Origin of the sequence: Actinomadura sp. 7K534, assembly GCF_004348575.1 — a bacterium.
GTDB classification, from domain to species: domain Bacteria; phylum Actinomycetota; class Actinomycetes; order Streptosporangiales; family Streptosporangiaceae; genus Spirillospora; species Spirillospora livida.
Genome location: NZ_SMKB01000037.1, coordinates 1 through 43,721, shown reverse-complemented (window position 1 = coordinate 43,721; position 43,721 = coordinate 1). Strand labels below are relative to the sequence as shown.

Annotated in this window: 35 protein-coding genes; 21 read left to right on the top strand and 14 right to left on the bottom strand. The window is 72.2% G+C overall.

Features of this window, described 5'->3' with window-relative positions:
- The first annotated feature begins 154 nt into the window (after positions 1 to 154).
- The gene (locus E1266_RS10815; RefSeq protein ID WP_207945550.1) at positions 155 to 595 is read left to right on the top strand and encodes a hypothetical protein; all 441 of its coding nucleotides are present in this window, start codon (positions 155 to 157) and stop codon (positions 593 to 595) included.
- A gap of 491 nt (positions 596 to 1,086) precedes the next feature.
- Complete coding sequence (locus tag E1266_RS10810) at positions 1,087 to 1,266, top strand: hypothetical protein (protein ID WP_184885552.1); 180 nt, start codon at positions 1,087 to 1,089, stop codon at positions 1,264 to 1,266.
- Positions 1,267 to 1,512: 246 nt separating this feature from the next.
- Here E1266_RS10810 and E1266_RS10805 read toward each other — a convergent pair whose 3' ends face one another.
- Positions 1,513 to 2,199 carry a LysR family transcriptional regulator substrate-binding protein gene (locus tag E1266_RS10805; protein ID WP_243718353.1) on the bottom strand — a complete coding sequence of 229 codons (687 nt, stop codon included), beginning with the start codon at positions 2,197 to 2,199 and terminating at the stop codon, positions 1,513 to 1,515.
- Positions 2,200 to 2,254: 55 nt separating this feature from the next.
- Here E1266_RS10805 and E1266_RS10800 point away from each other — a divergent pair, with 55 nt between their 5' ends.
- From E1266_RS10800 to E1266_RS10785, 5 genes are all read left to right on the top strand, one after another.
- Positions 2,255 to 2,638: a DUF5997 family protein gene (locus E1266_RS10800; protein ID WP_132046182.1), complete on the top strand. Its 384-nt coding sequence runs from the start codon at positions 2,255 to 2,257 to the stop codon at positions 2,636 to 2,638.
- A gap of 258 nt (positions 2,639 to 2,896) precedes the next feature.
- Entirely contained in the window at positions 2,897 to 3,067 is a 171-nt protein-coding gene (locus E1266_RS37870) for a hypothetical protein (protein WP_165966024.1), read from the top strand.
- Between the two features lie 116 nt (positions 3,068 to 3,183).
- A complete protein-coding gene (locus E1266_RS10795) occupies positions 3,184 to 3,480 on the top strand; it encodes a hypothetical protein (protein WP_132046181.1) in 297 nt (98 codons plus the stop codon).
- Positions 3,481 to 3,687: 207 nt separating this feature from the next.
- Positions 3,688 to 4,380 (top strand): helix-turn-helix domain-containing protein, encoded by a 693-nt coding sequence (locus tag E1266_RS10790; RefSeq protein WP_132046180.1) that lies wholly within the window; start codon positions 3,688 to 3,690, stop codon positions 4,378 to 4,380.
- Positions 4,381 to 4,440: 60 nt separating this feature from the next.
- Positions 4,441 to 4,983: a dihydrofolate reductase family protein gene (locus tag E1266_RS10785; protein ID WP_132046179.1), complete on the top strand. Its 543-nt coding sequence runs from the start codon at positions 4,441 to 4,443 to the stop codon at positions 4,981 to 4,983.
- 253 nt (positions 4,984 to 5,236) lie between these two features.
- Here the strand turns inward: E1266_RS10785 and E1266_RS10780 are convergent, their stop codons facing one another.
- Positions 5,237 to 5,890: an SIS domain-containing protein gene (locus E1266_RS10780; RefSeq protein ID WP_132046178.1), complete on the bottom strand. Its 654-nt coding sequence runs from the start codon at positions 5,888 to 5,890 to the stop codon at positions 5,237 to 5,239.
- Positions 5,891 to 6,066: 176 nt separating this feature from the next.
- Here E1266_RS10780 and E1266_RS38755 point away from each other — a divergent pair, with 176 nt between their 5' ends.
- Entirely contained in the window at positions 6,067 to 6,318 is a 252-nt protein-coding gene (locus tag E1266_RS38755) for a hypothetical protein (RefSeq protein WP_207945549.1), read from the top strand.
- Positions 6,315 to 6,692 (top strand): hypothetical protein, encoded by a 378-nt coding sequence (locus E1266_RS10770; RefSeq protein ID WP_132046177.1) that lies wholly within the window; start codon positions 6,315 to 6,317, stop codon positions 6,690 to 6,692. The genes E1266_RS38755 and E1266_RS10770 overlap by 4 nt, the downstream gene beginning before the upstream one ends.
- A gap of 105 nt (positions 6,693 to 6,797) precedes the next feature.
- Here the strand turns inward: E1266_RS10770 and E1266_RS10765 are convergent, their stop codons facing one another.
- Both E1266_RS10765 and E1266_RS10760 read right to left on the bottom strand, forming a co-directional pair.
- A complete protein-coding gene (locus tag E1266_RS10765; protein WP_132046176.1) occupies positions 6,798 to 7,256 on the bottom strand; it encodes a hypothetical protein in 459 nt (152 codons plus the stop codon).
- A gap of 164 nt (positions 7,257 to 7,420) precedes the next feature.
- Positions 7,421 to 7,729 carry a hypothetical protein gene (locus E1266_RS10760; protein WP_207945547.1) on the bottom strand — a complete coding sequence of 103 codons (309 nt, stop codon included), beginning with the start codon at positions 7,727 to 7,729 and terminating at the stop codon, positions 7,421 to 7,423.
- Positions 7,730 to 8,777: 1,048 nt separating this feature from the next.
- Between E1266_RS10760 and E1266_RS10755 the strand changes: the two genes are divergently transcribed.
- Positions 8,778 to 9,149, top strand: coding sequence for a hypothetical protein (locus E1266_RS10755; protein ID WP_132046174.1), 372 nt, complete (start codon positions 8,778 to 8,780; stop codon positions 9,147 to 9,149).
- A 92-nt stretch (positions 9,150 to 9,241) separates the two neighbouring features.
- Here E1266_RS10755 and lexA read toward each other — a convergent pair whose 3' ends face one another.
- The 5 genes from lexA to E1266_RS10735 form a co-directional block, all read right to left on the bottom strand.
- Positions 9,242 to 9,904 (bottom strand): transcriptional repressor LexA, encoded by a 663-nt coding sequence (lexA, locus tag E1266_RS10750; RefSeq protein ID WP_132046173.1) that lies wholly within the window; start codon positions 9,902 to 9,904, stop codon positions 9,242 to 9,244.
- A gap of 36 nt (positions 9,905 to 9,940) precedes the next feature.
- Positions 9,941 to 10,084 carry a hypothetical protein gene (locus E1266_RS10745; RefSeq protein WP_207945545.1) on the bottom strand — a complete coding sequence of 48 codons (144 nt, stop codon included), beginning with the start codon at positions 10,082 to 10,084 and terminating at the stop codon, positions 9,941 to 9,943.
- A gap of 26 nt (positions 10,085 to 10,110) precedes the next feature.
- A complete protein-coding gene (locus tag E1266_RS37865; protein WP_165966023.1) occupies positions 10,111 to 10,254 on the bottom strand; it encodes a hypothetical protein in 144 nt (47 codons plus the stop codon).
- A gap of 65 nt (positions 10,255 to 10,319) precedes the next feature.
- Positions 10,320 to 11,147: an SDR family oxidoreductase gene (locus E1266_RS10740; RefSeq protein WP_132046172.1), complete on the bottom strand. Its 828-nt coding sequence runs from the start codon at positions 11,145 to 11,147 to the stop codon at positions 10,320 to 10,322.
- Positions 11,144 to 11,881: an SDR family oxidoreductase gene (locus E1266_RS10735; RefSeq protein ID WP_132046171.1), complete on the bottom strand. Its 738-nt coding sequence runs from the start codon at positions 11,879 to 11,881 to the stop codon at positions 11,144 to 11,146. Before E1266_RS10735 ends, E1266_RS10740 begins: the two co-directional genes overlap by 4 nt.
- Positions 11,882 to 11,987: 106 nt before the next feature.
- Between E1266_RS10735 and E1266_RS10730 the strand changes: the two genes are divergently transcribed.
- From E1266_RS10730 to fadD1, 4 genes are read left to right on the top strand one after another with little or no spacing between them, the layout of a single operon-like run.
- Positions 11,988 to 13,337: an NAD(P)-binding domain-containing protein gene (locus E1266_RS10730; RefSeq protein ID WP_132046170.1), complete on the top strand. Its 1,350-nt coding sequence runs from the start codon at positions 11,988 to 11,990 to the stop codon at positions 13,335 to 13,337.
- Positions 13,334 to 13,963: a TetR/AcrR family transcriptional regulator gene (locus tag E1266_RS10725; RefSeq protein ID WP_132046169.1), complete on the top strand. Its 630-nt coding sequence runs from the start codon at positions 13,334 to 13,336 to the stop codon at positions 13,961 to 13,963. Before E1266_RS10730 ends, E1266_RS10725 begins: the two co-directional genes overlap by 4 nt.
- Positions 13,960 to 14,898 carry an alpha/beta fold hydrolase gene (locus E1266_RS10720; RefSeq protein WP_132046168.1) on the top strand — a complete coding sequence of 313 codons (939 nt, stop codon included), beginning with the start codon at positions 13,960 to 13,962 and terminating at the stop codon, positions 14,896 to 14,898. The genes E1266_RS10725 and E1266_RS10720 overlap by 4 nt, the downstream gene beginning before the upstream one ends.
- A complete protein-coding gene (gene fadD1, locus E1266_RS10715) occupies positions 14,891 to 16,471 on the top strand; it encodes a fatty-acid--CoA ligase FadD1 (RefSeq protein WP_132046167.1) in 1,581 nt (526 codons plus the stop codon). The genes E1266_RS10720 and fadD1 overlap by 8 nt, the downstream gene beginning before the upstream one ends.
- Here fadD1 and E1266_RS37860 read toward each other — a convergent pair.
- Both E1266_RS37860 and E1266_RS10710 read right to left on the bottom strand, forming a co-directional pair.
- Positions 16,468 to 16,605, bottom strand: coding sequence for a hypothetical protein (locus E1266_RS37860; protein WP_165966022.1), 138 nt, complete (start codon positions 16,603 to 16,605; stop codon positions 16,468 to 16,470). The two genes, fadD1 and E1266_RS37860, sit on opposite strands and share 4 nt — an antisense overlap.
- A 175-nt stretch (positions 16,606 to 16,780) precedes the next feature.
- Positions 16,781 to 17,257 carry a CBS domain-containing protein gene (locus tag E1266_RS10710; RefSeq protein ID WP_165966021.1) on the bottom strand — a complete coding sequence of 159 codons (477 nt, stop codon included), beginning with the start codon at positions 17,255 to 17,257 and terminating at the stop codon, positions 16,781 to 16,783.
- A 647-nt stretch (positions 17,258 to 17,904) separates the two neighbouring features.
- Here E1266_RS10710 and E1266_RS10705 point away from each other — a divergent pair.
- Both E1266_RS10705 and E1266_RS10700 read left to right on the top strand, forming a co-directional pair.
- Positions 17,905 to 18,675 carry an AfsR/SARP family transcriptional regulator gene (locus E1266_RS10705; protein WP_132046165.1) on the top strand — a complete coding sequence of 257 codons (771 nt, stop codon included), beginning with the start codon at positions 17,905 to 17,907 and terminating at the stop codon, positions 18,673 to 18,675.
- Positions 18,676 to 19,188: 513 nt separating this feature from the next.
- Positions 19,189 to 22,008: a LuxR family transcriptional regulator gene (locus tag E1266_RS10700; protein ID WP_132046164.1), complete on the top strand. Its 2,820-nt coding sequence runs from the start codon at positions 19,189 to 19,191 to the stop codon at positions 22,006 to 22,008.
- A 34-nt stretch (positions 22,009 to 22,042) separates the two neighbouring features.
- On the opposite strand, the gene E1266_RS10695 is transcribed toward E1266_RS10700, so the two are convergent.
- The 3 genes from E1266_RS10695 to E1266_RS10685 all read right to left on the bottom strand — a co-directional run bounded on the left by E1266_RS10695 (position 22,043) and on the right by E1266_RS10685 (position 23,936).
- Positions 22,043 to 22,282, bottom strand: a complete 240-nt coding sequence (locus E1266_RS10695; protein ID WP_132046163.1) for a DUF5988 family protein — start codon at positions 22,280 to 22,282, stop codon at positions 22,043 to 22,045.
- A gap of 128 nt (positions 22,283 to 22,410) precedes the next feature.
- Positions 22,411 to 23,082 carry a 4'-phosphopantetheinyl transferase superfamily protein gene (locus E1266_RS10690; RefSeq protein ID WP_207945543.1) on the bottom strand — a complete coding sequence of 224 codons (672 nt, stop codon included), beginning with the start codon at positions 23,080 to 23,082 and terminating at the stop codon, positions 22,411 to 22,413.
- The gene (locus E1266_RS10685) at positions 23,079 to 23,936 is read right to left on the bottom strand and encodes a metallophosphoesterase (RefSeq protein WP_132046161.1); all 858 of its coding nucleotides are present in this window, start codon (positions 23,934 to 23,936) and stop codon (positions 23,079 to 23,081) included. The genes E1266_RS10690 and E1266_RS10685 overlap by 4 nt, the downstream gene beginning before the upstream one ends.
- Positions 23,937 to 24,226: 290 nt before the next feature.
- Between E1266_RS10685 and E1266_RS10680 the strand changes: the two genes are divergently transcribed.
- The 5 genes from E1266_RS10680 to E1266_RS10660 all read left to right on the top strand — a co-directional run.
- Positions 24,227 to 38,983, top strand: a complete 14,757-nt coding sequence (locus tag E1266_RS10680; protein ID WP_207945542.1) for a type I polyketide synthase — start codon at positions 24,227 to 24,229, stop codon at positions 38,981 to 38,983.
- Positions 38,984 to 39,001: 18 nt separating this feature from the next.
- Entirely contained in the window at positions 39,002 to 39,802 is an 801-nt protein-coding gene (locus E1266_RS10675; RefSeq protein ID WP_243718352.1) for an alpha/beta fold hydrolase, read from the top strand.
- An 83-nt stretch (positions 39,803 to 39,885) separates the two neighbouring features.
- Entirely contained in the window at positions 39,886 to 41,868 is a 1,983-nt protein-coding gene (locus E1266_RS10670) for an HAD-IIIC family phosphatase (protein ID WP_207945540.1), read from the top strand.
- Complete coding sequence (locus tag E1266_RS10665; protein ID WP_132046159.1) at positions 41,865 to 42,092, top strand: phosphopantetheine-binding protein; 228 nt, start codon at positions 41,865 to 41,867, stop codon at positions 42,090 to 42,092. Before E1266_RS10670 ends, E1266_RS10665 begins: the two co-directional genes overlap by 4 nt.
- An 18-nt stretch (positions 42,093 to 42,110) precedes the next feature.
- Positions 42,111 to 43,721, top strand: a 1,611-nt coding sequence (locus tag E1266_RS10660; RefSeq protein WP_207945539.1) for a beta-ketoacyl synthase N-terminal-like domain-containing protein, incomplete at its 3' end; no start/stop codon positions are given.

The window sequence follows — 43,721 nt, the reverse complement described above, 5'->3', positions numbered from 1 at the left end:
GCCCCTGGCTGTCAGCCCAGACCACCCTGACCCTGACCCTCCAGGCACTAATACTCTCCCCCTGGTGAAGCCGGGAGCGATGGCGAGTCCCGCAAACATCATGAATGGCCGACGCCGCAACCACCCGATCTTGTGGCTGGCGTAGTGCACCAGGGTGATCCCGGCGTCCGCGACCAGCACGGCCATCAGGACCTGCAGCGCGAACGGCCAGCTGGTCGGCCAGATGCCGTCGCCCGGGATCAGGACCGCCAGCCCGGCCCACATGCTGCGCGAGGACAACGAGGTCACCAACGGCTTCCGCCGCACACTGCCGGCCACCCGGCGCGAGGGCGTGGCCGGCAGCTGGGCGGCGGTGCGCGACTACGATCTGCGCCGCACGGCCGCACTCATCCGCAACCCGACGCTGGTCATCGCGGGCGAGTACGACACCGTCACGTCCGCCCGCCACGGGGAAGAGCTCGCCGCCGCCGTCCCCGGCGCGCAGTTCACCGTCCTGCCCACAGTGCACCTGGCGAACGTCGAACGCCCGACGGAGTTCCTCGACGCAGTGATCACCTTCCTCACCGAACGAGCGCCGCGCCGCAGCGACGTGTAAGGCATCTACCTCGCTCCGGCTGTCGGTGGCATCGGCGGCCGGAGGATGATCCAAACGAACCGTCTTGATCGGCCGTCCGAGTACCAGCGCTCGCGCCGCCCGCCGGGTGCACCCGACACCAGCGAACCCTGGGCGCTGGACGACGATGCAGCGGGAGCACCGGCCCGGGCGCAGTGGTTCGCCGATGTCGTGGGAGTTGATCTCGTCGGGCCGTCTCGTCGTGCAGGTAGAACCGGATAGCCGGGCGAACGGGTTCCGAACCCCTCGGCGACTGCACACTCTGCCAGTAGGATTTCGAGCGGGTTGTTCACGGTCGGGTCGAGACGCCGGTGGCGGGCGGAGCGCCGTCGAGAACACAGCGGCCGCGCGAGACGTTCGTGATACGACACACCCAGCCCGACTTGCTTAACTATGGACGATCTTGTCGTTACTGTCGTACCCCCGGGTCGGCGAAGCGGTCACTGGAGGTAGCGATGAGGTCCGGACGGTGGATGCTCGTCGCCTGGCTGATCATCGGAGCGCTCGCCGCGGGACAGCGCCACTACTACGCCCAATTTGATGGCAGTTGCGCCAGTATCGCCACGATCGGAATCACCTTGGCCACCGGTCCGCTCAACTACATCGGTCTCAACCCCACCGCCAACTGCAAGGTTCCCCAGCCGAGCGCATGACATGTCGGGCTCTACGACCGCGTCATCGTGAGGTCTTCTGACGGCATCTTGAGCTTCCCCCGTGGCGCGGCCATCCTGATGTTCACGGTTCTGCGGTCGTGCGCGAGCCTCGATTTTTCGCTGGTGAGGCACCTGAGCGTGCCTTCACCAGCTGGGTCGGCCTCCTGCGCTCCCATACCGAGGCGCTGCTGGCGTGACCCGCCGCGAAGAGGGATGGCGGGATGGTGTCGGTGGGCGCGACTCCCGTCACCTCCGACGGCGGCGCTTCTGGCGGTGGTGCTTGGAGGCGTGGCGCTGTTGCGGCGGCTTCTTAGGGGTGGGCTGCTGCCGAGGATTGCGGCCACGGGAGCTGTTGGGGGTGCGGCCGCGGACGATGCCGATCAGTTCCTCCATGAGGTCGGTCGTCTCCGCCTCGAGCCAGGCCAGGCCGATCTGGGACTGAGGAGCGTCGGTCACGGTCCGGTAGGTGAGGTCTTTGCGGTGGTGGAGGCGGGCCAGAGACTGCGGGAGCAGCAGGACGCCGGCTCCCGACGCCACCAACTCGATCGCGCCGCGAGTGCTCTCAGGACGGGTGAAGGCAGGTTGCCCGGGGCGGTCGTCCCAGGTCAAGACCTCGTCGAGTGGCTCGAACACGTCCTCGTCGGCGAGATCGGCGAGCTCTACCTCCTCCACTGCGGCCACCACGTGATCCTTCGGCACCACGACCACGGTCGTCTCCAGGTACAGCGGGATCACATGGAGGGCCTCGCGGTCGACGGGCAGGCGCACGAACGCCGCGTCCACCTCACCGTTCCGCAGCAGGGGGACGACCTCGGCCGCCGGCACCTGCAGCAGGCGAAGCGGCACCTCCCGGACCCGCTCGGCCCACACCCCGGCCCACTTCCCGGGCGTCACCCCCGGCACGTAGGCCAGCCGGAACTCACCATCGGTCACTCCGCCACCCTAGCCACGGCCGGACAGTTCCCTCCCGCTGGCTACCCTTGAGGCCATGGGCACGTCCAAACCGAAGACCCCGCAGACCATGAAGTCCGCGACTGCGGCCAAGAAGCTGGGGATCCTGCTGCCGGCAGCACCCGCCGAGTTCCAGGAAGCCCCTGTCTCCCGGGACGAATTGAACGCGCTCCAAGCCGACCCGCCCTCATGGCTGGCGGACCTGCGCCGTGAGGGCCCCCACCCCCGCCAGGTCGTCGCCGCCAGGCTCCGCGTCTCCATCTCAGGTCTGGCCCGCGCCGGCATCACGGGCCCCCTCACCACAGCCGAGATCGAGAACCTGAAGGCCGAAAGGCCCGACTGGCTGGAACGCGAGCAAGCCGTCCGAACCGAAGTCCGCAGGGAGGACCTCCGCCTCAAGCAGCAGCGCGCCAAGTCCTGACGCACGGGATCCCCCCGGCCGCGCCCGCCGCCGCCCGCTGTAGGCCGCATTGCTCAAGGCGTCCTGCGTGGACGTGATCCTGAGCAAGCGCAGCGCCCGAGGCCGCCTATACCTCATTCAGGCGGTCGCCCTCGGGCGGACGGCGTGCCGGCGCCGGCGCCGGTCCGTGATCATCTCATCGAGTATTCGTAGGTCCGTTCATAGCCGACGCCACCGATGCGCCACCCCGCCGTCCGCACAGCGCCGATACGTCTCCTCGTGATCGAGGCGCGGGAACGGCCGGCCGGGTCCGCGCAGGGCGGCCTGCGGGGCGGCGGGGAGTTCGCCGGCCGCCCGCACCGGCGGCTGCGCGCGCTGACCACCCGGCTCGGCCTGCGCACCCGGCGTGTCCCGGGATGCCCACCTATCCCGGCTATCACGCAGGGCTAGCCGGGCGGCCGCGGCCGGTCGGTTAATCATTCGTCACCGGGGAGCGGGGCGGTCATCCTGGAAGCGGTGCGGCGCGCACCATCGCACACCCGCCGCGAGTCCGGGGGTGAGGAGAGATGAGCAGCCAGCGGCTCCTGAGGCTGGGCGCGCGGACGGCCGAGGTCGAGGCGCTGTACGTCCGCGTCCTGGAGGCGCCCGACCGGCGTTCGGAGGAGCGCCGCCTGGCCGAGCTCGCCGAGGCGGCGGCCCGGCTCGCCGCGACCGCCCGTGCCGCCGCCGGGCCGAGGCGAGCGCCGCACCGCCGCACGGCGAACCCCCGGCCCGCCGGCCGCTCCCGCCTGGAGCGCCGCATGATCCGCGTCCGGCGCACCACCGACTGGATCATCGAGCGGGCCGCCGGCGACCCGCGCTGACCGGCCCCTCGCCGCCGTCCGGCCCGTCGGCCGACTCCGTTTCCCCGCCCCGCGCACCGATCGTCCCCGTGCCCGCGCGGACGATCGGTACGGGTGTATTGCACCCGGGATGTTAGATCGACGGGACGCGCAGATCGACCGTCCCGGCGAAGCCGTCCGCGGGCCCGCGCCCCCGTCCCGGCCGGCGCGGTCTAGACTCGCGCCGTTATGGGCCTGACCTACAACGTCGTCCCGGGCGAGCTTCCGCTGGCGCAGCGGGTGTGGGCGGCGAGCTGCCACGCCCCCACCGGCTTCACCTCGGCGGTCAAGAGCTCGCCGATGCTCTCGTTCGCCCGGTACGACGGCCGGACCGCGATGTACGTCCGCGGCCCGGAGACCAGGGCCACCCGCATGACCTGCCCGGAGGGCTGGGAGTTCTTCGGGGTCGAGCTGCGCCCGGGCGCCCACCTGCCCCTGTTCCCGCCGTCCGGCCTGGCGGACCGGGCCGACGCCCGCCCGCCGGCCCTGCCCGGCGGCCGCGTCCTGCTGGACGGCCGGGAGTGGGAGATGCCGTCCGAGCACAACGTCGACGTCTTCCTCGACCGGCTCGCGCGCGCCGGCCTGCTGGTGTTCGACCCGTTCGTGGAGGAGATCCGGCACGGCGGCCGCCCGCGCGGCATGTCGGAGCGGACGGCGCAGCTCCGCTTCCGCCGGGCCGTCGGCATCTCGCGCCGCAAGCTCGTCGCCATCGAGCGGGCGAAGCGCGCCGCCCGGCTCCTCGCGGCCGGCGGCTCGCCCGCGGACGTCGCCGCCGCCGGGGGCTACTACGACCAGCCGCAGCTCTCCCGCGCGATGCGGTGGGCGACCGGCCACACCCCGGGCGAGCTGAGGTCCGGCGACATCCCGTTCCTCGCGTTCTGACGCCCGCGGCGTTCGGCTCGGTACAAGACGGGCCGATCTCGGCCGTGGTTGCCTCCGGGGATGCGAAAACTGATCGAATACGACCACCTCTCGATCGACGGGAGGTTCTCCGGGGACGACTGGTGGGCCGCGCAGATGCAGGTCCCGCCGAACGACGACCACATGGCCTACCAGCTCCGCCTGCTGGAGAACGCGGCCGGCCTCGTGCTCGGACGGCTGACCTACGAGACCTTCTCCACCACCTGGCCCGACATGACCGGCCCCCTCGCCGACAAGGTCAACGCGCTGCCGAAGTACGTCGCGTCCACCACGCTGACCGAGACCACGTGGAACGCCGAAGTGCTCCCCGGTGACGCCGTCGAGGCCGTCGCGCGCCTCAAGGAGGCCGGCGACGGGACCCTGCTGAAGTACGGCAACGGCCCGTTCAGCCGCGCGCTCGTCGAGGCGGGCCTGATGGACGAGATCCACCTGGGCATATCCCCGTTCGTGGCGGGCTCCGGCGACTCCCTCCTATCGGGCATAGGCGCGACCTTCATGAACCTGACCGGGGTCACCGACCTCGGCAACGGCTCGCTGGTCCTGGCCTACACCCCGGCCAAGTAGACCGGGACGTCAGCCGAGGGGGATGCGCAGGGCGGTGGTGACGTCGAATGCGAGGATCTCGCCCAGCGATCGATGGCTGACAAGACGCGCCCGGCCGGGAGCCCCTGCGCTTCCCCCACTTCCAGCACGAATAAGGACGTTCGCGCCGTTGCGCTCCACGACTGCTTCACCACCAGCGAGTTCGGAGCGGCGCGCCCGCCGCCGCCCAGGTCCCGGTCCAATAGCGCGTCGCCGACCACCGGCAGCCGGCCGTTCACCGGTCCCGTCCCGCGGGGGGAAGGGCATCGGCTGAGGTCGTGGCGTGTCGTGTCAGGGCCGAAGCGTCCCGGTGGGACCCGGCGTCCGCGCCGAGAGCGGCGTCCACGGCGGCGCAGAGAAGGTGCACGACGACCTGGTGCACCTCTTGGACGCAGGCTGTCGAGGGGGCGTCCACGGCGATCGCCTCGTCGGCCACGCCGGCCAGCGGGTTCGGATCCGGGCCCGTCAGCGCCCAGACGCGAAGGCCGCTCCGCCGGCCCTGATCGGCGGCTTGCAGAAGGTTGCGGCTGGCGCCGCTGGTGGACAGCAGTACGAGGACGTCCCCGGTCCTGCCGTGGGCGCGAACCTGCCGCGCGAAGACCTCGTCATAACCGTAGTCGTTGCCGACGGCGGTGACGGTCGACATGTCGGCGTGCAGGGTGGCGGCCGAGAGCGGAACGCGTTCGTCGCGGTACCGTCCGACCAGCTCCGCTGTCAGGTGCTGGGCGTGTGCGGCGCTTCCGCCGTTGCCCGCCGCCAGCAGCCGGGCGCCCCCGGTCAGTACCCCGGCCAACTCGGTGCCCCACCGCTCGACCTTGTCGACCTGGGGACCGAACCGTTCGAGTGCGGTGACCAGTGCCGCCACGTGTGCGTGTCCTACGGGTGTCATGTCGGCTCCCGTGAGATGGGGGCCGATCCGCGCCCCTCCTGACCGTTCGACCGGAGACGTGCCCGACGAGTTCCCGAACCAAGCTGTTACCGCGGCCAACAATGGGATGACTTGAAGCGGAGAAAAGACTCATCTCGGGCGACTCCTTCACCCCTTGGTTAACAAGAAACCATGAAGTGATCGCGCTGGCGAAAGCGCGTTCAATCGTGAAAAGCGCCGTCGACGACCCGAAGGTACGCTGTCCCGACATTTCGCTCAGCCGCGCCGTGCTGGACTGGGGACCGAAGGTCCCGGCCGGCGAGGGCCTGGCACGGACGATCGCCTGGTTCGCCGGTCGGCCGGCAGGAGATCCGCGAACGACGAAGGCCCCCTCGTCCGAGGCCGCCGCGGTGCACGAGGACACCGCCTCCGTCGGTGCCGACTCTTGACCGGCGCGACAACGGGCGTTGCCTTTTGTTTGCCCCGGAACGTCCTGGCCGCGATCGGCAAGATCGAACAACCGACGCCTAACCGGAGGCACGCCCTTGCACCCAGCCACATCGGTGCCGCGCTCCTCCGTCACCCAAACATCCGGACCACTCGCGGCCACGTCGCGGTCATCGACGAAGACGTTGTGACGGGCTACACCGCCTTCCTCGCCACCCGGCGCGCCATCCGGCCGCACGACGAATACCACGACGCGACCACCGAGGAATGGCAGGAGTTCGAGGAGCACTTCGGCAAACGCAAAGTCGAGCTCCGGTCCTGCGAACGGCCCTACGGCACCCCTGCCAGTACGAACACGCTTGCTCAGCCGAACTGATCTTGTTAGGGCCCGAGGGCCTGATGAGAGGTCAGTAACGGGGAGTAGCGGTGATCGATCAGCTCACCTTGAAGGTCTGGGGTGTCCGGGGCCGGGGTCTGGGATTCAGACGGAGTCGACCAGATGGCGGGAGGGGCCGTAGCCGATCTTCCAGCTCGCGCAGTAGCCGATGAGGCCGTCGGTCGTGCATCGGACTGCGACGCTGACCCAGCGGATGTCCGAGGTCGGGCCGTCGTCGTAGAAGGAGAAGCCGACTGCGGCCTCGAACTGGTCCGAGCCGCAGGCGCACTCGACGAAGTACTGGGCTTCGTCCTCTTCTTCGGGGGTCGGCCAGTGCTCCTCACTGTCCAGCATGTGGGTGGTCTGATCGCAGGTGACGCAGGTGCGGCGGACGCATGTGGACGATTCGTCGGTCACAAGGACGAAGACTTGGCCTGTGCAGTGACTGCAGCGTGCCGCGATCACTTGGTGTGCCGGGTACTCGTCCGGATCTGCGTCGAAATAGGCGACCAGATCGTCGAGGTCGTCTCCTGCCCATCGGTCGTTGACCGTCCTGAGTGCCACGAGAGCAAGGTAGCGGGCGTTGCCGGATCGGGTGCGTCCGGGCGGCGCGTCATCGGCCGCTGCCTCAAAGTCTACGGTGCCAAAGGACTCGGCTCGGAGCCGGTTCACGATCCGTCGACCGAGCTGGACAGGACCGTTCGAAGCTCCTCGCACAACGCTTCCACCTAGTTCTCGTCCGGCACCGCCCCTTCACGAAACATCGCCATCTGCAGGGCAGGCCCGAACGCGTCGAACTGAGTCATGACCGCCTTCACCACGGGCTGGACCACGAAATGCACATGGCCCGGCACGGCATCCGCATGCGACCAGAGGCATACATAGACCTGCTCCGGCTGGACAACCTCCGTCACCGCCGCAGCCACCCGACGCAGCAACGGGCCCAAAGCCTCGCTCTCAACACCGTTCAACTCGGCGACATGGACAACATGTCGCACTGGCTTGACCACCAACGTCCCCAAGCCGAGCAGGCCCACCGAGTGTTCAACAACCCAACCCGAAGCCTCCGCAAGACGCCCCCCAGGAAGAGGACGAACGCCAACAAGGAGATCACACGCAAGGCACCCAGCAACCGGTTCCACGACAGCCATCATTCAGGACGCCAGTCCGACCGGTACCTAGATTCGCACCAACGTGCCTTCCACCACCTCACTACCTGGCAAGTCATGCGTCGCGAAGAACCAGCCTTGTTCACAAGACCGCCGCGCCCTCGGCAAAGACCCCGTCTACCTCACTCGCTACAACGCCCCACTTGCCGACATCACCCCCCGTAGATCGACATCCTCCTCTTCGAAGACGGAGACGACACCTGAGAGGCCGGCTGGTGCTTCACCTGAAGCCGCTCGACATCCGCCTCTCGACCAGGGGCAGGAACCAACCCACGGAGGCAAGAAGATGCAGCCCTCAAGTACGTCGGACTCGCCGAACTGCCCGACATCGTCACCGCAGCCCGAGCCCGGGGCCTCTCCCGCACCTACGCTTACCAATTCGCCAAGAACGATCAATTCCCCTGCAAGGTCATCCGCATCGGCAACTGCTACAGAGTCCCCACCGCCGTCCTTCTCACCCTCCTCGACGCAGAACGAAATCCTAGCGGGTAACGGCTGCTGACCCATTCACCGCCTGCACTGTCCACGAGATGTGGAGCTCTACGGCTCGATGAGGTGTCAGTCGTCGTAGGCGAGCGTCGATGGAGGGATTGCTGCACAGCACCACTGCTGGCGTGCGACTCCGGGGAGACGGTGACCCTTAGCGGGGCCCGAATGTGGCGAAGGCGATGATGAAGCAGAACACCGCCAGATCGCTGGTCAGGCCGAACATCTTCGCGTCGATCAGCGGTACGGTGGTGCGCTCCAGCCCGACCAGACCGCCGACGCAGACGTTGACGATGACAGCAGGGTGAAGTTATCCGACCTCGATAATAGATCCACGATACATATTCGAATGTGATAACTTCTTGCCGCCGCGGGGCCAGGTCCGGTCATGGTCTGTTCTGAGGTCGGGACTGTCACGAATTATGCAAGCATGCGTTCACGCATTCGTCGCTCGATGATCTGTTTCGCTGCTCTGACCACGACCGCCATGGCAGCGGCCTTCACCGCCACCCCCGCCCTGGCGGATCCGGTCTGCATCCCAGAAGCGCCGGTATGCGCTGGCATCGCAGGCCAGCCCGGAGACTACCGCTTCACCTTCACGTTCAGACCGCCCCCGGATGCGACCGGGGTGAGCTTCGCCGTCAACGGCACCTTTGCGGCCGGCACCGTGACCACCCAGTCCGGCCCGGGGTATCTTCATGGCGACTATTGGCCGTTCACGCCGTTGCTCACCGGCGACGAAGTGTGCATGTCCTACAGCCAGTTCTTCCAGCCAGGTCAAGTTTGCGATACCGTGCCATAACTGCCTGAACCAGGCGTCGCGCACCGATCATTGTCCGCTTATGCCTTCGTCGTGGTCTTGTCGTCTAATGCGGCGCTGGTGGCTCCGCCGGTTCAGAGGCGACGGACTACGGAGATGACTATTCCGAGCACGACGGCCTTGTCGCCGTCGATGACGCCGTAGGCGGGGTTGCGCGGTTGGAGTTGGACGTGGCCGTTGCGGCGCTGGAACACCTTCACGGTGGCCTCGCCGTCGATCATGGCGGCGACGATCTGGCCGGAGTGGGCCTCCTGCTGCTGGCGGACCACGACGAGGTCACCGTCGCAGATCGCGGCGTCGATCATCGAGTCACCGCGCACGCGCAGGGCGAAGACGGTGCCGCGCCCGGTGAGTTCGCGGGGCAGCGTCAGCGTGTCGTCGACGTGCTCCTCGGCCGGGATGGGGATGCCGGCGGCGATGTGCCCGACCACGGGCACGGTCACCGGACCGTCGGAGGACTCCCGTGGCGACTGTTGCCGCAGGAACACGCGCGCGTCGATCGGCCGCGACAGTGCGGTGCCGCGCCGCAGGAACCCCTTGTCCTCCAGGCTCGCCAGGTGGCGCGACACCGATGACGATGACCGCAGGCCGACGGCGTCGCCGATCTCGCGCGTGCTCGGCGCATACCCGTACTTGACCACCCAGTCCCGGATCATGGCCAGGATCTGCTGCTGGCGCGGGGGCAGAGCGGAGGCGTCGAGGTCCCCGAACGCATCAAGATCACTGTAGGCGGTCACCTTCGGAATTGTAGGGGGCCGCTGTAAGGAGCACGCTCAGTACTCACGCCCCAGGAGGGTGGCTCCGCGGATGTTCTCGCGTTCGGTCTCGGCCATCGCGGCGAAGAAGGCGAACGTATCGCCCCGGCCCGGCGGGGCTTGGATGCCGGCCAGTGGTCCGGCGAGTTCGAGTTCGGGCATGCTGCTTGACCTGCACGGACGAGCAGTTACGCGGATGTGCCGATGCCGATCTGCTCCTCCGTCGCGGCTGCGACCGCGCCTGCCATCATCCCAGCGTCCTTGACGTTGAACCGCTCGGACCGGAACATCGCGCCGATGCCGGGCCATTCGGCGTGCTGTGCCTTCGCCACAACGTCGAGCGGACTCGCGGTATGGCCCGCCAGCCCGTAGCACCCGATCTCGGGCAGCGTCGCCGTTATGCCGATCCCTTCCGCGCCTGGGCGCGCTGTCTGTCGATGAACCGCGTGGTCGTTCTGTTGACGAACGTCGGCGAGAGCCGGCCGACGCGCCACGCGAGCCGCGCACGGCGCGGCTCCACGACCATTGCCTCGTTCGCCTCGACGGCCGCCAAGACCCGCCGGGCGAGCACGCCCGCATCGAGCGGGCGCTTGATCCCCTGCCCGTCGAGGTAGAAGTCCCGACCGCGGTAGGGGCCGATCTCGCCCTTGTCGAGGATCGGGGTGTCCACGGCCGCAGGGCAGACGACGGTGACGCCGACGCCGTGCGCGGCGGCCTCGGTCCGCAGCGCCAGGGACAGCCCGACGACGGCATGCTTCGTGGCGACGTACGACGTCATCAGGCCCGCGGCCATGAGACCGCCCATCGAGGCCGTGTTGACGATGTGCCCGCCGCGCTGGCGGACCATCTGCGGATACGCCGCGTGCACACCATGCACAACGCCACGGATGTTGACGTCGATGATCGAGTTCCACTGGTCCAGCGTCAGGGCCTCCGTGTCGCCGAAATAGGTGATGCCCGCGTTGTTGAACATCAGGTCGATCCGTCCGTGCGCCTCCACGACCTCGTCGACGACCTGCTGCACCTGGGCCGCTTGCGTCACGTCGACGGCCGCCGCACGTGCCGATCCCGGTCCGGCGAGGCCGGCGACGGTCTTCTCCGCGGCGCCCAGGTCGAGGTCCGTGCACACCACGTCGGCGCCAGCACCGACGAGTGCCGCGGTGAGCGAGGCTCCGATGCCCGAGCCGCCGCCTGTGACGATCGCGGATCTGCTCGCGAGGCTCATGCGAACGCCTTCTCCACGAGTCCGGCGAGATCCGGGTAGCGCATCAGGTGGGCACCGCCGTTGATGTCAAGGGTCTCGCCGGTGATCCACGCCGCATCGTCCGACAGCAGGTAGCGCACGGATGCGGCGATCTCCTCCGGGCTTCCCGGTCGGCCGAGCGGCGTGTTGGCGACGTACTCGTCCTTGACCCCGGAGATGTCCATCGCCGGCGCCGTCAGCGGCGTGACGACCAGGCCGGGCGCCACTGCGTTGACGCGCACACGGCGCGGCGCGAGCTCGAGCGCGGCGACCTCCGTGAGCGCCACGACACCGGCCTTCGCGGCGCAGTAGGCGGCCAGGCCGGTGCCGGGCTGGCGGGCGTTGAGGGAGGTCAGCGACACCAGCGCGCCTCCGTCGGCGACCCGGAGTCCGGCGTGCTTGAGCACGAGGAACGCGCCGGTGAGGCAGACGTCGACGATCCGGCGCCACTCCGCGGCGTCGTGGTCGACGACCCGCGAGAGCGTGCTCGTGCCGGCACAGTTGACCACGCCGTGGAAGCGCCCGTGCTCGGCGACGACGCCCTCGAAGAGCGCCTCCACTCCTCCCTCGTCGGTCACGTCCACCTCGATGTCGGCGGCCGTGCCGGGGAGGTCGGCGACCACCACGGTGTCGCCCTGCGACCGCAGCAGCGCGGCCGTCGCCGCTCCGAGGCCGGACCCGCCCCCGACCACCACGACCGTGCGCTGCTCACTCATCCGCCACCATCCTGACGCTCGTCGGTATCTGTTGACACGTGTCAATTGCAGTCCTAACGTGACGGGCGTCACACCAAGTTGTCAAGCAGATGCCGAGGAGTAGCCGATGAGTGGTCCGACGGTCGCCGTGCTCGGTGCCGGCATCAGTGGGCTGACGATGAGCAAGATGCTGGAGGACTACGGGCTGGGGTACGCCACGTTCGAGTCCTCGGACCGCGTAGGCGGCAACTGGGCCTTCGGCAACCCCAACGGGCACAGCAGCGCCTACCGCTCGCTGCACATCGACACCTCGAAGCACCAGCTGTCCCTCAAGGACTTCCCGATGCCCGAGGACTATCCCGACTTCCCGCACCACACCCAGATCAAGGACTACCTCGACAGCTACGCCGACGCGTTCGACATCCGGCGCCGGATCGAGTTCGAGAACGGCGTCGTGCACGCCGAGCGGCACCCCGACGGCGGCTGGCTGCTGGAGACCGAGCGCACCGGCGTACGCCGCTTCGACGTGCTCCTGGTGGCCAACGGCCACCACTGGGACCCGCGCTTCGCCGACAAGCCGGGAGAGTTCACCGGCCTGACGATGCACTCGCACGCCTACATCGACCCGCGGACGCCGCACGACCTCACAGGTAAGCGGATTCTGATCATCGGGCTTGGCAACAGCGCCGCCGACATCGCGGTCGAGCTCTCCAGCAAGACACTCGACAACGAGGTCGTCATCTCGACGCGGTCCAGTGCGTGGATCGTGCCGAAGTACTTCGCCGGAACGCCGGCCGACAAGTACTACAAGACCTCCCCGCACATCCCGTTCGCGTGGCAGCGCAAGTTGTTGCAGGTGATGCAGCCGCTGACCGCCGGCCGCCCGACCGACTACGGCCTGCCCGAGCCCAACCACAAGTTCTTCGAGGCGCACCCGACGCAGTCGGTCGAGCTGCCGCTGCGGCTCGGCTCCGGCGACCTGCGGGCCAAGGGCGACATCGAGCGCTGGGACGGCCCTACCGTGCACTTCGCCGACGGCACCGCCGAGGACTTCGACGTCGTCATCCACGCCACCGGCTACAACATCACCTTCCCGTTCTTCGACCCCGACTTCATCAGCGCGCCCGAGAACCACATCCGCCTCTACAAGCGGATCTTCAAGCCGGGCATGGACGACCTCGCGTTCATCGGGTTCGCCCAGGCGACGCCGACACTGTTCCCGTTCGTCGAGTGCCAGACCCGGCTGGTCGCGGCCTGGCTCGTCGGCCGCTACGCGCCGCCGCCGGTCGCCGAGATGGAGCGGGTGATCGACGAGGACCAGCAGAAGTACACCGCCCACATGGTGCAGCGGCCGCGGCACACCCAGCAGCTCGACTACTTCCTCTACGAGCACGACCTGCGCACCCGCGAGATCCCCGCGGGCATGAAGCGAGCCGGGCGGCGGCAGGCGCGGCGGCCCGCCCAGGCGCGCGGATGAGCGAGGAGCGCGCCTGGGCGCGGCTGGTCGACCGCCGCAGCGCCAACCGCGGCGACCAGCGCCGCTCGGCCCTGCTCCAGGCCCTCGACGACCTGCTGCGCGAGCAGACCCTCGACCAGGTCAACGTCGCGGAGATCTCCCGGCGGGCCGGCGTCACCCGCTCGGCGTTCTACTTCTACTTCGAGAGCAAGGCCAACGCGGTGCTCGCCCTGATGACCGGCCTGTACGACGCCGCGTCGGACGCGACCGACCTGCTGGTCAAGGCGGAGGGTGATCCCGGCGAGCGGATCCGGCAGGTCCTCGACTCGCTCTTCGACTCCGTCGACGCCTCGCCGCACACCTACCGCGCCCTGCTCGAGGCGAGGGCCGCGAACCCGCAGGTCCAGGAGGGCTGGGACGCGGGCCGCGCCGAGTTCGCGGGCATGGTCGCGGAGATGATCGAGCGGGAGCGGGCTGCCGGGCACGCGACCGGCGGTCCGGACGCGGCGGGCCTGGCCGCCGTACTCCTCGACCTCAACGACCACGCCCTCGAGCGCCATGCGCTCGGCGGGGAGCCGCCACGCGAGCAACACGTCGACGCGCTCACGCACATCTGGATGACCAGCATCTACGGAGGCAACGCATGACCGCTTTCGACTTCACCTCGGCCGGGGTGCGCTGCGCCGCCACGCATCACACCGGCGCGGACGGCGCGCCCGTCGTGGTGCTCGGCCACGGCCTCGCCGGCACCCAGGACTCCGGCCTCCAGCCGTTCGCCGAGGCGTTCGCCGCGGCGGGCTTCCACGCCGTCACCTTCGACTACCGCGGCTTCGGCGCGAGCGACGCCGGCGACGGTGGCCTGCGCCAGTGCGTGTCCGTCGCCGACCAGGTCGCCGACTGGCACGCCGCCGTCGAGGCAGCGAAGCGCCTTCCGGGCGTCGACGCCGAACGGGTCGTGCTCTGGGGCATCTCACTCGCGGGCGGCCACGTCGTCTCCGTCGCCGCCGCGCGTGACGACGTCGCGGCGGTGGTCTCCGCGGTGCCGCTCGTGGACGGGCTCGCCGCCGCGCGGCTCGCCGCGAAGCACCACCGCCCGGCCCGGCTGCTCGCCTCCACCGGCCGCGGCATCGCTTCGGCCGTACGACGCAAGGCCGGCCGCGCGCCGACGATGATCCCGGTCGTGGCTCGTCCCGGGGAGCTCGGCGCGCTGACCCTGCCCGGCGCCTACGAGGACTACCTCGCGCTCGCGGGCCCGACCTGGCGCAACGAGATCGCCGCCGACGTCGTGATGGAGCTCGGCGGCCGGACGCCCGCCAAGGACGCGAAGTCGCTGCGGGTCCCGTGGCTGGTGCAGATCTGCGACTTCGACAGGAGCGCGCCGCCGTACGCCGCGGCGAAGGCGGCCTTCGCCGGTCGCGCCGAGGTGCGGCACTACCCCGGCGACCACTTCGACCTCTTCGCCGGCAAGCCCTTCCACGAGGCCGCCACCCGCCACGTCGTGGCGTTCCTGAGCCGCCACCTGGCTGTTCCCTCCGCCGCCATCCCGCCCACCGCGACCGCATCGGAACCGTCCCGTGCCTGACACCGTCCAGGCCCTCCTCCTCCAGCATGCCGAGCGGGACACGCCGGGCCTGAAGTACGGCGACCAGGTGCGGAGCTGGCGCGACTACCTCGGCGAGAGCGCCGCTCGCGCGCACGTGCTGCACACGATGGCCGACCCGGGCCGGCCGGTCCACGTCGGCGTGCTGATGCAGAACAGCCCCGAGATGGCGATGGCGATCGCGGCGGGTGCGCTCGGCGGGCACGTGACCGTCGGCATCAACACCATCCGGCGCGGCGAGGGTCTCGCGGCCGACGTACGCCGCGCCGACTGCCAGATCCTGCTGACCGATCACCGGCACCTGGCCCTGCTCGGCGGGCTCGACCTCGGTGGCGCGACGGTGTTCGACACCGACGACGCCGACTGGCTCACGCGGGTGGCCGACGCACCGCGTGGAACCGCCGGGTTCCCGACGGTCGACCCGCTGGACACCTTCATGCTGATCTTCACCTCCGGCACCGGCGGGGAGCCGAAGGCCGTGCGGGTCGCCAACTTCATGGCGGTGATGTCGGGAGCGACGCTCGCCGACAAGTTCGACCTGACAACCGAGGACATCGTCTATTCCTCAATGCCCATGTTCCACAGCAACGCCATTCTCGCCGGATACGCCGTGCACGCCCACGCCGGTGCCGCGCTGGCGCCGGCCCAGTTCAGCGCAAGCCGGTTCCTCAGCGACCTGCGCCACTATGGTGCGACCTACCTGAACTACGTCGGCAAGCCGCTCGCCTACCTGCTCGCGACGCCGGAACAGCCGGACGACCGGGACAACCCACTACGTGTCGCGTTCGGCAACGAGGCGAGCGACCGCGACATCGAGGAGTTCTCCCGCCGGTTCGACTGCACCGTGTGGGACGGCTTCGGCTCCACCGAGACCGCGGTCATCATCACCCGCACCGACGACACGCCGCCCGGCTCCATCGGGCAGCCGTTCCACGGCGTCGCCGTCTACGACCGGGACACCCGAACCGAGTGCCCGCGCGCCGTCTTCGACGACCTGGGCCGTGTGGCCAACCTGGACGAGGCGGTCGGCGAGCTGGTCAACACCACCGGGGCCGGGTTCTTCGCCGGCTACTACAACGACGAAGAGGCGACCTCCGAGCGGCTCGACGGGGGCATGTACTGGTCCGGCGATCTCGCCTATCGGGACGAAGCAGGCTTCATGTACCTGGCGGGTCGCACCGACGACTGGCTGCGCGTCGACGGCGAGAACCTCGCGGCGGCGCCGATCGAGCGGGTGCTGCTGCGCAACGACGCGGTCAGCCAGGCCGCGGTGTACGGCGTACCGGACGCCGACGCCCCGGGCGACCATCTCATGTGCGCGCTGGTGCTGCGCGACGGCGCGACCCTCACGCCCGTCGATCTCCAGGAGTTCCTGAATGCCCAGCCGGACCTGTCGCCGAAGGCATGGCCGAGATTCGTCCGGATCGCCACCGACCTGCCGAGTACGGCGACGAACAAGGTTCTCAAGCGCGAGCTCCGGGCTCAGGGCACCAAGACCACGGACACGCTATTCGCGCGGACCGGGCGGGAGCTCGTCTACCGCCCTGAGCCCTAGTGGAGCGTGTCTGACCAGGGCCAATTGGTGATGGCGGGTGTGGTGGTGTCGGTGAGGCCGCTGGTGGTGAGGCGGCCGTCGATGACGTCCGGGTGGTGCTGGTTGACCCCAGGCACCGCAGGCCAGTCGATCAAGGTCGATCCGTGTCGATCGGGAAGCCTCTGACCTGCAAGAACGCCCTAAGGGGACGTGGGTGGTCCGGAGCGGTCTGATGGGGCTGGCTCCCTGATTGGCTCCCGTGGTCGAAGGGGCGTGCCGGGGTGCGTGGGCGGTCGGTGACTACTCAGGAGAATCGGCAGGGCATCGGCTTTACGCATCTGTCGGTGATGTTCGTGGTCGAGTGGTTGTCAGCAGGCGGTCGAGCAGGGCGTGCCAGCTCACTGCGCCTAGGACGCGGCCGTCGTCGGCGACGACGGCGGCGAGGGGGCATCCCGTGCTGGCCATCGAAGCCGCCGCCTCCAGGACGGTGGCGTCCGGGCTTACCGCTGCGGGGCCGCGGTGTCCGCGTGGTAGGCAGTCCCGCACTTTTCGTCCGGCGCACTCGGCCAGGAAGTCGTCGGCATGGCCCTCGTCGATCACGCGTGCCAGCAGCGCGTCCTCGCCCACGTATGACGGAATGACCGAACACAGCACCTCGGCCACCGATAGGACGGACATCAGGTGCCCCCTACCGTCTACGACTACGAGACCGGGGACCCTCTGCCGCCACATCGTCCGGACCGCGTCAAGGACCGGATCGTCCGGTCCGACGACCGGGACCTCGTCAACAAGCTCGCGTACCCGCACCGGAACTCCTGCCCTCGCGTTGTCCGAGGTCGGCTGACCTCTGACGCCGACCAGGCTTCCCGGCACTCCACCCGCCACTGTAGAGCCGGAGGGGACAAACCGCCATCTCGTCCACGGCGGTGGCTCGCCCCGCGAACCCGGGTCATCGAGATGGTTCGGCATCGGCGCCGCGGAGGGGATCGAGTGGCTCGCCGGGCGAGTCCGGCGCGTGCGCTGGGAGGCCAGGGGGCTCGCCGGGGTGCCGGGCCATCGGGAAAGGGCGGTAGTGATCAGGACGGTGCTATTGCGGCTTGATGGCGCTCGACATATCCCCTGGGCGGACGGGCGCCACTGTCAAGATCGACTCGGTGGTCGGGATGTGGGCCGCGGTATGACCGAGGGCGGGGACATCATTGTAGAGGATCCGCCTTCCATGATGAACCCGCATGATGCCCTGAATGTCTTGATAGGGGTATTTGTTGGCACTGGGGAGCCAGGGCGCCGCTTTCGCATGATCGCTCGGTAGGGGCGTGGTACGGGTACCCGCGCGACGACAGATCACCTCATCATCGACGGGTGGCTTTGGTGGACATGCAGGCGTCGGAGGATCGCCCGCCGGGCATCGGGGCCGCTCGGCTTCCGCGTCAGTCCGCATGAGGGGAGGGATCTTGAGGTACGAAGTCCTGGGGCCGCTCCGCGTGATCGACGAGGGCGGTTCCACCTCCATTAGCGCACGGAAGGTCGAGACCGTGCTGACCGCCATGGTGATCCGGGCGGATCAGGTGGTGGCGCTCGACCAGCTGATCACCGAGATTTGGGACGACGCGCCCCCGCGGCGCGCCATGGCCGGACTTCACGTCTACATATCCCAGGTCCGCAAGTTTCTCGCCCGGCCCGGTCAGGAGGAGAACCCGGTGCTGACCCGGCCGCCCGGCTATCTGCTCCGGAAGGGCACCGACGACATCGATTTCCACATCTTCAGGCGGCTGGCGGACCGGGGGCGGGCCTGTATCAGGGAACGCCGGTACGAGGAGGCCGCGGACGCCCTGGAGCAGGCGCTGGAACTGTGGCGCGGGCAGACGCTCGGCGACGTGCGCACCGGGCCCATCGTCGGGGGCTTCGTCCGGTGGATGACCGAGCTGCGCCTGGAGTGCCTGGAGATGCTGGGCGACGCCTATCTCCGGCTGGGCCGGCACCGGGAGCTCGTCGGGTGGCTGTACTCGCTCATCGCCGAGAATCCGCTGCGGGAGGTCTATTACCGCCAGCTCATGCTGGCGTTGTACCGCTCCGACCGGAAGGCCGACGCGCTGCGGGTCTACCAGTCGGCCCGCAGCACGCTCAGGGAGGAGCTCGGCCTTGAGCCGTGCCAGGCGCTGCGGGACATGCAGCGGGCGATTCTTTCCGCTGACGAACGGCTCGACCTGCGCGTCGCCTCCTAGCCCCTGCCGGGCGGGTGGCGCAGGCGGCGCCGCACGGTAATGTGACGGGTCGTCTCGAATGAATTGAATTGGTCTCTTTCGTTTTCTGGTGATGCTGAAGGTCATCTGTGTCAAGGACTGCAGGGTTACGGTTGGATTGCCTGGGGTCTGGACAAATATGTCCCTGAGGTTGATGGCGAAATCGCGCTCTTTCGTCGAGGCCGCCGCTTTGTCGGATCTCGCTCGATTCGGCGGGTGCGGGCACGGAGTGGGCGGCGTACGGCAAAGAGTTTAATGTCACATTTTAACTAATGTCCGGGACCGTGGGTCACGATAATCCATGCCACTTGATCGTCTTATTACGCACGGTGGCCGGCTGTGACTTTTGGTTGATGTTGTAAAACAATGGCCCGGGTGTAAGGATGGTGGCATTTGTGAAGCATGCCGGTGAGTGGCGCTCCGAATCGGTGGTGATGACGGCGCCAGGGTTTCGGTGGGGTCGGAGAAACGAGGCGGTCCGCTTAGGAGTCACTTATGGTTCTGGTCGGCAGGGATAACGAACTCGGCACCCTGAAAAGCCTGTTCGCGAGCTTCTCGGGGGGCTCGGTGGTGGTGATTAGCGGAGGAATAGCCACCGGTAAGACGGCTCTCCTGCGCACCGCCGGCGAGTGGGCCGCCAAGTCCGGCGGCCTCACGCTCGGCGCGGTCGCCTCCCGGAGCGAACGCGACCTGCCGCTGGGGGTGCTGGAACAGCTGTTCCGAAGTCCCGGCCTGCCGCGCGAGAGCGCGGAGCGGGCGATTCGGTGGCTGGACGCCGACGCCCTGAGCACCCGGTCGCCCGAACCGCCGGCCGGGCAGGACGGCGAGGCGGTCGTCCAGGTCCCCGCCCGCGTCCTGCGCGGGATGCTGGAGATTCTCCGCGACCTGCTGGACGAGAGACCCGTCGTGCTCAGCGTCGACGACGCGCACCACGCCGACGTGCCGTCCCTGCAATGCCTGCTCTACCTGGTCCGCCGGCTGCGGGGCGCGCGCCTGCACGTCCTCTTCGGCGAGTGCTCCCATTCGAACGGGGCCAGCGCCCTGATGCGCAGCGAGTTCCTCCGGGAGCCGCTGTTCCGGCGGATACGGCTGGAGCCGCTGTCCCGGGCGGGCCTCGCCGAGCTGGCGGCCGCGCAGCTGCCCGAGCGCCCGCCGTACGACCTGGTCACCGAGATGTACGAGGCGAGCGCGGGCTACCCGATGCTGGCGCAGGCCTTCCTGGACGATCACCGCGACGGCTCGTTCCGGTGGTCGGGCGCGACGGGAGGTGAGGCGTTCGGCCGTGCCGTGCTCGACTTCCTCTACCGGCACGAGAGCCCGGTCGTCGAGTTGGCACGTGCCATCGCCGTGCTGAACAAGCCGGTGTCGCCCCTGCTGCTCGCCGGTGTCCTGGACATCGGCGTCGACGCCTGCCGCCAGGTCGTCCACCTGCTGACGACGGCGAAGGTGCTGGTGGACGGCCGGTTCCGGCACGAGGCGTTCCGCGCCGCAGTGCTCGACGGCACGCCGTCCAGCACGCGCCGGGCCACCCACGCGAAGATCGCCGACCTGCTGCACAACGAGGGGTTCCCGGCCGTGGAGGTGGCGGCGCACATCGTCGCGGCGGGCCGGCTCGAAGCGCCGTGGGTCGTCCCGATCCTCCAGGAGGCCGCGGAGCACGCGCTCGCCGGCGACGATGTGACCACGTGCATCCACTACCTGCGGGCGGCCCACCAGGTCTGCGACGAGCGGCAGCGCGCCGCGGTGGTGTCCATGCTCGTCGACGCCGAGTGGCGGCTCGATCCCGCCGCCGTCCTGCGGCGGCTGCACGAGTTCTGCGCCGTCGGAGACGCCGGCCCCGGCGAGGGCTCCGACCATTTCATACCGGCCGGCTACCTGCTGTGGCACGGGCGCGTGCGCGAGGCCCTGGCCATCCTGGACCTGCTGGCGTCGGGCCGCGGGGCCGCGGCGGAGGGCGAGCGGGCGAGCACCGTGGATCTGGACGGCCCCGGCCTCTGGGGCGCGTACCTGTATCCGGCCCTGTTCAAGCGTCCCCGGCCCGTGGCCCTCCGGCGGCAGGGATCCATGCCGGTCCTGGTGAATCCCGAGCTGCAGGGGGCCGATGTGATCGCGGCCGAGCTGGTGCACGGGAAGCAGCCCGCGGTGCTGGCGGCGGCCGAGGGACTGCTCCAGCGGTCCCGGCTCAGCGAGCGCATGCTCGCCCCGCTGACCGCCGCGCTCGCCGCCTTCACCTACAACGACCGGCTCGCCGAGGCGGCCGGCTGGTGCGACGTGCTGCTCGCCGAGGCCGCGGGGCGGCGCAGCCCGACCTGGCATGCGCTGTTCGCCGCCGAACGGGCGATGATCCACGTCCGGCAGGGCGAGCTGCAGGCGGCGGAGGAGCAGGCGAAGGCCGCGCTCAGCCTGATATCACCGCCGAGCTGGGGCGTCGTGGTGGGGCTGCCGCTGGCGGCGGCGGTCCTCGCGCTGACGGGCAAGGGCGAGCTGGACGAGGCGGCGACCTATCTCGACGTCCCGGTGCCCGAGGCGCTGTTCCAGACCCGGATGGGGCTGCACTACCTCTGCGCGCGCGGCCGCTACCACCTGTCCACGAACCATCCCCATGCCGCGCTGAGCGACTTCCTGGCCTGCGGCCGGCTGATGGGGGACTGGGGCATCGACCTGCCGGTCGTGGAGGCGTGGCGCAGCGGGGCGGTCGAGGCGTACCTGCAGCTCGGAGACCTTTCCGAGGCCAGGGCGCTCGGTGACGAGCAACTCGCCATGATCGACGCCCAGCACCCGCGGACGCAGGGGATGGCGCTGCGCGCCCAGGCCGCCACCCGCGACCTGGCCGCGCGCATCGGCTTGCTGGAGGAAGCGGTCGGGTTGCTTCAGGGCTGCGGGGACAAGCTCGAACTGGCCTATGCCCTGGCCGACCTGGGCCGCGCCTGCCTCCTGCTGGGCGAAGCCAAGCGCGCGCGCAAGCACGCGCGCAAGGCGCTGGCGCTTACCCGGCAGTGCGGCGCCAAGGCGCTGGACCAGGGCAGCGGGTTCGATGCGGCGCTGGCCGGACCGGAGGGCGCCGCGGCGTACGCCGACACCGCCCCCGGGCTCAGCGACGCCGAGCGCCGGGTGGCGACCCTCGCCGCCGCGGGCCACACCAACAGGGAGATCTCCGAGAAGCTGTTCGTCACCATCAGCACGGTGGAGCAGCATCTGACGAGGATCTACCGGAAGCTCAACGTGACGCGCTTCGACCTGCAGGACGCTCTTCAGGACAACGGCGCCGAACTGACGGATCCGGACTGGTTGAAAATCCTCGAGAAGTGCAGTTAGCTGCTCATCCCCCGGTCGTCCGGCGGCCCCCTTTCTATTCGGCGATCTTCGTGCGCATGGTCCAGCGGAAGACCGGTGTCTCGTGCTCGTCCGGCCTGCCGATGCGACGCTCGCGCTCGAAGTGCTCGTATCCGCCCCGGTGCGGAATCTTGATCGTCTCGTCGGCGGCCGGGGCGCGCATCCGCCGCGCCGTCACCGGGAGGTCGTCGGGCCCGCCCACGAGCACGACATCGATGGGGTTGCGCCGAGCGGCGTTGTCGTCGAGGCCTTTCACCGAACGTCCTCCTCACGGTCGTTTCCTTGATGATTTGCGGCGCGATGCGGCGGCGATACCCCGTGACCCCCCCTATTCGCAGGCGCGCGGGATGCTCCGGAATTCGGGGTGGCCGCGCCCTGCGGCCCCTAGGCCGCACCGGGCGCGCCGAGCGCGATCGCGGTGATGACGATGTCGGGGCCGGCGAGCCAGCGTCCCGTGAAGCCCTCGACCCGGCGGCCGTCGGAAAGGGTGTGCCCGGGGACGAGCAGCCGCGCGGTGAAGCGTCCGCGGAGCGGGTCGAAGTCGATGTCGGCGTCCTCGAAACCGAGCGGGCGGCGGGTCATCGGGAACCACGCCTTGTACACCGACTCCTTCGCGCTGAACAGCAGGCGGTCCCAGCGCACCGCCGGGTGACCGGCCGCCAGCCGGTCGATCCGGGACCGTTCCGGCGGGATGGACACCGCCTCCAGCACTCCTTCGGGCAGCGGGCCGTGCGGCTCGGCGTCCACCCCGACCGCCGCGCACTCGCGGTCGCTGGCGACCGCCGCGGCCCGGTAGCCGTCGCAATGGGTCATGCTGCCCACCACCCCGGCCGGCCAGCCCGGCGCGCCGCGGACCCCGGGCAGGATCGGGGCGGCCGGCACTCCCAGCCGCCCCAGTGCCTCGCGTGCGCACGCGCGCACGGTCGCGAACTCCCGGCGCCGCTTGGGCACGGCCTTGGCCACCAGCGCCTCCTCCTCGGGGAACACGTGGTCGGGGCGGACATCGCCGAAGACCTCCGCGGAGTGCACGGACGCGGGCAGCAGGCTCTCGATCACACCCGGCTCCGCAGGGCGATCTGTACCTCGCTCAGGCCGGGCGCGGGCCGGGGACGGCGCCGCCATTCGCGCGGGTAGCCGACGGAGACCTCTTGGAAGGGCACCCCGTCGCACCAGATCGTGCGGGGTATGTGGAGGTGCCCGTAGACCACGGCCGCGGCGTTGAACCGGCGGTGCCAGTCGGCCGTGCGCTCGGTGCCGCACCAGAGCGCGAACTCCGGGTACCACAGCACATCCGTGGGCGAGCGCACCAGCGGATAGTGGTTCACCAGCACGGTCGGCAGGGCCGGGTCGAGCTCCGCCAGGCGCCGCTCGGTCGACTCCACCCTGGCGCGGCACCAGCTGTCCGGGCCGCGGTGCGGGTCGGGGTGCAGCAGGATCTCGTCGGTGCACACCACCCCCGCGTCGCGGGCCTGTGCCAGCGCGGCCTCCTTGGTGGTGCCGGGCGGCCGGAAGGAGTAGTCGTACAGGACGAACAGCGGCACCACCGCGACCGGTCCTCCCGCGCCTGTCCAGACCGGGTAGGGGTCCTCCGGTGTGATCACTCCGAGGTCGCGGCACAGGTCGACCAGATGGGCGTAGCGGGCCTCTCCGCGCAGCGCCACCGGGTCCTCCCGCGGCGTCCACAGTTCGTGGTTGCCGGGCACCCACACGACCTTCGCGAAACGCCGGCTCAGCGTGCTCAGCGCCCATTCGATGTCGCCCATCATCTCCCCGACGTCACCGGCCACCAGCAACCAGTCGCCGTCGTTTCCGGGACGTAGGGAATCGACCAGCGTTCGGTTCTCCGGGAACATGACGTGCAGATCGCTGATGGCCAGGAGTTTCGGGGGTGAGCTCAGAGATCTGGGCATTCGGCGACGGTATCCGGCTCGCGTTGTAAACGGAACCCTTGTTTTGGGCGTCCGGCAATCTGGGGTTGCAATATCCGCGCTTAGGGGATGGCCATTTGCGATAGGGGTGACCGTCTATCCCCCGGAGTCGCGCGACGCGTTCGCGACGCGATCGATTTCTGGGGTGCCCGCGCATTGCGATACGGCAGGGAACGCAAGTTACATTGCCCGCAGGCCCTGCTCTCCGTCCATTGTTCGGCCGCGAACACCGCGGACGCGGGCAGTGCGCGTGGCGGTTGAATTGGAGTGTCGTGACCGTAACCGGAGAAACAGCCGAATCCAGGATGCGGGCCGGCGACGGCGGCCCGGTCGCGATCGTGGGACTCTCGTGCCGCATGCCGGGCGCCGCGGGCCCCGGCGAATTCTGGCGCCTCCTGCGGAACGGGACCGAGGCGGTCGGGGAGGCGCCCGAACGGCGGCTGGCCACCGGCACGCTGTGCGATCTGAGTCGGCTGGACATCGCGCCGGGAGCGCGGCGAGGCGGGTTCCTCGACCAGGTCGACGGGTTCGACGCCGCGTTCTTCGGCATCTCCCCGCGCGAGGCGGCCGTCATCGATCCCAGGCAGCGCCTGATGCTGGAACTGGCGTGGGAGGGGTTGGAAGACGCGGGGATCGTCCCGCGGAGCCTGCGCGGCGGCGGGACGGGCGTCTTCGTCGGCGCCATCGGCGACGACTACGCGAGCCTGGGCACGCGCTACGGGACCGGCACGATCACGCAGCACACCGCGACCGGGCTGAACCGCGGCGTCATCGCCAACCGCGTCTCCTACACGCTCGGGCTCGGCGGCCCCAGCGTGACGGTCGACACCGGGCAGTCGTCGTCGCTGGTGGCGGTGCACATGGCCGCCGCGAGCGTGCGCAGGGGCGAGTCGGATCTGGCGCTGGCAGGCGGGGTCAACATCGCCATCACCCCGGACGGGTTCATCGCGGCCGACCGGTTCGGCGGCCTGTCTCCGGACGGGCGCTGCCACACCTTCGACGCGCGGGCGAACGGCTACGTGCGCGGGGAGGGCGGCGCGGTCGTCGTCCTCAAGCCGTTGGACCGCGCGCTGGCCGACGGCGACCGGGTCTACTGCGTCATCCGCGGCAGCGCGGTCAACAACGACGGCGCGGGGGAAGGGCTGACGGTCCCGGACCAGGCCGGGCAGGAGGAGGCCGTCCGCCTTGCCTGCCGCCACGCTGCGGTCGGCCCGGCGGACGTCCAGTACGTGGAACTGCACGGCACCGGAACAAGGGCGGGGGATCCCGTCGAGGCGGCGGCCCTCGGCGCGGCGCTCGGCGTCCCGGCCGCATCGCAGGGGGCGCGCCGCCCGCTGGCGGTCGGCTCGGTCAAGACCAACATCGGGCACCTGGAGGGCGCGGCCGGGATCGCGGGGCTCGTCAAGACCGTCCTGTGCATCCGGCACCGCGAACTGGTGCCCAGCCTCAACTTCGAACGCTCCCACCCGCGCATCCCCCTGGACCGCCTCAACCTCCGCGTGCAGGACGCTGCGGGCCCCTGGCCGCAGCCGTCCCGGCCTCTGGTGGCGGGCGTCAGCTCTTTCGGGATGGGCGGCACCAACTGCCATGTCGTGCTGGCCGAACCGGACGTCACGGAACCCACGCCCGAGGCCGACCGCCCCGCCGGGGTCCGTCCCTTCCTGCTGTCGGCACGGAGCGAGCGCGCGCTGCGCGCGCAGGCCCGACTGCTGCGGGACCATCTGGACACCGCCGATCCGCGACCGGCCGACCTCGCCTACTCGCTCGCCACGACCCGCTCGGCGTTCGAGCACCGCGCGGCGGTCCTCGCCGACGACGCCGCGGGCCTGGCCCGCGGGCTCGACGCCCTCGCGTGCGGCGGCTCGTCACCGGCCCTGGTCCGCGGCCGGGCCACCGGAGGACGCGTCGCCTTCCTGTTCGCGGGCGGCGGGACGCAGCGCCTCGGTATGGGACGGGACCTCCACGCCGCCCACCCGTCCTTCGCCCGGTCGTTCGACGAAGCATGCGCGTACCTGGACCGCCACCTTGACCGCCGGGTGCGGGACGTGGTGTTCGCCGAGCGAGGATCGGTCGACGCGGCGCTGCTCGACGAGACCCTGTACACACAGGTCGGGCTGTTCGCGCTGGAAGTGGCGCTGTTCCGGCTCCTGGAGTCGTGGGGGGTCCGGCCGGACTACCTGATGGGGCACTCCAGCGGAGAGGTGGTCGCGGCCCATTGCGCGGGCGTCCTGTCGTTGAAGGACGCCTGCGCGCTGGCCGCCGCGCGGGGCCGGTTGATGCAGGCCCTCCCCGGGGGCGGGGCGATGGTGGCCGTCCAGGCATCCGAGGACGAACTCTCGCCCCTGGTCGCCGAGCACGTCGCCGAGCACGGGTCCCGGGTGTCGGTCGCCGTCGCCAACGCGCCGATGGCGACCGTCATCTCCGGAGACGAGGACGCCGTGCTGGACATCGCGGCGTACTGGAAGGAGCGGGGACGCAAGACCAAGCGGCTCCGGATCAGCCACGCGTCGCACTCGCCGCACACCGAGGGGATGCTGGAAGAGTTCGAGGGGATCGCGCGGCGGCTGGACTTTCGCCCGCCGCGGATCCCGGTCGTGTCGAACGTGACCGGCCGGGTCGCAACGGACGACGAGATCCGCTCGCCGGGGCACTGGGCCCGGCAGGTGCGCGGCACCGTGCGGTTCATGGACGGTATGCGCGCCCTGGAAGCCGCGGGTGTCTCCACGTACGTGGAACTTGGGCCGGGGGGCGAGCTGTCGGCCATCGGCCGCGACTGCGTCGACCCTGCCGCGGCCGTGCTCGTCCAGACCTTGCGCGACGACCGCCCCGAACCGCGCACGCTGCTCAGTGCGGTGACCGAGCTGTCGGTGCGGGGCGCGGACGTGGACTGGGAGGCCGTGCTCGCCGGGCAGGGCGGGTGCCGCGTCCCGCTGCCCACCTACCCGTTCCAGCGCGAGCGGCACTGGCTGCGGCCGCCCGCCGAGGGGGAGCCGGACGAGGCTCCCATGCCGGCGGAGCCCGTGCGCGCCGAGGCGGTCACGGACCACGACGACGACCGCCCCGTCAGCGGGCTCGCGATGCTCGACGTGGTCCGCGCCGAAGCGGCGACCGTCCTGGGCTACGACCGGCCGGACGCGGTGGAGCCGCAGTGGACGTTCCGCGACCTCGGCTTCGATTCGCTGACGGCCGTCGAGCTGCGCACCCGGCTGGCCCAGGCGACGGGGCTGCCGCTGCCCTCGACGGTGCTGTTCGACCATCCCTCGCCCGAGGGGCTCGCGGGGCACCTGGCCGAGCAGGCTTCGGGATCGCCGGACCCGGACCCGAATCAGGGCGCGGCCCCCGGCGCGGCGGCCGCGGCGGGGGAGCCCGTCGCGATCGTCGCCATGGCCTGCCGGTACCCCGGAGGCGTCCGATCCCCCGAGGACCTGTGGGAGCTCGTCGCGGCGGGCCGCGACGCGATCTCCGGTTTCCCGGACGACCGCGGCTGGGACCTGGCGGCCCTGCACGCCCCCGACCCGGGCCGGACCGGCACCACCTACGCCACCGCGGGCGGGTTCGTCCGGGACGCCGGCGGCTTCGACCCCGAGCCGTTCGGGATCTCGCCCCGCGAGGCGGCGGCGATGGACCCCCAGCAGCGCCTGCTGCTGGAGACCTCCTGGGAGGTCCTCGAACGGGCGGGGATCGACCCGATGTCCCTCAAGGGCAGCCGTACCGGAGTGTTCGTCGGCGGCACCCACCAGGAGTACGGCCCGCGGTTGCACGAGGCCGGCGACGACGCCGAGGGATACCTGCTGACCGGGACCGCCGCCAGCGTCATGTCCGGCCGGATCGCCTATGTGTTCGGCCTGGAGGGGCCCGCCGTCACCGTGGACACGGCGTGCTCGTCGTCGCTGGTCGCCCTGCACCAGGCGTGCCAGGCGGTGCTGCGCGGGGAGTGCGACCGGGCCCTGGCCGCGGGCGTGGCGGTGATGTCCACGCCGGGGATGTTCGTCGAGTTCGGCCGGCAGCGGGGCCTGGCGCCCGACGGCCGGTGCAAGTCCTTCGCCGCCTCGGCCGACGGGACGAGCTGGGCGGAGGGCGCCGCCGTGGTCCTCGTCGAGCCGCTGTCGGTGGCGAGGCGCGAGGGCCATCGCGTGCTGGCGACGGTGGCCGGGTCGGCGACCAACCAGGACGGGGCGAGCAACGGGCTGACCGCGCCGAGCGGCCCGTCCCAGCGCCGGGTGATCGCCCAGGCGCTCGCGGCGGCCGGGCTGGCGCCGGACGAGGTGGACGCGGTGGAGGCGCACGGGACGGGGACCGCCCTGGGCGACCCGATCGAGGCCCGGGCGCTCCTCGCGGCCTACGGCCGGGACCGCGACCGGCCGCTCTGGCTCGGGTCGGTCAAATCGAACATCGGCCACACCCAGGCCGCGGCCGGGCTGGCAGGCGTGATCAAGATGGTCGAGGCGATGCGGCACGGGACGCTGCCGCGCACCCTCCACGTCGACGCGCCCACACCCCACGTCGACTGGTCGGCGGGCAGGATGGCGCTGCTGACCGAGCCGGTCGGCTGGCCCGCCGCCGGCCGTCCGCGCCGTGCGGCGGTGTCCTCGTTCGGCATCAGCGGCACCAACGCCCACGTGATCCTCCAGGAGCCCCCGGCCGCACCGGCGGATGAGCCGAACGCGCCTGATGGGGAGCGCCCCGGCCGTGTGGTGCCGCTGGCCGTGTCGGCGAAGAGCGAACCGGCATTGCGGGCACAGGCCCGCAGGCTGCGCGAGCACGTGGCCGCATCCCCGGGCCTGAGCCCCCTGGACGTCGCCTATTCGCTGGCCACCACCAGGGCGGGCCTGGAGCAGCGCGGGGTCGTCCTGGCCGGGGACCGTACCGGGATGATGGCCGGGCTGGCGGCTCTCGCCGAGGGCGATACAGGCTCCAGCATCGTCCGGGCGGAGGCGCGCCACGGCCGTGTCGCCGTGCTTTTCTCCGGCCAGGGATCGCAACGGCCCGGCATGGGCCGCGAACTCTACGAAGCGCTCCCCGTCTTCGCGGCCGCCTTTGACGAGGTCTGTGCGCACCTGGACCCCCTGCTGGAGCGCCCCCTGCGCGAGGTCGTGTTCGCCGAACCGGGAGGGCCCGGGGCCGGGCTGCTCGACCGGACGGAGTACGCCCAGCCCGGACTGTTCGCCCTTGAGACCGCCCTGTTCCGGACGGCCGAGGCGTGGGGCCTCCGCCCCGACTACGTGGCGGGTCATTCGATCGGCGAGCTGACCGCCGCCCACGTGGCCGCGATCCTTTCGCTGGAGGACGCGTGCGCGCTGGTGGCGGCGCGCGGCGCGCTGATGGGGCGGCTGCCCGCCGGCGGCGCCATGGCGGCGGTCCAGGCCACGGCGGAGGAGGCGGGCCGGCTGCTGGAGGAACGCGGCGGGCGCGCGTCGATCGCGGCGGTCAACGGCCCGGCGTCGGTCGTGATCTCCGGCGACGAGCCCGTCGTGGCCGAGATCGCCGGCGCCTTCCGCGCCCGCGGCCGCAGGACGAAGCGGCTCACGGTCTCGCACGCCTTCCATTCCCCGCGCATGGAGCCGATGCTGGCCGAGTTCGGCGAGGTCGCCGAGCGGCTGTCGTACCGGGCACCGCGGATACCCGTCATGTCCAACCTGACCGGCGTGCCGGGGACGGCCGGGGAGATGTGCTCGCCCCGGTACTGGGTCGAGCACGTGCGGCGCCCGGTGCTGTTCGCCGCCGGCGTCGACCGGCTGGCGGGGGAGGGTGTCACGCGGCTGGTGGAGCTCGGCCCCGACGGCACCCTGGCCGCCCTGGCCGAGGAGGTACTCGCCGCCCGGGACGGTGGCGCGGAAGCCCTCGCCGTACCGGTGCTCCACAAGGATCGTCCCGAAGCGGAGTCTTTCACGGCGGCCCTCGCCCGGCTGCATGCGCACGGTGTGCCGCTCGACTGGGAGGGCGTCTTCGCGGGCTCCGGGGCACGGCGGGCAGAGCTGCCCACCTACCCGTTCCAGCACCGCAGGTTCTGGGCGCCGGTGCCGCGCGCCGCCGCGTCCGCGGCCGAGCTGGGACTGGACGCGGCCGATCACCCGCTGCTGGGCGCCGCGACGCGGCGCGCCGACGGCGACACCGTGACGCTGCACGGCCACCTCTCGCTGCGCACCCACCCATGGCTGGCCGACCACGTCGTCGCGGGTGTGCCGATGGTGCCCGCGACCGCCCTGGTGGACATGGCGCTGCGCGCCGCCGAGGAGACGGGCTGCGACCAGGTTGAGGAGCTGGTCCTGCAGGCTCCGCTGGTCCTGCCGCCGGACGGGGGGATGCAGATCCTGGTCACGGTGGGCGGCGCGGACACGTCGGGCCGCCGGCCCCTGACCGTCGACTCCCGGACGGCCGACGTGCGAGCCGGCTCCGACCGTCCCTGGACCCGCAACGCCGACGGTGCCGTGCGGACCGGGTCCGCGCCCCCTCCCGAGGGTGAACCGGCCGCCTGGCCCCCGGCGGGCGCGGTGCCCGTGCCGCTGGACGGCTTCTACGACGGGCTCGAACAGGCCGGCTACGAGTACGGCGCGGCGTTCCGGGCCCTGACGGGCGCCTGGCGAGCGGGTGACGAGATCTTCGCCGAGGCCGCCCTGCCCGGCGAGCTGCGCGGCGACGCCGCGCGCTTCGGCATCCACCCGGTCCTCTTGGACGCCGTCCTGCACGCGCGGGTCGGGCTGGACGGCTCCGGCGGACCGGACGGCGCCGCCCCGCGGCTGCCCTTCGCCTGGAACGGCGTGAGACTCCACGCCACCGGCGCCGCCGGAGTGCGGGCGCGCATCTCGGCGGACGGCGCGATGACGGTCACCGACGGGACGGGCTCGCCCGTGGCGACGGTGGACGCGCTCGCCCTGCGCGCACCGGCCCGGCTCGCCCCGGCCCCGGCGCAGGCCGTCCGCGATTCGCTGTTCCACGTGGAATGGCGGCCGATCCCCGAGGCGCCGGGCGCGGCGGAACCGACCCTGCTCGTCGCCGACCTCCGGGCGGACGCCGCCACGGTTCGCGAGACCGCCGAACGAGCCCTGCGCGCGGTGACCGGCTGGCTCGCCGCGGACCACCCCGAGAGTGCGCGGCTGGTCGTGCTGACCCGTGCGGCGGTCGGCGTCCGCGGCGGCGAGGCCGCCGACCCGGCGCAGGCGGCGGCCTGGGGACTCGTCCGCTCGGCGCAGGCGGAGAACCCCGAACGCCTGCTCCTGGCCGATGCCCTCGATGAGGACGAGGGGGACGCCGCGCTGCTGGACGCCTGCCGGGCCGCGGCGGCCGCCGGCGAGCCGCAGCTCGCGCTGCGCGACGGACGGGCCTTCGTACCCCGGCTGGCGCGGCTTCCCGTTCCGGCGCCGGAGCCCCGGGAGCTCGATCCCGAGGGCACGATCCTGATCACCGGCGGCACGGGGACGCTGGGCGGCCTGCTCGCCCGGCACCTGGTGGCCGAACACGGCGTGCGGCACCTCGTCCTGGCCGGGCGCCGCGGCCCCGACGCGCCCGGCGCCGCCGAACTCCGGGCCGAACTCGCCGCGGCCGGAGCGCAGGTGACCCTCACCGCCTGCGACGCGGCCGACCGCGACCAGCTCGCCGCGACGCTGGACCGGATCCCCGGCGACCATCCGCTGACCGGAGTCGTGCACGCGGCCGGAGCGGTCGACGACGGGATCGTCACCGCGCTCACCGCCGAGCGGCTGGACCGGACGCTGCGCCCCAAGGCGGACGCCGCGCTGCACCTCCACGAGCTGACCCGCGGCCTCGACCTCGCGATGTTCGTCCTCTACTCCTCGATCGCGGGCACCCTCGGAACCGCAGGCCAGGGCAACTACGCGGCGGCCAACGCGGCCCTGGACGCGATCGCCCGGCAGCGCCGGGCGCGGGGGCTGCCGGCCGTGTCGGTCGCCTGGGGCCTGTGGGAGCCGGAGAGCGCGATCAGCGGGACGCTGACCGGCGGCGCCATGGCGCGCCTGCGCCGCGCGGGCATCGCGCCGCTGCCGGCCGAGGACGGCCTGGCACTGTTCGACGCGGCCATCGCTTCCGGGCGGGCCGAGGTGGTGGCCGCCCGCCTCGACGTGGCGGGCCTGCGGACGAGCACCGGCGACGGCCCGCCGCCGATGCTGCGCGGACTGGTCCGCGGCCGGCGGGTCACGGCAGGCGAACCGGCCGGCGGCGTGGCCGGGCGGTTGGCCGCGCTCAGCGAGGCCGAACGGCACCGGGAGCTCCTCGGCCTGGTGCGGGCACAGGTCGCCGAGGTGCTGGGGCATGCGTCGTCCGGCGCGATCGGGGACGACCGGGCGTTCGAGGACATCGGTTTCGACTCGCTGACCGCGGTGGAGCTGCGCAACCGGCTCAACGCGGCGACCGGCCTCCGGCTCCCGCCCACCCTCCTGTTCGACCACCCCACCGTCCGGCGCCTGTCCGCGCGCCTCCGGGAGGAGCTCCTGGGCACGGCCGCCGCGCGGCCGGACATGGCGCCGGAGCACGCGGAAGGAGCGCCGGACGAGCCGATCGCGATCGTCGGGATGGGCTGCCGCTACCCGGGCGGTGTCGCCTCCCCGGAGGACCTCTGGGAGCTCGTGGCCGCGGGCCGCGACGCGATCTCCGGGTTCCCCGGCGACCGGGGCTGGGACCTGGACGGGCTCTACCACCCCGACCCGGACCACCCCGGCACCTCCTACGCCCGCGAGGGCGGGTTCCTGCACGACGCCGCGCAGTTCGACGCCGGATTCTTCGGCATCTCGCCGCGCGAGGCGCTGGCGATGGACCCGCAGCAGCGGCTCCTGCTGGAGACCTCCTGGGAGGCCCTGGAGCGGGCGGGAATCGATCCGGCCTCGCTGAAGGGCAGCCCGGCCGGCGTGTTCGCCGGTGTCATGTACTACGACTACGCCCGCGGCGGCAGGCTGCCGCAGGCCGCGGAGGGCTACGCGGTGACGGGCACGTCGGGCAGCGTCGTGTCCGGCCGGGTGGCGTACCTGTTCGGGTTGGAAGGACCCGCGGTCACGGTGGACACCGCGTGCTCCTCGTCCCTGGTCGCACTGCATCTGGCCGCGCAGGCGCTGCGCCGGGGCGAGTGCTCGCTGGCCCTGGCGGGCGGGGTGACCGTGATGGCGAACCCCGACACCTTCGTGGAGTTCAGCCGGCAGCGCGGGCTCGCCCCGGACGGCCGCTGCAAGTCGTTCGCCGCGTCCGCCGACGGGGTGGCCTGGTCGGAGGGCGCGGGCGTGCTCGTCCTGGAGCGGCTGTCGCAGGCGCGGCGCAACGGGCACCCGGTGCTGGCGGTGGTGCGCGGCAGCGCCACCAACCAGGACGGCGCCAGCAACGGCCTGACGGCGCCGAACGGCCCGTCCCAGCAGCGGGTGATCCGCGCCGCGCTGGCCGCCGCGAGCCTCCGGCCGGACCAGGTGGACGCGGTGGACGGGCACGGAACGGGGACCACGCTCGGGGACCCGATCGAGGCGCAGGCGCTGCTCGCCGCGTACGGCCGGGACCGTGCGCCGGACCGGCCGCTGTGGCTGGGCTCGGTCAAGTCCAACATCGGGCACGCCCAAGCCGCCGCCGGCGTCGCGGGCATCATCAAGATGGTCATGGCGATGCGGCACGGCGAGCTGCCGCCGTCGCTGCACGGCGCCGAGCCGACCCCGCACGTGGACTGGTCCGCCGGGGCGGTGTCGCTGCTGGCCGAGCCGGTTCCATGGCGCCGCGGGGACCGCCCGCGGCGGGCGGGCGTCTCGTCCTTCGGCATCAGCGGTACCAACGCCCACGTGATCATCGAAGAGGCGGACGAAGCCGCCGCCCCGCCCGCCGAGCCCGCCGAGCCGTCCGGCGCCGGTGCGGCGGTGGTCCCCTGGCCCTTGTCGGGCCGGACGGAGGACGCACTGCGGGCCCAGGCGGCCGGGCTGCGCGATTTCCTCGCCGCCCGCCCCGGCCTCGGGCCGGCGGACGTGGGCTTCTCGCTCGCCACGACGCGTACGGCACTGGAGCACCGCGCGGTCGTCCTGGTGCGCGAGCGCGAAGAGGCGCTGCAAACCCTCGCCGAGCTGTCGGAGGGCGGGCAGGCGCCCGACTTGGTCCGCGGCGAGGTGCGCGCCGGCGGCCGTGTCGCGTTCCTGTTCCCCGGCCAGGGAGCGCAGCGCGCCGGTATGGGCCGGGGCCTCTACGAGGCGTACCCGGTGTTCGCCGAAGCGTTCGACGAGATCTGCGAGCGCCTCGACCTGGTGCTGGGATGCTCGCTGCGCGAGGTCGTCTTCGGCGGCGAGGGACCAGGCGGGTTGTCGCTCGACGACACGGTCTACGCGCAGGCCGGGCTGTTCGCGGTCGAGACGTCCCTTTTCCGCCTGCTGGCGGCGTGGGGAGTGCGGCCGGACTTCCTGCTGGGGCACTCGATCGGCGAGCTGGCCGGGGCCCATGTGGCCGGGGTGCTGTCCCTTGACGACGCATGCTCCCTGGTCGCGGCGCGAGGGCAGCTGATGCAGCGGCTGCCGGGCGGCGGCGCGATGGTCGCGGTGCAGGCGTCGGAAGACGAGGTGGTGCCGCTGCTGGCCGGCCGCGAGGACGCGGTGGCGATCGCGGCCCTGAACGGGCCGTCGGCCACCGTGCTCTCCGGGGACGCGGAGGCGGTCGAGGCGCTGGCCGCCCACTGGCGGGACCGCGGCCGCAAGACCAGGCGGCTGCGGGTCAGCCACGCCTTCCATTCGCCGCGGATGGAGCCGATGCTGGCCGGCTTCCGCGCGGTGGCCGAGGGGCTGACCTTCCGGCCTCCGGAGATTCCGGTGATCTCCAACCTCACCGGCGAGCCCGTCCCGGCGGAGCGGCTCCGCTCCGCCGACTATTGGGTCGAGCACGTCCGCGGCGCCGTCCGCTTCGCAGACGGCGTCCGCTGGCTCGAGGCCCAGGACGTCGCCGCCTACATCGAACTGGGCCCGGGGGTGCTGACCGCGATGGCGCGGGAGTGCATGGACCGGGAGCGCGCGGACGAGGCCCCGGCGACCGCGGCCGCGCTCCGCGAGAACCGGCCCGAGCCCGAAGCGGTGCTGGACGCGGTCGCGCAGGCCCACACCGCCGGAGTGCCCGTGGACTGGGCGGCCCTGCTCGCGCCGGCGCGGCCCCGCAGGGTCGACCTTCCGACCTACGCCTTCCAGCGGCGGCGCTTCTGGCTTTCCGCGGACACCGGGCGGGAGGACGCGGCGGGGCTCGGGCTGGCCGCCGCCGAGCACCCCTTGCTGGGAGCCTCGGTCGGGCTGGCCGACGGCGGCGGGATGCTCTTCACCGGCAGGCTGTCGCAGCGCACCCACCCGTGGCTCGGCGACCACCGGGTGCACGGCGCGGCCGTCGTGCCCGCCACCGCGTTCCTGGAGATGGCCGTCCGCGCCGGCGACGAGCTGGGCTGCGGCCGGGTGGAGGAGCTCACCCTGGAGGCCCCCCTCGACGTGCCGGACCGGGAGGCGGTCGCGGTGCAGGTCGGCGTCGTCGCGGACGGCGAACCGGGACGCTGGGCGCTGAGCGTGCATTCGCGGCCGGAGAAGGCCCCGGCCGGAGCACCGTGGACGCGGCACGCCACCGGCGCCCTCGGCCCGGCCGCGGGCCCGCCTCCCGCATCCGGCGAGGCGGTGTGGCCGCCGGAGGGCGCGGAACCGGTCGACGTGGCGGACCTCTACGCGCGGGCCGCCGCCGGGGGCCTCGACTACGGTCCCGGTTTCCGGCGGCTGCGCGCGGTCTGGCGGCGCGGCGACGAGGTGTTCGCGGAGGCGGACCTCGACCCCGGCGATGCTGCGATCGGGGACGCCGGCGGCGCCGCGGACGGCTTCGTCGCGCATCCGGCGCTGCTGGACGCGGCCCTGCAGGCCGGACTCCCGCTGGTGGCCGGGGAAGGGGACGACGGGGGACGGCTGCCGTTCGTCTGCGCGGGGGTGGACGTCTACGCCTCCGGTGCGTCGGCACTGCGGATCAGGGTCGTTCAAGAGGGCGGGGAAGGGATCTCGGTGGCGGCCTGGGACCCGGACGGGAGTCCCGTCGCCGCGATCGATTCCGTGGCGCTGCGGCCCGTGCCGGCGCGGCGGGCGCGCGGTGGCGGCGAATGGCTCTTCCACGTCGACTGGACTCCATTGCCCGGTGACGTGCGCGGAGCTCCGGCCCGGCACGACTGGGCCGTGCTCGGCGCCGACGACCTCGGCCTGGGCCGGGCGCTGGAATCCGGCGGCGTCTCCGTGCATCGCCACCCTGACCTCGCCGACCTGGCCGCCTCGATCGAAGGGGGTGCCGCCGTCCCCGACGTCGTGGCCCTCCCGTGCGCCGGTCCGGCGGACGCCGGCGACGGAGCGGCCGCCGAGCGGATGACGGTGGCGGTCCTCGGCACGGTGCAGCGATGGCTCGCCGATCCCGCGTTCGAATCCTGCCGGCTGGCCGTGTTCACCCGCGGAGCGGTGGAGGCGGGCGACGGCGCCGAGGTCGCGGATCCGGCCTGCACCCCGCTCTGGGGTCTGATGCGTTCGGCGCAGGCGGAGCACCCGGGCCGCTTCCTGATCGTCGACCTCGACGGCGGTCCCGCCTCGCCGCAGGTCGCGGCGGACCGCCTGCCCGCCGCGGTGGACGCGGACGAGCCGCAGCTCGCGATCCGGCGCGGCGAAGCCCTCGTGCCCCGGCTGACCGGCACCGGGACCGACCCCGCGCTCACTCCCCCCGCGGAGGCCGGGGCGTGGCGGCTGGCGGCCCCGGCGAGCGCGACGCTGGAGGACCTGGAACTCGTCCCGCACCCGGAGGCCGACGCACCGCTCGCCGCCGGCGAGGTCCGCGTGGCCGTGCGCGCCGCGGGCCTGAACTTCCGCGACGTATTGATCGCCCTGGGCATGTACCCCGACGCCGGCGCCCCGCTCGGCAGCGAGGGGGCCGGGGTGGTCACCCAGGTCGGCGCCGGAGTCACCGACCTGGCCGCAGGGGACCGCGTCGCGGGCCTGTTCCCGCACGCCTTCGGCCCGGTGGCGGCGGTGGACCGGCGGATGCTCGCGCGGATCCCGGCGGGCTGGTCGTACGCGCAGGCGGCGGCCGTGCCGGTCGCCTACCTGACCGCCTGCTACGGGCTGGTGGACCTGGCGGACCTGCGGCCCGGCGAGGCCGTACTGGTGCACGCCGCGACCGGCGGGGTGGGGATGGCCGCGGTGCAGCTGGCCCGGCACCTCGGCGCGGAGGTGTTCGCCACGGCGAGCGAGGCGAAGTGGCCGGCGCTGCGCGCGCTGGGGCTGGACGAGGCGCACATCGCGTCGTCCCGCGACCTGGACTTCGAGCACCGGTTCCTGGCGGCGACCGGCGGCCGCGGCATGGACGTCGTCCTCGACGCGCTGAACGGCGAGTTCGTCGACGCGTCGTTGCGGCTCCTGCCCCGCGGCGGCCGGTTCGTGGAGATGGGCAAGACCGACATCCGCGACGCCGACGAGGTCGCCGCCTCCTACCCCGGCGTGGCCTACCAGGCCTACGACGTACTGGAAGCCGGCCCGGAGCGGATCGGCCGGATGCTGGCGGAGATCCTGGACCTGTTCGAGCGGGGTGCGCTACGGCATCCGCCGCTGCGCGCCTGGGACCTGCGGCAGGCCCGGCAGGCGTTCCGGCACATGAGCCAGGCCCGGCACGTCGGCAAGATCGTCTTCACCGTGCCGGTGCCGCCCGACCCGGCGGGCACGGTCCTGATCACCGGCGGCACCGGCGCGCTCGGCCGGCGGGTGGCGCGCCACCTGGTGGAGCGGCACGGGATGCGGCACCTGCTGCTGACCGGCCGCCAGGGCTCCCGGGCGCCCGGCGCCGCGGAACTGGCGGCGGAGCTGACCGGGCTCGGCGCGCGGGTGACGATGGCGGCCTGCGACGCCGCCGACCGCGCGGACCTCGCCCGGCTGCTGGCCGGAGTCCCGGCGGAGCACCCGCTGACCGCGGTCGTGCACGCGGCGGGCGTGGTGGACGACGCGGTGGTCGGCTCCATGACCCCGGACCAGGTGGCACGGGTGCTGCGGCCCAAGGTGGCGGCCGCGGCGAACCTGGACGCGCTGACCCGCGAGCTGGACCTGGCCGAGTTCGTGCTGTTCTCCTCCAGCGCCGGTGTGCTCGGCACCCCCGGGCAGGCCAACTATGCGGCGGCCAACGCGTTCGAGGACGCCCTCGCCGCCCGCCGCAAGGCCCTCGGGTTCCCGGCCGTGTCGCTGGCGTGGGGGCTGTGGGCGGAGACCAGCCGGATGACGGCGCACCTGGACGGCGCCGACCTGGCCCGGCTCGGCCGGTCCGGTGTGGTGCCGCTGCCGTCCGAGCAGGGGCTGGCGCTGTTCGACACGGCGCGCGGCGACGGGCGGGCACTGCTGGTGCCGGCCCGTCTGGACCTGGCCGCGCTGCGGACGCAGGCCGGAGCCGGGAGGGCCCCGGCGGTCCTGCGCGTCCTGGCCGGCGGCACCGGCCGCCGCGCCGCGGGCCGCGGCGGCCGCGCGGCGGGCCCCTCGCTCGCGGAGCGGCTGGCGCGGCTCCCCGAAGGCCGCCGGCACGAGGCGGTGCTGGACGTCGTCCGGGCCAACGCCGCCACCGTGCTCGGCCACCGGTCCGCGGACGCGGTCACCACCACCTCGACCTTCAAGGAACTCGGGTTCGACTCGCTCACCGCGGTCGAGTTCCGCAACCGCCTCAGCACCGCCGCGGGCACCCGCCTGCCGGCGACGCTCGTCTTCGACCACCCGACGATCGACGCCCTCGCACGGCACCTGGGCGGGTACCTCGCCGACGGCGAGGCGGCGGGAGCGGACCCGGGATCGCCCGCGGTCCTGAGCGAACTGGACCGGCTGGAGAGCGCGCTGGGCGCGGCTCCGGGCGGCTGGAGCGGCCACCGGGAGGTGACCGCGCGCCTGGAGGCGCTGCTCGGCCGCTGGCGGGACCGGCACGCCGCCGCGCCCGCGGCGGCCCTCGAAGCGGACCTCGCACCCGACCTCGCACCGGACCGCCTCGACACGGCGACCTCGGACGAGGTCATCGACTTCATCGACAGAGAGCTCGGGATCTCCTGAGCCGGCGGCCGGAGGGCCGTGCACCCGAAGCGAAGGGACGGGACCCACGTGGACCTGGGCGAACCGAACGACGACCTCTGGCTGCGGCGCTTCCACCAGGGCGCGGACGGCGATCCCCTGCTGGTCTGCTTCCCGCACGCGGGCGGCTCGGCGGCCTACTTCTTCCCGGTCTCCGCCGCGCTGGCCGGCTCGGCGAACGTGCTGGCGGTGCAGTACCCCGGACGGCAGGACCGGCGCAGGGAGCCGCCGGTGGACACCATCGACGAGCTGGCCGCCGCGGTCTTCGCGGCGCTGCGCGGCGTGCTGGACCGCCCGCTGGTGTTCTTCGGGCACAGCATGGGCGCCGTCACCTGCTACGAGGTGGCGCGCACGATCGAGCGGGAGACCGGCGGAAGCCCGCTGGGGATCATCGTGTCGGGCCGCCGGGCGCCGTCGCTGCACCGGACCGAGACCGTGCACACCCGCGACGACCGGGGCCTCATCGCCGAGGTGCGCGCCCTCGACGGCACCGATGCGGGAGTCCTCGGAGACGAGGAGCTGCTGCGGATGGTCCTTCCGGCGCTGCGGACCGACTACAAGGCGATCGAGACCTACCGGCACCGCCCCGGCCCCCCGCTGCGCTGCCCGATCGCGGCCTACGTCGGCGACTCCGACCCGAAGGTGGCCGTCCCGGAGGCCGCGGCGTGGCGCGAGCACACGTCGGCCTCCTTCGGCATGCGCGTGTTCGCGGGCGGCCACTTCTACCTGGGGGATCGCCCAGCGGAGACCATCAAGGCGGTCTCCGAGGACATCCTCGCCTTCCGGGCCGCCGTCCCGTGACCCCGCGGGCGCGCAAGGACCGTCTTAGCGCAGCTTTAGCCGGTCCCGAGATCGTGAATGCGGGGCCGCGAGAGGCGGCCCCGGTGACCGGGACGAGCCGGACGGAGCGCGGCGGGGCCGCGGGGGAGGAGGCGGGCGTGGGCGAACCGGCTCCGCGTGACGGTGTGCCGCCGGCCGACGCGCTGCTGGCCCTGCACCGGTCGGGGACCCTGGCCGCCCGGTACCCCGAGGCCCAGCGGCTCGTGGCCGAGCTGGACGGACGCGAGCTGGTGCGGGCGGGGAACCTGCTCGCCCGGCTGGACGCCGACGAGACGGCCGGGCTGCATCCCGGGATCCCCGCGGCGCGGGTCGCGATCACCGGGCACGGCACGCTGCCGGACCTGCTGCCCGCGCTGACGGTGCAGCTCGCCCGGCACGGGATCCTACTGCGCCCATTCACGGGCCGTTTCGACGGCTACGTCCTCGAACTCGGTGACCCGGGCAGCGAGCTGTACGCGGCCGAACCCGACCTCGTCCTGTGCGTGCTGGACCCGGCGGTCGTGTTCGACGAGGTCGCCGTCCCCTGGCGGCCCGCGGACGTCGAGCGCGCCGGCCTGGAGAAGATCGGACTGCTGAAGGGGCTGGCCACCGCGTTCGAGGCCAACTGCCGCGGCACACTGGTGCTCAACACGCTGCCGCTGCTGCGGCGGTACACCGCGCAGCTCGTCGACCACCGGTCGAGGGCCAGGCTGGGCGCCGTCTGGCGCGAGTTGAACGCGCGGCTCCTGCACCTGTGCGAGGAGCACGAGCGCGTCGTGGTGCTGGACCTCGACCCGCTGGCCGCCGAGGCGTCACCGGCCAGCGACCCGCGCATGAGCGTCTACGCCAAGGCGCACCTGTCCCCGGACCTACTGGCCGCGTACGCGCGCGAGGCCGGTCACCTGGTCCGGCATCTCACCGGCCGCACCAGGAAATGCCTGGTTCTCGACCTGGACAACACGTTGTGGGGCGGAGTGCTCGGCGACGACGGCGTGGACGGCATCGAGGTGGGGGAGGGGCACCGCGGCGAGGCGTTCCGCGAGTTCCAGCGCGTGGTGAAGCAGGTCGGCTCGCAGGGTGTGCTCCTCGCGGTGGCCAGCAAGAACGACGTCGAGCCGGTCCGCAAGGTCCTGCGCGAGCATCCCGGCATGGTTCTGCGCGAGGACGACTTCGTCCACGTCGTGGCCAACTGGAGACCCAAGCCCGAGAACGTCGCCGAGCTGGCGCGGGAGCTCAACCTCGGGACGCACAGCTTCGTCTTCGCCGACGACAGCGCCTTCGAACGCTGGCTCATGCGGTCCGAGCACCCCGACGTGGCGGTCGTCGGCCTCGACGCCGATCCCGCGCTGCACGCCGAGAGGCTGCTGGCCGACGGCTGGTTCGACGTCCGGGAGACGACCGCCGAGGACCGCGTCCGCAAGACCAGGTACCGGGACGAACGGGCGCGCCGCGACTTCCTGCACACCTTCGACTCGATCGAGGAGTACCTGCGCGAGTTGGACGTCCGCGTCGTCCTGGCCGAGGCCACCGGGGAGGACGCGGCGCGGGTCTCGCAGCTCACCATGCGGACCAACCAGTTCAACACGGTCACGCACCGGCTCGGCGTCCCCGAGGTCAGGGAGCTGATCGAGGATGCCCGCACGCGGATTCTGACCATCCGGTCCCGCGACCGGTTCGGCGACAACGGGACGGTGGGCGCGCTGTTCACCCGGTGGGCGGACGACGCGGTCCGCATCGACGGGTTCCTGCTGAGCTGCCGCGTGTTCGGCCGCGGCATCGAGCAGGCGTGCCTGGCGGCCGTGCTGCGCCACGCGCGCGCCGGCGCCGCCCGCGCCGTCTACGGCGCCTACCTGCCGACGCCCAGGAACGGCGGCGTCGCGGAGCTCTACCCCAGGCACGGCTTCGTGCGGGACGCGGCGCCTCGGGGCGGACCTCCCGGACCGGACGCCTCCGAGGGGGTGACGTGGTTCCGGCACGACCTCGCCGAGATCTTCACGCCGCCCGACCACGTCCACCTCACCGACGAGCTCGGGGGGCACGCGCCGTGAACACCATCGACGACTTCGTCGCGCTCGTCCGGGACCACCTCGGCCTGCCCGTCACGGCCGAGGACGCCGAGCGGACCCTGGACCAGGTCCCCGGCTGGGACTCGATGCACCTGCTCTGGGTGCTCACGACGATCGAGCGGGAGACCGGACGCAGCGTGCCCCTGCCCGACCTTCTCCAGGCGACGAGCCTGCACGAGATGTACCTGCTGGCGGTGGACAGGTGAGCCGAGGGGTGGTTCCGGATGGCGGATGAGCAGAAGCTCGTCGACTACCTGAAATGGACGACGGCCGAACTGCACCGGACACGGGAGCGGCTCGCCGAGGCCGAGTCCGCCGACACCGAGCCGATCGCGATCGTGGGGATGGGCTGCCGCTACCCGGGCGCCGCCCGCACCCCCGACGACCTGTGGCGGCTCGTCGCCGACGGAACCGACGCCGTGTCCGCCTTCCCTTCCGACCGGGGCTGGAACCTGGACGCGCTCCGCCACCCGGACCTGGAACGCAGGGGCACCAGCTACGCCCACGAGGGGGCGTTCCTCTACGACGCGGGCCGGTTCGACGCCGAGTTCTTCGGGATCAGCCCGCGCGACGCGCTGGCGACCGATCCGCAGCAGCGCCTCCTGCTGGAGACCGCGTGGGAGGCCGTCGAGAGCGCCGGCATCGACCCCTCGGACTTGCAGGGCAGCCGAACCGGGGTGTTCGCCGGGATCATCTACCTGGACTACGGGACGGGCTTCCAGCGGATGCCCGAGGAGTTCGACGGCCAGATCGGGATCGGCGGCGCCGCCAGTTTCGCCTCCGGCCGGGTCGCCTACAGCCTGGGCCTGGAAGGGCCCGCCGTCACCGTCGACACCGCCTGCTCCTCGGCGCTGGTGGCGCTGCACTGGGCCTGCCGGTCGCTCCGGCTCGGCGAGTGCGATCTCGCCCTCGCCGGCGGCGCGACCATCATGTGCACCCCCGCCCTCTTCGTGGAGTTCTCGCGGCAGCGGGGCCTCGCCCGTGATGGGCGCTGCAAGTCGTTCGCGGCGGCGGCCGACGGCACGGGCTGGGGCGAGGGCGTCGGGCTCCTTCTGGTGGAGCGGTTGTCGGACGCGCAGCGCAACGGGCACCCGGTTCTGGCGATCGTGCGCGGATCGGCGGTCAACCAGGACGGGGCGAGCAACGGGCTGACGGCGCCGAACGGGCCGTCGCAGCAGCGGGTCATCCAGGACGCACTGGCCAGCGCCCGCCTGACCCCCGCCGACGTCGACGTCGTGGAGGCCCACGGCACAGGCACCACACTCGGCGACCCGATCGAGGCTCAGGCGCTCATCGCCACCTACGGACAGCAACGCCCCGCCGACCGGCCCCTGCGGCTCGGCTCCATCAAATCCAACATCGGCCACACCCAGGCCGCCGCCGGTATCGCCGGTGTGATCAAGATGGTCCAGGCCCTCAAGCACGGGGTTCTGCCGCGGACGCTGCACGTCGATGAACCGACTCCGCACGTCGACTGGTCCGCGGGGGCGGTCGAGTTGCTCACCGAGCAGATGCCCTGGCCGGACACCGGACGGCCCCGACGCGCCTCGGTCTCCTCCTTCGGCATGAGCGGAACCAACGCGCACACCATCATCGAGCAGGCCCCGGTCACTTCGTCAGACGCGAACGGCGAGGTGGTTCGTCTCCGGTCCGCCGAGGTCGAGGTGCGGCCTGAGCCTCCGGTGGTTCCGTGGCTGCTATCGGCGAGAACCCCGGCCGCGCTGGCCGCCCAAGCCCAACGCCTGCTCCACCACCTGGACACCCACCCCGACCTAGATGCCGGACAGATCGCGTGGGCGCTGGCCACCACCCGCTCCACCCTCGACCACCGCGCC

Bases quoted from the DNA above. Each gene is read 5' to 3' on its own strand.
- E1266_RS10755 (WP_132046174.1), top strand. From the start codon at position 8,778: ATGCGTTCACGCATTCGTCGCTCGATGATCTGTTTCGCTGCTCTGACC.
- E1266_RS10795 (WP_132046181.1), top strand. From the start codon at position 3,184: ATGAGCAGCCAGCGGCTCCTGAGGCTGGGCGCGCGGACGGCCGAGGTC.
- E1266_RS10730 (WP_132046170.1), top strand. From the start codon at position 11,988: ATGAGTGGTCCGACGGTCGCCGTGCTCGGTGCCGGCATCAGTGGGCTG.
- E1266_RS10745 (WP_207945545.1), bottom strand. From the start codon at position 10,084: ATGCCCGAACTCGAACTCGCCGGACCACTGGCCGGCATCCAAGCCCCG.
- E1266_RS10800 (WP_132046182.1), top strand. From the start codon at position 2,255: ATGGGCACGTCCAAACCGAAGACCCCGCAGACCATGAAGTCCGCGACT.
- E1266_RS10720 (WP_132046168.1), top strand. From the start codon at position 13,960: ATGACCGCTTTCGACTTCACCTCGGCCGGGGTGCGCTGCGCCGCCACG.
- E1266_RS10740 (WP_132046172.1), bottom strand. From the start codon at position 11,147: ATGAGCCTCGCGAGCAGATCCGCGATCGTCACAGGCGGCGGCTCGGGC.
- E1266_RS10685 (WP_132046161.1), bottom strand. From the start codon at position 23,936: ATGCCCAGATCTCTGAGCTCACCCCCGAAACTCCTGGCCATCAGCGAT.
- E1266_RS10790 (WP_132046180.1), top strand. From the start codon at position 3,688: ATGGGCCTGACCTACAACGTCGTCCCGGGCGAGCTTCCGCTGGCGCAG.
- E1266_RS10700 (WP_132046164.1), top strand. From the start codon at position 19,189: ATGGTTCTGGTCGGCAGGGATAACGAACTCGGCACCCTGAAAAGCCTG.
- E1266_RS10725 (WP_132046169.1), top strand. From the start codon at position 13,334: ATGAGCGAGGAGCGCGCCTGGGCGCGGCTGGTCGACCGCCGCAGCGCC.
- E1266_RS10785 (WP_132046179.1), top strand. From the start codon at position 4,441: ATGCGAAAACTGATCGAATACGACCACCTCTCGATCGACGGGAGGTTC.
- E1266_RS10780 (WP_132046178.1), bottom strand. From the start codon at position 5,890: ATGACACCCGTAGGACACGCACACGTGGCGGCACTGGTCACCGCACTC.
- E1266_RS10810 (WP_184885552.1), top strand. From the start codon at position 1,087: ATGCTCGTCGCCTGGCTGATCATCGGAGCGCTCGCCGCGGGACAGCGC.
- E1266_RS10735 (WP_132046171.1), bottom strand. From the start codon at position 11,881: ATGAGTGAGCAGCGCACGGTCGTGGTGGTCGGGGGCGGGTCCGGCCTC.